At 56.9% G+C, this 57,671-nt stretch carries 54 protein-coding genes (2 of these 54 cut by a window edge); 53 read left to right on the forward strand and 1 reads right to left on the reverse strand.

The genetic code is table 11. From position 1 onward, the window contains the following. The 48 genes from BCM02_RS13545 to argH form a co-directional block, all read left to right on the forward strand. Window positions 1-770, forward strand: the 3' portion of a protein-coding gene (locus tag BCM02_RS13545) for a sensor histidine kinase (RefSeq protein WP_148929623.1). 391 nt of this gene lie to the left of the window's left edge; the window shows 770 of its 1,161 coding nt (coding positions 392-1,161); its start codon lies off the left edge, out of view; the stop codon is at window positions 768-770. A 3-nt stretch (window positions 771-773) separates the two neighbouring features. Next, the gene (locus BCM02_RS13550) at window positions 774-1,505 is read left to right on the forward strand and encodes a response regulator (RefSeq protein WP_377494889.1); all 732 of its coding nucleotides are present in this window, start codon (window positions 774-776) and stop codon (window positions 1,503-1,505) included. A gap of 215 nt (window positions 1,506-1,720) precedes the next feature. Then, the gene (locus BCM02_RS13555; protein ID WP_148929625.1) at window positions 1,721-2,455 is read left to right on the forward strand and encodes an RNA polymerase sigma factor; all 735 of its coding nucleotides are present in this window, start codon (window positions 1,721-1,723) and stop codon (window positions 2,453-2,455) included. Further along, on the forward strand, window positions 2,452-3,012 hold the full coding sequence (locus BCM02_RS13560; protein WP_148929626.1) for a zf-HC2 domain-containing protein: 561 nt from the start codon (window positions 2,452-2,454) through the stop codon (window positions 3,010-3,012). The genes BCM02_RS13555 and BCM02_RS13560 overlap by 4 nt, the downstream gene beginning before the upstream one ends. Window positions 3,013-3,056: 44 nt before the next feature. Beyond that, the gene (locus BCM02_RS13565) at window positions 3,057-4,319 is read left to right on the forward strand and encodes a multi-tm2 domain protein (protein ID WP_148929627.1); all 1,263 of its coding nucleotides are present in this window, start codon (window positions 3,057-3,059) and stop codon (window positions 4,317-4,319) included. A 231-nt stretch (window positions 4,320-4,550) separates the two neighbouring features. Further along, on the forward strand, window positions 4,551-4,955 hold the full coding sequence (locus tag BCM02_RS13570; RefSeq protein ID WP_148929628.1) for a FlxA-like family protein: 405 nt from the start codon (window positions 4,551-4,553) through the stop codon (window positions 4,953-4,955). A 169-nt stretch (window positions 4,956-5,124) separates the two neighbouring features. Then, window positions 5,125-5,688: a hypothetical protein gene (locus tag BCM02_RS13575; protein WP_148929629.1), complete on the forward strand. Its 564-nt coding sequence runs from the start codon at window positions 5,125-5,127 to the stop codon at window positions 5,686-5,688. A 96-nt stretch (window positions 5,689-5,784) separates the two neighbouring features. Next, entirely contained in the window at window positions 5,785-8,259 is a 2,475-nt protein-coding gene (locus BCM02_RS13580; RefSeq protein WP_246183360.1) for a helicase-related protein, read from the forward strand. Further along, window positions 8,256-9,158, forward strand: coding sequence for a ComFC family protein (locus BCM02_RS13585; protein ID WP_148929630.1), 903 nt, complete (start codon window positions 8,256-8,258; stop codon window positions 9,156-9,158). The genes BCM02_RS13580 and BCM02_RS13585 overlap by 4 nt, the downstream gene beginning before the upstream one ends. Before the next feature lie 105 nt (window positions 9,159-9,263). Continuing rightward, window positions 9,264-9,656, forward strand: coding sequence for a TIGR03826 family flagellar region protein (locus BCM02_RS13590; protein WP_148929631.1), 393 nt, complete (start codon window positions 9,264-9,266; stop codon window positions 9,654-9,656). Between the two features lie 116 nt (window positions 9,657-9,772). Beyond that, complete coding sequence (gene flgM, locus BCM02_RS13595) at window positions 9,773-10,039, forward strand: flagellar biosynthesis anti-sigma factor FlgM (protein ID WP_148929632.1); 267 nt, start codon at window positions 9,773-9,775, stop codon at window positions 10,037-10,039. Window positions 10,040-10,078: 39 nt separating this feature from the next. Continuing rightward, the gene (locus tag BCM02_RS13600) at window positions 10,079-10,582 is read left to right on the forward strand and encodes a flagellar protein FlgN (RefSeq protein WP_148929633.1); all 504 of its coding nucleotides are present in this window, start codon (window positions 10,079-10,081) and stop codon (window positions 10,580-10,582) included. Between the two features lie 222 nt (window positions 10,583-10,804). Then, window positions 10,805-12,361, forward strand: coding sequence for a flagellar hook-associated protein FlgK (gene flgK / locus BCM02_RS13605; protein ID WP_148929634.1), 1,557 nt, complete (start codon window positions 10,805-10,807; stop codon window positions 12,359-12,361). Window positions 12,362-12,494: 133 nt separating this feature from the next. Next, on the forward strand, window positions 12,495-13,472 hold the full coding sequence (gene flgL, locus BCM02_RS13610) for a flagellar hook-associated protein FlgL (RefSeq protein ID WP_148929635.1): 978 nt from the start codon (window positions 12,495-12,497) through the stop codon (window positions 13,470-13,472). Window positions 13,473-13,489: 17 nt separating this feature from the next. Then, on the forward strand, window positions 13,490-14,056 hold the full coding sequence (locus BCM02_RS13615; protein WP_148929636.1) for a DUF6470 family protein: 567 nt from the start codon (window positions 13,490-13,492) through the stop codon (window positions 14,054-14,056). Window positions 14,057-14,144: 88 nt separating this feature from the next. Further along, window positions 14,145-14,588, forward strand: coding sequence for a flagellar assembly protein FliW (gene fliW, locus BCM02_RS13620; protein WP_187434194.1), 444 nt, complete (start codon window positions 14,145-14,147; stop codon window positions 14,586-14,588). Between the two features lie 3 nt (window positions 14,589-14,591). Then, window positions 14,592-14,834 (forward strand): carbon storage regulator CsrA, encoded by a 243-nt coding sequence (gene csrA, locus BCM02_RS13625; protein ID WP_148929638.1) that lies wholly within the window; start codon window positions 14,592-14,594, stop codon window positions 14,832-14,834. 237 nt (window positions 14,835-15,071) lie between these two features. Then, the gene (gene hag, locus BCM02_RS13630) at window positions 15,072-15,968 is read left to right on the forward strand and encodes a flagellin Hag (protein ID WP_148929639.1); all 897 of its coding nucleotides are present in this window, start codon (window positions 15,072-15,074) and stop codon (window positions 15,966-15,968) included. Between the two features lie 246 nt (window positions 15,969-16,214). Then, the gene (locus BCM02_RS13635; RefSeq protein WP_148929640.1) at window positions 16,215-17,285 is read left to right on the forward strand and encodes a class I SAM-dependent methyltransferase; all 1,071 of its coding nucleotides are present in this window, start codon (window positions 16,215-16,217) and stop codon (window positions 17,283-17,285) included. A gap of 95 nt (window positions 17,286-17,380) precedes the next feature. Then, window positions 17,381-18,508, forward strand: coding sequence for an FkbM family methyltransferase (locus BCM02_RS13640; RefSeq protein ID WP_148929641.1), 1,128 nt, complete (start codon window positions 17,381-17,383; stop codon window positions 18,506-18,508). Window positions 18,509-18,566: 58 nt separating this feature from the next. Further along, window positions 18,567-19,739 carry a class I SAM-dependent methyltransferase gene (locus BCM02_RS13645; protein WP_148929642.1) on the forward strand — a complete coding sequence of 391 codons (1,173 nt, stop codon included), beginning with the start codon at window positions 18,567-18,569 and terminating at the stop codon, window positions 19,737-19,739. Then, window positions 19,729-20,961 carry a glycosyltransferase family 4 protein gene (locus BCM02_RS13650; RefSeq protein WP_148929643.1) on the forward strand — a complete coding sequence of 411 codons (1,233 nt, stop codon included), beginning with the start codon at window positions 19,729-19,731 and terminating at the stop codon, window positions 20,959-20,961. Before BCM02_RS13645 ends, BCM02_RS13650 begins: the two co-directional genes overlap by 11 nt. Before the next feature lie 179 nt (window positions 20,962-21,140). Next, a complete protein-coding gene (rfbF, locus tag BCM02_RS13655) occupies window positions 21,141-21,923 on the forward strand; it encodes a glucose-1-phosphate cytidylyltransferase (RefSeq protein ID WP_148929644.1) in 783 nt (260 codons plus the stop codon). A 5-nt stretch (window positions 21,924-21,928) separates the two neighbouring features. Further along, window positions 21,929-22,627: an LbetaH domain-containing protein gene (locus BCM02_RS13660; RefSeq protein WP_148929645.1), complete on the forward strand. Its 699-nt coding sequence runs from the start codon at window positions 21,929-21,931 to the stop codon at window positions 22,625-22,627. After that, entirely contained in the window at window positions 22,624-23,559 is a 936-nt protein-coding gene (locus BCM02_RS13665; protein WP_148929646.1) for an NAD-dependent epimerase/dehydratase family protein, read from the forward strand. Before BCM02_RS13660 ends, BCM02_RS13665 begins: the two co-directional genes overlap by 4 nt. A 32-nt stretch (window positions 23,560-23,591) precedes the next feature. Next, a complete protein-coding gene (gene rfbC / locus BCM02_RS13670; RefSeq protein ID WP_148929647.1) occupies window positions 23,592-24,164 on the forward strand; it encodes a dTDP-4-dehydrorhamnose 3,5-epimerase in 573 nt (190 codons plus the stop codon). Then, complete coding sequence (locus BCM02_RS13675) at window positions 24,161-25,981, forward strand: glycosyltransferase family 2 protein (protein ID WP_148929648.1); 1,821 nt, start codon at window positions 24,161-24,163, stop codon at window positions 25,979-25,981. The genes rfbC and BCM02_RS13675 overlap by 4 nt, the downstream gene beginning before the upstream one ends. A 30-nt stretch (window positions 25,982-26,011) precedes the next feature. Beyond that, on the forward strand, window positions 26,012-27,094 hold the full coding sequence (gene rfbG, locus BCM02_RS13680; RefSeq protein WP_187434195.1) for a CDP-glucose 4,6-dehydratase: 1,083 nt from the start codon (window positions 26,012-26,014) through the stop codon (window positions 27,092-27,094). Between the two features lie 214 nt (window positions 27,095-27,308). Next, entirely contained in the window at window positions 27,309-28,199 is an 891-nt protein-coding gene (gene hag / locus BCM02_RS13685; RefSeq protein WP_148929650.1) for a flagellin Hag, read from the forward strand. Between the two features lie 73 nt (window positions 28,200-28,272). Then, complete coding sequence (locus BCM02_RS13690; RefSeq protein ID WP_148929651.1) at window positions 28,273-30,174, forward strand: glycosyltransferase; 1,902 nt, start codon at window positions 28,273-28,275, stop codon at window positions 30,172-30,174. A 288-nt stretch (window positions 30,175-30,462) separates the two neighbouring features. Continuing rightward, window positions 30,463-30,630 carry a carbon storage regulator gene (locus tag BCM02_RS13695; protein ID WP_148929652.1) on the forward strand — a complete coding sequence of 56 codons (168 nt, stop codon included), beginning with the start codon at window positions 30,463-30,465 and terminating at the stop codon, window positions 30,628-30,630. 196 nt (window positions 30,631-30,826) lie between these two features. Next, a complete protein-coding gene (locus tag BCM02_RS13700) occupies window positions 30,827-32,569 on the forward strand; it encodes a flagellin N-terminal helical domain-containing protein (protein ID WP_148929653.1) in 1,743 nt (580 codons plus the stop codon). Between the two features lie 145 nt (window positions 32,570-32,714). Beyond that, window positions 32,715-33,140, forward strand: a complete 426-nt coding sequence (locus BCM02_RS13705; RefSeq protein WP_148929654.1) for a flagellar protein FlaG — start codon at window positions 32,715-32,717, stop codon at window positions 33,138-33,140. 34 nt (window positions 33,141-33,174) lie between these two features. Then, the gene (gene fliD, locus BCM02_RS13710) at window positions 33,175-34,947 is read left to right on the forward strand and encodes a flagellar filament capping protein FliD (RefSeq protein WP_148929655.1); all 1,773 of its coding nucleotides are present in this window, start codon (window positions 33,175-33,177) and stop codon (window positions 34,945-34,947) included. A gap of 15 nt (window positions 34,948-34,962) precedes the next feature. Continuing rightward, complete coding sequence (fliS, locus tag BCM02_RS13715; protein ID WP_342791308.1) at window positions 34,963-35,391, forward strand: flagellar export chaperone FliS; 429 nt, start codon at window positions 34,963-34,965, stop codon at window positions 35,389-35,391. Beyond that, complete coding sequence (gene fliT / locus BCM02_RS13720; protein WP_148929656.1) at window positions 35,351-35,695, forward strand: flagellar protein FliT; 345 nt, start codon at window positions 35,351-35,353, stop codon at window positions 35,693-35,695. The genes fliS and fliT overlap by 41 nt, the downstream gene beginning before the upstream one ends. Before the next feature lie 271 nt (window positions 35,696-35,966). Next, window positions 35,967-36,164, forward strand: coding sequence for a cold shock domain-containing protein (locus BCM02_RS13725; protein ID WP_087569424.1), 198 nt, complete (start codon window positions 35,967-35,969; stop codon window positions 36,162-36,164). Between the two features lie 269 nt (window positions 36,165-36,433). Continuing rightward, a complete protein-coding gene (gene hpf / locus BCM02_RS13730) occupies window positions 36,434-36,979 on the forward strand; it encodes a ribosome hibernation-promoting factor, HPF/YfiA family (protein WP_148929657.1) in 546 nt (181 codons plus the stop codon). Between the two features lie 325 nt (window positions 36,980-37,304). Further along, on the forward strand, window positions 37,305-39,824 hold the full coding sequence (gene secA / locus BCM02_RS13735) for a preprotein translocase subunit SecA (protein ID WP_148929658.1): 2,520 nt from the start codon (window positions 37,305-37,307) through the stop codon (window positions 39,822-39,824). Between the two features lie 49 nt (window positions 39,825-39,873). Beyond that, window positions 39,874-40,990, forward strand: a protein-coding gene (gene prfB, locus BCM02_RS13740; protein WP_148929659.1) for a peptide chain release factor 2 whose coding sequence is annotated in 2 segments (ribosomal slippage) — window positions 39,874-39,945 and window positions 39,947-40,990 — 1,116 coding nt in all. Because the reading frame shifts where the segments join, the coding sequence is not laid out codon by codon here. Between the two features lie 439 nt (window positions 40,991-41,429). Beyond that, window positions 41,430-42,494 carry a YitT family protein gene (locus BCM02_RS13745; protein WP_246183361.1) on the forward strand — a complete coding sequence of 355 codons (1,065 nt, stop codon included), beginning with the start codon at window positions 41,430-41,432 and terminating at the stop codon, window positions 42,492-42,494. A gap of 271 nt (window positions 42,495-42,765) precedes the next feature. After that, a complete protein-coding gene (gene argC / locus BCM02_RS13750; RefSeq protein ID WP_148929660.1) occupies window positions 42,766-43,815 on the forward strand; it encodes an N-acetyl-gamma-glutamyl-phosphate reductase in 1,050 nt (349 codons plus the stop codon). Window positions 43,816-43,850: 35 nt separating this feature from the next. After that, on the forward strand, window positions 43,851-45,095 hold the full coding sequence (gene argJ / locus BCM02_RS13755; RefSeq protein WP_148929661.1) for a bifunctional glutamate N-acetyltransferase/amino-acid acetyltransferase ArgJ: 1,245 nt from the start codon (window positions 43,851-43,853) through the stop codon (window positions 45,093-45,095). Window positions 45,096-45,155: 60 nt separating this feature from the next. Continuing rightward, the gene (gene argB, locus BCM02_RS13760; RefSeq protein ID WP_148929662.1) at window positions 45,156-45,941 is read left to right on the forward strand and encodes an acetylglutamate kinase; all 786 of its coding nucleotides are present in this window, start codon (window positions 45,156-45,158) and stop codon (window positions 45,939-45,941) included. A gap of 72 nt (window positions 45,942-46,013) precedes the next feature. Beyond that, entirely contained in the window at window positions 46,014-47,204 is a 1,191-nt protein-coding gene (locus tag BCM02_RS13765) for an acetylornithine transaminase (protein WP_148929663.1), read from the forward strand. A gap of 29 nt (window positions 47,205-47,233) precedes the next feature. Further along, window positions 47,234-48,193 carry an ornithine carbamoyltransferase gene (gene argF, locus BCM02_RS13770; protein ID WP_148929664.1) on the forward strand — a complete coding sequence of 320 codons (960 nt, stop codon included), beginning with the start codon at window positions 47,234-47,236 and terminating at the stop codon, window positions 48,191-48,193. Between the two features lie 79 nt (window positions 48,194-48,272). Further along, window positions 48,273-49,508, forward strand: a complete 1,236-nt coding sequence (locus tag BCM02_RS13775; protein WP_148929665.1) for an argininosuccinate synthase — start codon at window positions 48,273-48,275, stop codon at window positions 49,506-49,508. A gap of 99 nt (window positions 49,509-49,607) precedes the next feature. After that, window positions 49,608-51,023, forward strand: a complete 1,416-nt coding sequence (gene argH / locus BCM02_RS13780) for an argininosuccinate lyase (RefSeq protein ID WP_148929666.1) — start codon at window positions 49,608-49,610, stop codon at window positions 51,021-51,023. 180 nt (window positions 51,024-51,203) lie between these two features. Here the strand turns inward: argH and BCM02_RS13785 are convergent, their stop codons facing one another. Then, window positions 51,204-52,688, reverse strand: a complete 1,485-nt coding sequence (locus BCM02_RS13785) for a VanW family protein (RefSeq protein WP_148929667.1) — start codon at window positions 52,686-52,688, stop codon at window positions 51,204-51,206. Between the two features lie 336 nt (window positions 52,689-53,024). On the opposite strand from BCM02_RS13785, the gene ftsE reads away from it, so the two are divergent. From ftsE to BCM02_RS13810, 5 genes are all read left to right on the forward strand, one after another. Next, window positions 53,025-53,711 carry a cell division ATP-binding protein FtsE gene (gene ftsE / locus BCM02_RS13790; RefSeq protein ID WP_187434196.1) on the forward strand — a complete coding sequence of 229 codons (687 nt, stop codon included), beginning with the start codon at window positions 53,025-53,027 and terminating at the stop codon, window positions 53,709-53,711. Further along, window positions 53,701-54,618: a permease-like cell division protein FtsX gene (gene ftsX, locus BCM02_RS13795; protein ID WP_148929668.1), complete on the forward strand. Its 918-nt coding sequence runs from the start codon at window positions 53,701-53,703 to the stop codon at window positions 54,616-54,618. The genes ftsE and ftsX overlap by 11 nt, the downstream gene beginning before the upstream one ends. 13 nt (window positions 54,619-54,631) lie before the next feature. After that, the gene (locus BCM02_RS13800) at window positions 54,632-55,822 is read left to right on the forward strand and encodes a murein hydrolase activator EnvC family protein (RefSeq protein WP_148929669.1); all 1,191 of its coding nucleotides are present in this window, start codon (window positions 54,632-54,634) and stop codon (window positions 55,820-55,822) included. A gap of 200 nt (window positions 55,823-56,022) precedes the next feature. Continuing rightward, a complete protein-coding gene (locus BCM02_RS13805; protein ID WP_148929670.1) occupies window positions 56,023-57,477 on the forward strand; it encodes a S41 family peptidase in 1,455 nt (484 codons plus the stop codon). Window positions 57,478-57,629: 152 nt separating this feature from the next. Continuing rightward, on the forward strand, window positions 57,630-57,671 hold the 5' end (the start) of the coding sequence (locus BCM02_RS13810; protein ID WP_148929671.1) for a PDZ domain-containing protein. 1,242 nt of this gene lie beyond the right edge of the window; only the first 42 of its 1,284 coding nucleotides appear in the window; it begins with the start codon at window positions 57,630-57,632; the stop codon falls past the right edge of the window.

Here is a 57,671-nt window from a genome sequence, read left to right on the forward strand (position 1 = left end):
GCGCGGAGACGATTGCGTCTCAAATTAATGTAGTGCTGGAATATTTATCCGGCGATCTGAACAACGTGACGCGTATTTTGGAATCCGCCAAAAATCGACAACTCATTGGGATGAAAATCATACTCGCCCAGGAAGAAGAGCGCAAGCGGATCGCCCGCGAGATCCACGATGGTCCTGCACAATCGATGGCGCATCTAGTGCTTAGGACGGAAATTGCGGAAAGAATGCTGCACAAGCAGGAATTTCAAATTGTCCAGGAAGAATTAGTAGAATTGAAAAAACAAGTGCGCTCCGGTATCGAGGAGATTCGCAAAATTATTTTCAACCTGCGTCCTATGGCATTGGACGATCTTGGACTGGTGCCGACGCTGCGCAAGTACGTTCAGGATTTCGAGGAGAAGACCAAGATTCGGACAATCTTCGATACCATCGGCAAGGAGATCCGGCTGCCCTCCGCGATGGAGGCCGGCATTTACCGGATGGTACAGGAAGCGTTCAGTAACGCCTACAAGCATGCCAACCCTTCTTTCGTTGCATTGGAGATCACCTACCAGGCGCAGATGGTGAAAATCGTCGTCCGCGACAATGGCGTCGGATTCCGTGTCGACCAAGTCGAAGCCCGGACCAAGGACAGCACGCATTTTGGCCTCATCGGCTTAAGGGAGCGGGTTGAATTGGTCGAGGGGAGGCTGGAAATCGAATCGGCGATTAACGAAGGGACGAAGATTACGATCCATATCCCGATCAATGCGGAGGAAAGAAAGGAGTAATAGATGATGGAAGCTCAACCAACGAATGGCAAACGAAAAATCAAAATATTGATCGCAGACGACCATCAGTTGTTCCGCGAAGGCTTGAAGCGCATACTCAATATGGAGGACGACCTGGAGGTTATCGGAGAGTGTAACGACGGCATTCAAGTGCTGGAGTTTTGCAATCTGAACAAACCGGAGGTCGTGTTGATGGACATCAACATGCCGATTGAGAACGGGGTTATCGCCACGGAGCGGCTCCGCGATATTTTTCCCGACGTCAAAGTTATTATTCTGTCCATCCATGACGACGAGAGTTACGTCTTCGAGACGCTGCGCAAAGGCGCATCCGGTTACTTGTTGAAGGACATGGAGGCGGAAGCCCTCGTGAACGCGATCCGTTCGGTCGTGAGCGGTCATGCGTATATTCATCCGAAAGTAACGGGCAAGCTGATCAACCAGCTTCGCCGTATGACATATCTGGACGAGATCGGCTCGGTGTCCGGCGCGGCCGCGACCCGCGAAGCCGGCGTGAAGTTCATCCCGAGCGAGAACAACCCGCTGACGCGCCGCGAAGCGGAAGTGCTTCGTTTGATGGCGGAAGGCAAGAGCAACAAGATGATCGGCGAGTTTTTGTTCATTAGCGAGAAGACGGTCAAAAACCACGTGAGCAGCATTTTGCAAAAGATGGAAGTGGACGACCGCACGCAAGCCGTCATCAATTCCATCAAATTCGGCTGGGTCGAATTATAATCGCATCGCATGTTCATTCGAGGCCTCCGCATGTCAGCGGGGGCCTTTTTGGCATGCACATGACTGTGCCGCGTCCTTATGGTTTATTACCTCCAAAAAAAGTTGCGAAACAGGCAGGGGTGGAGGCATTGAGCTTCGTCTTATATAGAGAAGGCGAAACGGCGTGATCAAGGGGAAGGGAGGGGAGCGGCATTGCGAGTTGGCGAAAGGAACCCGTGCTGAACGAGGAAAAGAGCGAGATAGAGCGGAATCCGGCACGGATGCGGCCGACCGGCACGGATGCGGCGCAAAGCGTCGGCGTGGACGAGCGGGAGACCGACAATAACGACGAGACGATTGTCCGGCGCGTGTTGGCTGGAGACCGGGAGGCGTTCCGGCTGCTCGCGGTCCGACATCGGCAGCGGCTGTACGCGCTCGCGTGGGGCGTGCTGCGGCATCCGAAAGATGCGGAGGACGCGCTGCAGGAGGCGTTGGTGCGGATGTATCTCTCCCTCCCTCAATATAAAGGACAAAGCTTCCAGGCATGGTCCGCCCGGATCGCGGTCAATTGCGCGATCGATCTCCGGCGCAAACGAGAGAGAACGCGGCAATGGGGAGCGGGTCCCGCGGATGGAACGGAGCCGCGAGAGCGTGCCGAAGGGCAGACGTCTTGGACGGGACGGGAAGAAGCGGCAACGGGCGGGCCATCTTCGGAAGGTGACTATAGAAGCGGATGCGCGCCGCCCGCGGAGACGGAAGCGCTGGCGCGCGAACGGAAGCAGCAGGTGCGCGACATGGTGGATGCGATGCCGGAAGGATACGGGGCGGTCGTGCGCGCTTACTACTTCGAAGAGAAGAACCAGCGGCAGATCGCCGAGGAGGCGTCGCTAGAGGTGAAGAGCGTGGAGTCTCGCCTGTATCGGGCGAAGCAATGGCTGCGCAAACGCTGGAAGGAGGAGGATTTCACATGATGCATCCGGCGAGAGAACGATGGGAGCGTTTTGCGGCGGGAGCGCTGCAGGGTGGCGAATGCATAGAGCTCGAGCATCATTTGGCGAGATGCGAAGCATGCTTGCACGCGTACATGGAGGCGGTCGAAGGCATGGCTGCCCTGGAGGCGGATCGGGCGGATCATTTGACGGATACCGTCATGTGGGCCGTTGCCGCGATGGCGGAGGAGGCTTCGCGATCGGAAACGAACGGGATGGCAGAGGCTGGAGCTCGATCCGGTCTGTCGGGACCGGATAACGCACGGGCTGCGAACGACGCGCAGAGCGGAAAGGCAAGAGACGGCCGTCGCGGGCGGATCGCATGGGATGCGGGACGCAAACGCGCGCTCGTCCATTACGCCATCGCCGTCTGCGTCATGCTGCTCATGATGTCCGCCGGCGTATTCGACCGATTGGCGGCGCAGCCGGAACAATGGAAGGCCGAACGGCAGCAGGAGCAAGGGGGCTCGCTGAGCGATGCCCTCATGGCGAAGACGTCGCTGGTGATCGATAAAGTGCTTGATAGCGAGCGTCCTTGATCGGAACGCCGCGGCAGTCGAGCCGACAACATAAAGGAGATGAAATGATGGTACGCAATCCGATTGTGACTTTACTGCTCGGTCTCGTGCCGGGTCTTGGCCATTGGGCGGCTGACCGGAAGGGAAGAGCGTTCATCTATGCGTTCTTCGTATTCGGCATTGCGGCGGGCGGATTTCTGCTCGGCGTCGTGACCAACGAGATGGAACTGTTCGCGATGAGTTTGGTCATCGCTTTTCTGTTCTGGCTCGTGAACATGCTGGACTTGGTCATTTATTTGTTGCGGTACCCGAATGGCAAGCCGTCGCCGGAATATCACGCGGCTTATCCGCCGTATGGGCCACAGCCTTTCCCGGGTTATGGTGGAGCGGGGTTCGCGTCTTCGGCGGATGGATCGCCGCCGCCCCCTTCGGCATTCGATGGCGGCGCGAGTGGTTTCGGGGCAGGGCCGGGACACGCCGGGCATACGCATGGCCCAGGCGCATACGGTCCGCCCCCGCCGAACTACGGCATGCCTGCGCGGCGGGATGATGCAGGCGAGCGGTTCCTGACGATATTGCTTTCCTTCATTCCAGGTTTGGGGCACTTAAGCCTGGGCTTAATGCAGCGCGGGTTGACCTTCATGATCGGTTTCTTCGGTTTGCTGACGATGATCTTGTTCGTGACCGCGCTCTCGGGCGAAGGCGGATTCCTCGTGTTTCTCGGCGTGCTGCCGATCATCTGGTTGTATGGCCTGTTCGATGCGATCCGGATGGTACGGCGCAAGCAGTCGGGGGAGCCGCTGCTGGACCGTTCTATTATGGAGGATTGGGACGATCATCGCGCGGGCGGACGCCGAAGCCGGCTGTTCGCGACGGTGCTGTCCATTTTGCCGGGCGCGGGGCATATGTACCTGGGACTTCAGCGCAGAGGGCTGCAGCTCATGGCCGGGTTCCTGTTATCGATCTATTTGCTCGATACGCTGGAGCTGTCGCTGTTTCTCTTCCTCGTACCGATTTTGTGGTGCTACGCGTTTTTTGATTCGCTGCAAATGCAGTCCCGTTACGCGATGGACGGCTTCGTGCCGGACGTACCGATCGTCAGCGGCGTCATGCATCAGCGCAAGTGGCTGGGCCTCGCGCTGATTGCCATGGGCTTGTATTATGTGGGCGACCGGCTGCTGCTGGACGTGTTCGACGTGTTCGGGCTCCAATATTGGGCGCATGAGCTTCGGTATTATTTTAAAACGGGGTTCACGGCGCTCCTGCTGCTCGGGGCGGGAGCGAAGTTGTTGTTAGGCGGCAAGGCGAGGGAAGAACTCGCGCATTGAGACGGGAATCCCCTTGGACAAGGGAAAGGATGCGTATTCGGGTCGTGTTTGATGTGGGCGACCGGGATGCCGTTATAGGACGCAAGGGTGGGGTGGCGATCCATGGACCGGTAAACGGAGGGGTTCTTTCAGCGAACGCTCAGTTGGCTTTAAGGTTGCGCAAATCGGTACTCCCTATACTAAGAGGCATGGCAATACTTTTTGAACATCTGTAACAAGGGAGTAACGATCATGAATATATCATCCGCCACCCGAAGCTTCTTCACCGGTTCTACAGCCGCGGCAGGCTCGGGGAACGCCTCGTCCAGTTCCAGCAGCTCAAGCACGACATCGACGAGCACGAGCGCGTCGAGCAGCATTTCCGAGCTGGAGAAATCGAAGACGGAGCTTCAGCAGAGTTTGACCAAGGAGATGCAGAGCAAGGACGGCGAGAAAACGAAGCAGCGGAAGGTGCAGCGGATCCAGGCGCAAATCCAGCAGATCGACTCGCAGATCGCGAGGTTGAAAGCGGAAGAGAACAAGAAAACGACCGAGCAGGCAAGCGCGGGCAGTAAGCAAGCGCCGACGCAGGCGATGCCGGCGACGAACGTGGCGGCGGCAGCCGGCGTAGGCGAGAACCTCGACGTTCGCGTATAGCGTCTGCGGCTGGCGGGCGCGTGCTGAAATGAATACGAAACCGTCCGGACGAAAGGTTCCGGGCGGTTTTTGTTTTTCTGATGGGGCGTACGTTCGGCGAAAGCATGTCTTGCGCCTTGTAACCCCTGGGCGCCGCGGTGCATAAACTGGCATAAAGGAGGTGGCCGCCATGATCGAAATTTTGCTGTGGGTGGTCGGGTGTTATCTGGTGGCGGCGGCTCTCGTGCATGCGGCATTCCGGCTCAGGGAGAAACCGAAGGCGGAACATTATGTTTTGCTTGCGGGCAATGAGCAGCAGCGGATGGAATGGTATATGCGCGGGCTGCGCCGGTATTCGCACCGAAGCGGGAAAGAAGTGCAGGTGACGATCATTGACCGGGGGTCGGAGGATGACACCGTTCGAATCGCGAGCCTGTTTGCCAAGAAAGGCATGGACGTCCAGCTGAAGGACGGGACGCCATTCGAGGGGAGCTTTCAATCGGCTCTTCAGGGAGCTCGGAATGAACAACCGGCAGAAGTCATCGGGACGGGAGAACGGAAACTTCCGAAATGGAAGCGTTTACTGAAGGTTGGGCAAAGACGGGGTCAGACTGGCGCGCGCGCGAAGGCGGAAACCTTCGAACCGACGCATCTGATGTGGATGCTGCAAGCGGAAGGAATTATTACCGAACCCGAACACGCGGTGCTTGTGGATTTGCGCGAGCCGTCGGATTGGTCGAAGCTGCCGCAGTAGCACATTGCCAGCGGCCCGGAGGCGGGTTATAATGAGTGGCAATAGGAAGACGGACGAGTGAAGCACACCCGTGCGCCGCATCAAGCGGCTGCATCGGTGCGCTTTTTTTGTTGCCCGGCGTTCGCGGAGGAGGAAGGTTGGATGAAGGTTCTTGTTTACGCGTTGTTGGAGGAGCGGGCAAGTTCTTGCCGCTGGACGCTCGATCCGGAGGCGGATCGCTGGTTTTGGCTTGCTCCTGGCGTGGAGCGGTTTCGGCAAGAACAAGGCTTAGATGGCGGCGCAGGGAAGGATCGGCTAGGGGAGGAGCGTCTAATTAGAGGACTGGCTGATCGCATAGGCAACTTCGAGGAGAGAGGGGTCAAGATCGGTTGCAAGATGCTGGTATGGGACGAGCCGCTGCCGCTGGGCGCCGCGATCGAAGCGGCGGCGCGTTGGAGGAGGATGACATCCGGAAGAGAGCTGGAGCAGAAGACCGCTGAGGGCGCGCTTCGCCGCTGCGTGCAGGAAGCGATGGAAGCGGAAGGCGGCTTTGAGCGGCAAGGCGCGAAGATTAATGGGAGCAGGGCGGAATACGCGCGGCCCATCTTGAAATGGGGGCCGACTGGCGATGGCGGCCTGATCGATGCGGCGGACGGGGATGGCGGGCAACCCGACGCCCCGCGGCCCCCCTCGGCGGCCGGCAAGTCTGCCGCATTCGCCGCGCTGACCCGGCAGGCGCGGCAGGACGCCGAGCAGCTTCGCGGTCGCGCCTTGCACGTCCCAGAGGCGCTCGCGCTGTTAGGCGTCGCCGAATGGCGCGAGCTTGCGCCGCGGCTTCAGTTCGCCGCGCTGCTCGGCCTCGCGCGCCTGGAGGCGGCGGTCGCGCCCGCGCCGCCTCTCTCCGGCCGCTGGCGGCAGCGCGGAGCTGCGCCGCGACCTCGCCGCTGCCAGCGCTGCGGCAGCGGCGAGGCGCAGTTGAGGCGCACGCCTTGCGCCTCATGCGGGCGCCGCGCGTGCGCATACTGCGAGGCGTGCCTCGCCATGGGCCGCAGCCGCGAGTGCGGGCTGCTCATCCTCGGCACGCCATCGCGTGCGTGCGCGGCGCCGCCCTCCGCCGCGCCGCAGCTCTCCATGGCGGCCAGGCTCGCGCCATGGAACCTGAGCCCCGCTCAGCAGGCGGCCGCGGCCGCCGCGCTTCGTTACATCGAGAGCGCGCCGCCGCAGGAGAAGCGGCGCGCCAAGCCCGCGGCTCGGCTCCGCGAAGCGTGGCGCCGCCTCGCCGGGCGCTTCGCCGCGCTGTCGGCGCCGCCGTTAGCGCCAGCTTATCCGCGTCTGCCGCGCTTGCTCGCCTCCGCGTCTAATCGTCTGCGCCTTCTGCGCGGCGACGGGAACCGCGCCGACAGAGAAGCCTCCGCGCTGTCGGCGCCGCAGCCGCTTCTCGAGCGCGACGAACAGCCGGCCGCGACCGCATTGCTCGCCGCCACCGACAACGTGCCCCGGCGCCAGTTCCTCCTCTGGGCGGTCACGGGCGCCGGGAAGACCGAGATGATCTTCCCGCTCGTCGCGGCGGCGCTCGAGCGGGGCGGCCGCGCGCTGATCGCGACGCCGCGGCGCGACGTGGTGCTGGAGCTCGATCCCCGTATCCGCCGCGCCTTCCCGGCGGAGCGGGTCGTCACGTTATTCGGCGGCAGCCCGCAGCGCTGGGAGAGCGGGTGCATTACCCTCGCCACGACGCATCAGCTGTTCCGCTTCCGGGAAGGCTTCGATCTCGTTATTATCGATGAGATCGACGCGTTCCCATATCACGGTGATCCCCAGCTGCATTATGCGGCGAGCCGTTCGCTGGCGCCGGACGGTGCGACGGTGCTGCTGTCCGCCACGCCGCCGGCGAAGCTGCGCGGACAGGCCAGGCGCGGAAGCCTGCCGCATGCGCGCGTGCCGGTGCGTTTCCATGGCCATCCGCTGCCGGTGCCGGCCATGCTGCGCATGCCGGCCGTCGACCGCTTGCTTCGCGCGCTTCGGTTCCCGCCGGCGCTGCGAAGGGCGCTCCAGGCTTCGCTGGACCGCGGCGCCCAGCTGTTCGTGTTCGTGCAGCGGATTCGCCACGTGGCGCCGCTCGTCGCGCGGCTGCGCCGAGAATTCAAGGCGGTCGCCATCGACGGGACATCCTCGAAGGACGAAGAGCGGGCCGACAAAGTCCGGCTGTTCCGGGACGGAGCCATCCGATTGCTGGTGACGACGACGATCCTGGAGCGCGGCGTCACGATCCCGCGCAGCGACGTCTTCATTCTGGACGCCGACGGCCGGTTGTTCGACGATGCGTCGCTCATCCAGATGGCGGGCAGAGCGGGGAGGTCGCTGCACGATCCGGCGGGCCGCGTCTACTTCGGCGCCCCCGCGGTCAACAACGCGCAGCGAAGCGCGGTGAAGGAGATTCGGGCCATGAACAGGATTGCGATGAAGAAAGGCTACTTGAAGGCCAACGAGAGCGGTAAGCCGCCTGCTCCGGCGAAGCCGCCCAACGCCGTCCAACCAACAGCGGCGACGCCAGACTCTCCCTCCGTCGCCCCTATCGCGGAGGCCAACCGATGAGTGCCGCGGACTTGGCGGCCAGGGCGCTCCGCGCGATCCGCAGCGCCGTCACGATCGGCTGCTCGGGCGCGCTCGCCATGCTCTCGCCCGCCAGCGCGGCTTGCCCGGTATGCGGCCGCGCGTTCCGCGGGCAAGGCAAGGTTTCGTTTGCCGGCTTATGTCCGGCCTGCACCGAAGCGATCCCCTGGATCCGGCGGATCGAATGTCCGGTATGCGGCAGACCGGAGCGCTGCGGCGATTGCGCGCGCCGAACCGCCGCCAGCTTCGTCGCCAGCCGCAGCGCCGTGCGCTATGACGCCTCCGTCCGGAGCTGGCTGGCGACGTACAAGTACCGGGGACACGAAGCGCTGGGACCGGTGCTGGGCGAGATGATGGCGGAAGCTTGCCGCCATTTGCTTGCGGAGCGCCGCGCAAGATACCCGCATTTCCGGTTCGATGCGCTCGTTCCCGTGCCGCTGAGCGAAGAGAGGTTGGCAGAGCGGGGATTCAACCAGGCGGAGCAGTTGGCGTCTTGCGTGGGCGCGCGCTGCTCCATCCCGGTCGTGGAGGCGCTGCGCCGCACGCGGAACAGCGGCAAGCAGAGCTATATTTCCCGGCGAGAGCGGATGCGGAACACGCAAGGGTTGTTCGCGGCGGACGAATCGCGATTGCCGGCGCTGTTCCTTCCGAACGATACCCGGAGCCGGAGCATCGAATCGCTTGTCGCAACCTTCTGGCCCACATTCGGATCGTCGCCAACGCCCCACGCCGGCCAGCCGCTCCGCCTGCTGCTGATCGACGATATTTATACGACCGGGAGCACGATCGACGCTTGCGCGGGCGCGCTCTCCGAATCTCTTCGGCGCCTGTATCCCGGAACAAGCGTCGAAATTTATGCGCTGACGCTTGCCCGTTCCTGAAAGTACCACCCGGATAGAGAAGCGGATATATCAAATTATGATGTATTTTGTCGATACAACTGATAGAATAACGATATCTGCACCCTAGGGGAGGAGGCATGGACAATGAATATTGCGAACTGTCCGCGCTGTGGCAAACTGTTTACGAAGAACTTTAGAGACGTATGTCCGAACTGCATCAAGGAAATCGACAAGGAGTACACGTTGTGCGCGGAGCATCTTCGCCAGAACAAAGGCATCACGACCCACGAGCTATCCGATGCGACCGGCGTGTCCGTGAAGCAGATCACCAAATTTATTCGCGAAGGCCGAATTTCGATTATCGGCGCGCCTAACCTTGGCTACCCATGCGAAGTGTGCGCGACCATGATCCGCGACGGGAACATGTGTCAAGATTGCAAGACGCGTCTGATCAAGGATGTCGGGCAGATGAACGAGCAAATTAAAGCCGACGCGCTGAAAAATTCGGGGCAAGGCATCTACCGGACGAAAAGTTAAATTTAAACAATGCTCGAAATCATATAAATTTTCTTGTAAAATTGCCGATAATATCTGTATACAACAGATAAATCGGCTTTTTTATTTGGCTGTTTCCACTATGGAGGGATAGTTCCATGAAGATTAACGATATGCGCCGCATTAGCGGAGTCAACCCTTATCAGAAGCAAAACGAAGTACGCGCGACCGCCAATGCGGATCGCAAGCAGCAGAAGGATGAAGTCAAGTTCTCAGCGGAGGCGATGGAGATGCTCTCTACGAGCCGTTCGAACGACGCTGAACGCACGCAGCGCATTCAAGAGCTCAAAGCGCAAGTGGCTTCGGGCACGTACAACGTAGATGCCGGCAAGTTAGCGGACAAAGTATTGCCATTCATCAGATAACGTCTGACAACCGATACAAGGGAAGGGGCCGTTGCCAATATGCAAGAGGTCGTCAAAGAGATCGTAACCGTTCTGCAGGGATTGATCGAGGTGCACGAGCAGCTGATTGCGATCGGGAAAGAGAAGCAGCAGGTGATCGGAGCCGGCGATACGAACGGCTTGTCCCGCGTGACGAGCCAGGAGAAGAAACTGCTGCAGACGCTCGTCGACCTGGAGCAGCAGCGAAGCAACCTTGTGCGGGATTATTTCAAACAAACCGGTCTCGTCGTCGTGCGCAAGTTCAAGATGGAGCATCTGATTCAAGCCGTTTACAGCGCGGAAGAGAAGCGGCTGCTGATCGAGACGAGCGACGCGCTGCGCAGGCTAATCGACAAATTGAAAGAATTGAACGATTTCAATCAGCAGCTATTGCGGATGCAGCTCAATTACGTGGACTACTCGCTTGACCTGCTGATTGGACCCGTCGAAGAAGACGTGACGTATCACCGCGCCTTGCAGGCGAACGGTTATAGTCGTTTAAATAAATACGATACAAAGGCTTAAAGATACGATACAAAGGCTTAAATTGAGCGTTCAAAAAGTCGACATTTCAGCACCGAGAAGGTTGCGTGAAGGCGAAGAAGGAGAAGCGGAGTTTAGGCAAACCTAAATGAGCACCGGACTTCAAGCCTGAATGCAAGATTCGATGTCGAGATACTCCTTGATCTGCTTCGTGATCAAATGGCGAATTTTTGAACAACCTCTTAAATAAAGGAGAGTGCCGAGTTGACCTCAACATTTCATGGGCTGGAGACCGCACGAAGAAGCTTATTTGCGCAGCAGGCATCGCTCAATACGACCGGGCATAACATTGGCAACGCCAATACGGAGGGCTATACGCGCCAGAAGGTGAACCTGACCGCTTCCAAGCCGATGGAAGCCTTCGGGCTGCAGCGTTCGACCTCCGCCGGCCAGATCGGCACCGGGGTAGACTACACCTCGATTACCCGCGTCCGCGAGAAGTTCCTCGACGATCAGTTCCGAAACGAGAATAAGTCGCTTGGCAACTACGAAGTGCAGCAGGACGTGCTGGAGAAGCTGGAGAAAATCATGAACGAGCCGTCGGATACCGGCATCCGGACCGTCATGTCGAACTTTTACGACGCGTGGTCCGATCTGAGCAAGACGCCGGAGAGCGCCGACGGCCGCAAGATCGTCCGGGAGCAGGCGCTCGCGCTCGTCGATGCCTTCAATCAAACGGCGAAGCAGCTCAGCGACTTGAAAGGCGACATTACGGAGAACATCGCGATTCGCACGGATCAAGCCAACGGCTACTTGAACAACATCGCGCAGCTGAACAGCAGCATCCAGAAGATCGAAGCGCTCGGCAACGACGCGAACGACCTTCGCGACCAGCGCGACTTGATGACGGACAAACTGTCCAAAATCATGAACGTTACGGTAAGCCATGCCACGAACGGGTATCGCATTTCGATGGGGGGAACCGAGCTGCTGAACGGCTCGACGGTGACGCCTATGTCGGCGGAGACGCTCACGACGGCGTATGCGTCCGGCGATTTGAATAGCGGCGAGATCTACGGGATGATCGAGTCCAGGGATAAATTCGTGCAGGGGTATATTTCGGATTTGGATAATATGGTGAATTCGATCGCCAACGGCGAGGTCGAGGTGACGATTCCGAAGGGCTCCGTCCTGCCGGATGGCACGACGCTTAACAACGTGACGTACACGGGGGCTAATCGTACGCTGACCGAGGATTTGACCGTGAAAGTCAATGGTCTGAACGGCTTGCACCAGCTTGGCTACAACTTTACGTCCAACTCCACCGGCCTTGCCTTCTTCACGAAGGCCGACGGCTCGACGGAGGGACTGACGGCCGAGAGCCTGCGCCTCAATCCGGAGATCGAAGCGAACGCCAACAAAATCGCCACGTCGATGCGGGTGGCCGTCGGAGCGACTAGCGATACCGTGATTACGGGTAATAACACGATGGCGGTGCTCTTCTCCCAAATGCGGGATGGCCAGTTTAACTTCGGCAATGGGACGGATACGGACCTGAACACGGGCGATGCGTATTTCCGCTCGGTCGTCGGTCAGTTGGGCGTACAGGCCGAGGAAGCCAACCGTCGCTTGGCGAACCAGCAGTCGCTGGTCGACCAAGTCGAATCGAACCGCCAATCCGTCAGCGGCGTCTCGCTGGACGAAGAGATGTCGAACCTGATCAAGTTCCAGCATGCGTACAATGCGGCTGCCCGCACCATGAGCACGATGGACGAGATGTTGGACAAAATCATCAACGGCATGGGCCGCGTAGGCCTCTAATTTGAATACAGGAAATTATAAGTTTCACACTTATAGCTCATCCTGTATTTCTCCGGAACGTAACGCGCCGCGCCGCAAAGACGGCGACAGCCGTTTCGCCTTGCTAAATCCTAGACCACGGAGGTAATGACCGATGTCTTTACGCGTCACCCAATCGATGATGAACGCCCGTCTCCTTAGTAATATAACCGGAAATATGAATCGTATGAATACCCTGCAGGATCAACTTTCTTCCGGCAAGCGGATCAACAAGCCGTCCGACGATCCGGTCGGATTGACGTTCGCGATGCGTTACCGGAGCGAGCTGCAGGCGAACGAACAGTACGAGCGCAACGTCGATGCGGCGACATCGCTGCTCGAGTACACGGATACGACGATGGGCGAAGCCGTCGACGTGCTGCACCGCGTGCGCGAACTGATGGTCAGCGGCGCCAACGGCACGCTGCCGCAGGATGCGCTCAACTCGATCAGCACGGAGCTGAAGCAACTCCATAGCCAGCTGGTCGAGATCGGCAACAGCCAGTTCAACGGCAAATTCATGTACAACGGCGAGCAGACGCAGACGGCGCCTTACTTGAAGCGGACGATCGACGAGGCCGCTGCCGTTACGCCGGCTCAGTTGGCCGCCGATCCGACGGCGAATTACTTGGCCCAGAATGTTACGAGCGATACCGGGCAAATTAAATACGAACTGTCGCCAAGCATGGTTATGGCCGTTAACGTCACCGGAAACGAGTTTTTCGGCAATGCCGTCGTTCCCGGCAATGAGGCCAGCAGCGATAATGTGTTCAACATTCTTAGTCAGGCGATTAACGCGATGGATGCCGGGGATTCCGATGCGGTATCCGAATTGATCGGCAAGGTGGATTCCAGGATGAGTACCATGCTGGAGAAACGTTCCGAAGTCGGAGCGCGGATGAACCGGATCGAGCTGATCACCGCCCGTCTGCAGGATAACAACATCAACCTGCAAACCGTGCAATCCAAGGCGGAAGACGCGGATATGGCGCAGGTCATCACGAACCTGAAGATGGAAGAGAACGTGTACCAGGCGTCGTTGTCCGCCGGCGCGCAGATCATCCGTCCGAGCCTGGTCGATTTTCTGAGATAGAGTTGAGGTGAGGTAACATGCGTATTCCGCAAATTCAGATCCATCAGGAATATGCGCAGATCGGCTTGCAGACGACCCCCGCGCAGCAGGAGATCGAACAGCCTGGTCCTACCATCGAGATGAAACAGACTTCCGCCAAGCTTACGATCGAACAGACGGAGGGGCAGTTGACTATCGACCAGTCCCGAGCTCGGGACGCTTTGGCGCTGGGCAACAATCTGGAGACGATGAAGCGAATCTACGCGAAAGCGTCTCAGCTTGCGATGTCCGGTATTGCGCGTACCGTCGAGAAGGGCAATCAGATGGCGGCCATCCATCAAGGCGGCAATCCGATCGCGGAGAGCGCCAAAGATTGGCGGCGCACGTTCCCCGAGTTTGCTTTCGAGGGCGAAGCCTCGATGGACAATGTCGACATCGAATACAAGGCGAGCAAGCCGATTATTGACGTGCAGCAGGGCGGCGTGGAATACAACGTGACGCCTAACCGGGCGGAGCATCATTATACGCCGGGCAAAGTAGAGGTTTATTTGCGCCAGATGAATCGCGTAGAGATTACGCCTCCGGTGCTCGATATGATGAAATAGACGACGAACTATAGACAGCCACCGCGCTTTGCGAAGCGCGCTGTCTATAGTTTTTTGCTATATACCCCGATTGGAGGAGAGCATGCAGATGGAGTCGACTCGACTTGGCGATATTAAAGTGACGGGTTCGGAGAAGGTGGTATTCAATCAGGGGCTTCCCGGCTTCGAAGAGCTGAGAAATTTTGCTATACTGGACTTGGAGATTGAGCTGCCGATCAAACTGCTTCAGTCGGAGGAAGAATCCAGCCTGTCGTTGCTGATTGGCAATCCGTTTCATTTTTACCCGGAATACGAATGGGACATGCCTGAGCATGCCCAACAAGAGCTGCGGATCGAACAGCCGGAGGATGTAGAGGTGTGGTCCGTCATCATCTTGCCCGCCAATGCGGCCGAGGCGACGATCAACCTGCTGGCGCCGATCGTGATGAACAAGAAGACGCGCGAAGCCAAGCAGATCATCCTTCATAACAGCGCGTACAGCAACCGTCATCCGCTGTTGAAGGCCCCATCACACGAAGAGCGGGAGGGATAGCCGATGCTCGTTTTAGCCCGGAAGAGCGGAGAATCGATCATGATCGCGGGGAATATCGAGGTCGTCGTGGTGAGCGTCGAAGGCGACAATGTCAAGCTGGGCATCAGGGCGCCCAAAGAGGTCGAGATCTTCCGCAAAGAAATATACTTAAACATTCAAGCCTCCAATAAAGAAGCGGCGCAAGGAGAGACGTCTTTGAACAGGCTGGCCGATTTGCTGCGCGGCAACGCGAAAGGCGGTCAATAATACCTACCGGTTGTCATGAAGGGTCTTCGCATATTACGTGCGGAGGCTCTTTTTTGCATGCGGAACAACGCGAATGATGGGTAATCTTACCGGCGGCACAGCTCTAACAGAACCTCTCGTACGGCCGATATATATAGTACAAGGGCACGAGAGAGAAGCAAGACTCGCGAAGCGCTTGTAACCAATCATCAAGGCACCGCAAGGAAGCGGGCCTCACATTCAGGGAGGAAATTTATCATGCGTATTAACCACAACATTGCATCTTTGAACACGTACCGTCAGCTGAGCACGAACTCGGCGAACACGAACAAATCGATCGAGAAACTGTCCTCGGGTCTGCGCATCAACCGTGCGGGCGACGACGCGGCGGGTCTCGCGATCTCCGAGAAAATGCGCGGCCAGATTCGCGGCCTCGACATGGCGGGCAAGAACGCGCAAGACGGTATCTCTTTGATTCAAACGGCGGAAGGCGCGCTGAACGAAACGCACAGCATCCTGCAGCGTATGCGCGAACTCGCGGTACAATCGTCCAACGACACGAACACGTCGACGGACCGCGGCGAACTACAGAAGGAAGTCGACGAGCTGGCGAAAGAAATCACGCGGATCTCGAACACGACGGAATTCAACACGAAGAAGCTGCTTGACGGATCCGCGAAGACGGGTTCGACCGTGACGAGCGCCTCCGACCTGACGTTCCAAATTGGCGCGAACGCAGGCCAGAACATGGCGCTGTCGATCTCGGCAATGGACGCGAAGACGCTGGGCGTAACCGGCGCCTCCACGACGAACGCAGCGGCAACAGGTACCGCAGCAGCCGTTGCAACGGAAGGCATCAGCATCTCCTCGCAAGCATCGGCAAGCGCGGCGATCACGTCGATCAACACGGCGATCGAGACCGTATCGGCAGAGCGTTCCAAGCTGGGTGCGTACCAGAACCGTCTGGAGCACACGATCAACAACTTGGGCACGACGAGCGAGAACCTGACGGCAGCGGAATCCCGTATTCGCGACGTCGACATGGCCAAAGAAATGATGGAGCAAACGAAGAACAATATTCTGTCCCAAGCGGCGCAAGCGATGCTCGCGCAAGCGAACCAGCAGCCGCAAGGGGTCCTGCAACTTCTCCGTTAATCCCCCCCCCGTATAGCCCGTATCCGCTTGAAGCGGATACGGGCTTTTTTATGGATTAGGAACCTATGATGTTTTCAAGATTGCGGACACGACGAAGACGGCTGCGTGGCGAACGACGGTACTTCCGAGAGTCCTGATCGTTTTCGAATAACGACTACACGCATTGCCGAAAATATAGTCGAGTAGGGCCTGCGCCGCATCTCTTACCTGCATACCAATATAACTCGGACAAAAGGATGGGTCATCATGAATTGCTGCATTTGCGGACACCTTTGTCGACTAGAAGAGAAGTACGATAGAACGCCGCATATGTTGATGAGCGCGTTCGACGCAGATCGTTTGAAATTGCGGGATATCGAAATCTATCAATGCGAACAATGCGGGCATGGCCAAATGCCAGCCCAGATCAGCGAGGAGTATTACGACGATTATGCTATGGGTTCTTTTTGGGGAGCCAGCTTCAGACGCGTTAGAGAACAACAAATTGAGCGTTTGGGAAAGTGGGCTCCAGCCCGAAAGCGCTTCTTGGACATTGGCTGCGGGGTAGGGCACTATCTTGCGTTAGCCAAGAACCACTTCGAGGACTTGCAAGGCGTGGAACCTTCTGCCACCAGCGTGGCGGCTGCTCGCGAGAGAGGATTTTCAGTAATCCATGATTATTTTCATGGAGAGCTTCCGTTTGCGGACGGCTTCGATGTCATTACCATCATTGAGGTCTTGGAACACTTGGAAGATCCGGCTGCATTAGTGGAGCAAGCCGCAAGACTGTTGAACGATAACGGTGTAATGCTGGTCGAGGTTCCGAATGGGCAACGAATTATGCAAAACCGCTTATATTACAATCTGTGCACCGACCACATCCAGTATTTCTCCCCCTACAGCCTTTCCGTCATGGCCAATCGGGTAGGACTGACGGTCATTTGCGCGCAAGAATCAGATAACCCCAATTTGTTGGAGCTCTACGTCCGGCAAGTTCCGAAGCCGCGGCTAACGTTCAAGGCAAAGCGAGACTCTGCGTTCGACCATCTGATCGCGCATCTGCCGGCAAGCGCGAAAGTCGCGGCTTGGGGAGCCGGTGCGGAGGCGATGTGTTTTCTGGCCATGTTGGAAGGGAAGGTCCCGGTGGTGTGTCTATTCGATACCGATCCAGGCAAGCATGGTCATACGCTCGCAGGTATCCCCATTATGAAGCCTACCCCCGAGGAAGTGAATCAATTTGAGGCGATCATCATTTTCGCCAACGCGCACGAAGCCCAAATTCGAAGTCAGTTGGATGAATTGGGGTATGTCGGCACGGCGCTGTCATTCGAGGCATAAATTCACCCCCCGCCGGAATAATACAGGTATTCAGCCGTACAAACCGCGAAGCGCCAAGAGGATTCGGCCATTGGACCATTGGGGGGATCACGAACATGAACGTCAACCTATCGCAGAAGATAGAGTCGGATATAAAGGGACATTTGGCCGCGCTTGAAGCGGATGTAAACGATGAAGAGGCACTTCTTGCGCTTGCCAATGCCATCATCGACCATAACCTGTTGGCCGAGGCGATTCCCGTCATGCTGCAGCCGTTATTCGGGCAAGCTTCGCTCGACCTATTGCTCAGCAATCTCGGCATCACCTTCTGGTCAATCAAGCAATTGGATTATGTGATTCCTCTTCTTCAGGAATCCCTGGCAATCAATCCAACGAATGCAGACGCGCGATATAACTTGGCTTATGTGCTGCATAGCATCGGCGAGCACGAGCTGGCTTTGTCCTGTCTGGAGGCTAGCGAATCGCAATCGGAGGAGACGTTAAGTTTGCTGGCGGATATCAAGCAATCCCTCCGGCCTTCCTTCTTCGATGAATACAAAGTAGAGCAATTCAATATTGAAGGCGTTCCGCATCCGGTTTACGCCAGGACCGAGACGTCGGATCCTTTTGCGCTGCAGCAAATATTCCGATTCCATGAATATAGTTTCCCGGACCTTACGTTCTCCCCGAAGCTGATCATCGACGGCGGAGCCAATGCCGGGTATGCCAGCGTCTGGTTCGCCAATCTCTATCCGGGGGCGAAAATCATCGCCGTGGAGCCGGATAAATCCAATTTCGACGTGATGCAGTACAATACAAAACCCTATACACAGGTAGAACCGGTTCATTCCGGCTTGTGGAACAAAAATACATACTTAAATGTACGGGATGTCGGACTGGGCAAATGGGGGACCATGGTGCTGGAGACTGACGAACCGGATGAATCCAGCTTTAAAGCCGTCACCATCCAATCGCTCTTCGAGAACAGCGGCTTTGACGAAATCGATATTCTCAAGTTGGACATCGAAGGCGCGGAGAGAGAAGTGTTCTCGGAGGGCTTCGAAAGTTGGTTGGGCAAAGTCAAAATGATTATCATTGAACTGCATGACGCCATGAAGCGTGGCTGCAGCCACGCTTTCTTCAAGGCGATCAATCAGTACGACTTCGGTCTTACGCTCAAAGGGGAGAACTTGGTGTTAACGCGGAGCGATCTGTTCTACGCCATGTATCCGGAACGATTGTAAGGTCGGCCGCATGCTAGGCAAGAGTGGCTGCCGAAGGTGATGCGAAGGGGTTGTTACCATGTATGAGCTCAGCATTCGGGCGAATGGCATTAAACACGAGTTGGTCATCAACGATAATGGCAGCATCACCCGACTGACCGATTTTGGCATGAATCTAACGGAGAAACATACGCCCGTGTATATCGATGGACTGCAGGTAATTATGCATAATCTGGAAGAGGTCAATAAGTATGCCGAGAAGCCGATCGTGCAGGAAGATATGGTCGCGGTCGTAGCCTTCACGATTGATCGTATGCTGCGCACCACCGGCAAGCATGCCCGCATGCTCAACCTGGGCGATTTGGACGCAGGGATTTATTTTCAGGCCGCCGCGTTGAAGCTGTTCGACGAGAAGAACCGTCTTTACTGCTGCGGCGGGTGGGGGTCGAATCAAGCGGCGCCAAGCACGACCGAGAGCCAACTACGGCGATTTTCGCAAACAATGGCGAAGCTTGGCGTGTCGCAGCAGATCATTCCGTTCTTGGGCGATAGCCTGCAACAGCTAGCTCTGATTCAGAACGATTATTTCGACGCGATATTTCTGCACGAGCAGCGATACGGCACGGTAATGGAAGAGATGATCCTCGCCATCAAGAAGCTCAAGCCGGGCGGGATATTGATGGGGTATCATTGCGACTGCTACTTTAGCGAATTGCCGCCGCAGATTCAGAATAAAGATTTTACCCCGGATGAGCAGATGGACGGCGGTTACCACACGGGGGTTATTTTCGCGCTTAAGGTCTTGTTCGACGATGACTATGAAAAACCGCTCGCGAGGTCGACCGTATGGAAAAAGACGATTACGACGGAAGTCAAAGCAGGCATCCTACGCCAGTGCCTGCCTCCTCATGACAACGAGCAGTTCACTCGACTAATCAGCCAATGCCAAGCCCTTGAAAGCGGGCTTTCGCGATTGGATCGGATGGAAGGCGGCGAGCAGCTGATGCACGAGATCGGCTCCATGATCTCCGCTTGTGAACGAATCGCAGCGGATCTTGCATATCGGACGGGCTCTACGAAGCTCAAACTGGACATCGTGCAGCTGAAAGAACAATTTCTGGAGGCGATGATGAGTTTCGAGCGCAAGTGCGAGGCGACCTTCCAATCGAAGGTGAACGAGACGCGAAGCTTGCTGAATGACTGGAGCCGAACCTTACGTGATGACGAAAGGCGGTGGATGTATGAAAGCTAAGAAAACATTCTGTATATTGTGGCCCGGTTTGGAGAACAGCCATCTGACGAAAGACGTGGGCATTATTCCGTACATCATGCAAAAACACCATGATTATACGGCCCGCTACGTATCGTTGAAGCCAAGCGTAGGCGAGCTTTCATGGCCAGCGCTTGGCCAGTTCTCGGAACCGGTGGAAGTTGATCTGATCGAACCTTCGTTTGAATTTCGGTCGGAGACCATCCTTCAGACGGTGTTCGGGGCCAACCAGGAAGATTGCATTCGGGATATGGTCGGGTATATCGTCAAGCATGCCAAAGATATCGACGTGCTCTACTTCTTCGGCTTCTACGCTTTCTTTTTTAAGGTGGCGGCCGCATACAAGGAACAGAACCCGAAGGGGAAAATCTACTTGAAGCTCGATGCCAACCTGGCCTGGATCAATAATACCGCGCTGGACGAGGCGTTCGTTGCGTTCCTGCAGCGATGCGACGTTGTCACCAGCGAGACTATGATCGAATACCTCAATCAGAAGTGGCCGGTTCCGGTGCATTACATTCCGAATGGGTATTACTCGCTGGGTAGCGAAGAGAATCGGTTGCTGCGGATGTTTTCGTTCGAGGAGAAAGAGGACGTTATCCTGACCGTCGGCCGGTTGGGAACGCAGCAAAAAGCGACGGACGTGCTGCTCGAAGGCTTCAAACTGGCCGCTCCGCAATTGCCCCCAAGCTGGAAATTGGTGCTGGCCGGCAGCATTGAACCCTCGTTCGAGCCGGAGGTGGAGCGCTTTCTGAACGAGAACCCGAAGCTGGCCGAGCGTATCGTATTTCTCGGTTACATCCAGGACAAGCCGCTGTTGAACGAATGGTTTGCCAAAGCCAAAATTTTCGCGCTCCCCTCCTTATACGAAGGGTTTGCGAACGTCATGGCGGAAGCGAAAGCGCATGGGTGTTATTTCATCGCCTCGGATATCGAATCGAGCCGCGATGCCGCCTCGGAGCATGGCCGAAGAGGAAAGCTGTTCGATGAGGCATATCGTAGGAATAATCGGCAGGTCGAGTACGGTTCGCTTCACGAGGTTGGCGATGCGGCCGATTTAGCCCGGCGTCTGATTGAAGCCTGCAACGACCCGGAACGATTGCGAGTGGTCTGCACCCGGACGCAGCAGGATGCAATCGACCATTTCGACTGGGTAACGCTTTGCAAGAAAATCGACCATATGCTGCAGACGGCTAGTTCATAACCGCCCCGCTTCCATGTCCGGAACCCCCTCACCACCTCGAAGTCGAAATCCCATCCTATCATAACGCCTCCATACGAGCATTCTGTCGACAGTCGAGAAGGGCGCGGCCATCCGAATAGGCTTTATGCAATAAGGTGATATTATGGAAAATCGGATGGCCGGGAAAGGAAGTGGACGGCATGAAGGTTGTGATTTTGGCAGGCGGCAGGGGCACGCGCATTAGCGAGGAGTCTCATATCAAACCGAAGCCCATGATTCAGATCGGAGATGCGCCGATTCTGTGGCATATTATGAAAATATATTCCCACTACGGCTACAACGATTTCGTGATTTGCTTGGGTTACAAGGGCTATGCCATTAAGGAGTATTTCGCGAATTACTACCTCCATATGTCGGGGGTCATTACGTACGATTTTACGTCCGCCAATACGGTCAATGTGCATCATAACAAAGTAGAGCCTTGGAAGGTCACGCTTGTCGATACCGGAATCAATACGATGACGGGCGGCCGGATCAAAAGAGTCCAACCGATTATCGGCAACGAACCGTTCATGCTCACCTATGGGGATGGACTCGCCAACATAAATATCGACGATTTGGTGCAGTGGCACCGAAAACACGGGAATCACGCCACGATCTCGGCCGTTCAACCGGATGGCCGATTCGGCCGTCTCGAACTCGAAGGCGACCGGGTCGTCGGCTTTGCCGAGAAGGTGAAAGGGGACGGCAGCTGGATCAACGGCGGATTTATGGTCTGTGAGCCGGAAGTCTTCGATTATATTGACGTCGAGGACGAGACGATATTCGAGCAGGGGCCCTTGCAAAATCTGGCGAAAGACGGCCAGTTGAACGTCTATCAACATCACGGGTTCTGGCAGCCGATGGATACGCTGCGCGAGAAGATTACGTTGGATGACATGTGGGTCCATCAGAAGGCGCCGTGGAAAGTGTGGGAGGAATAACGCCCATGTTCAACATCTCGCTCTCCATGCAAGAGCTTCAAACCTACGTCTTTCGTCAGTTGGACCATTTCTTCCCGGACGGTCGATTGTCGCCTCGCGATCCGCGGATTGACGAAGCATTTCAAGATGCGCTGGACCGCGCGGAATATTGCTTCCGCCATGTGGCGCTTCGATCGTATCATCGCGAGGGCGTGACCTTCCTCTCCCACCTGCACTCGGATCAATATACGATGTTCTTGTGGTTCCTATCCAATTCGATCTGGAGACGGCTGGAGGACGCCGAACTAGCATCGAAGCTGTTCTATCTCAATAAAGCGCTCAATGGGGTCGCGTGCATGTATGACGCGGCCATGCCCGACATCTTTCTCGTCGTGCACGGGGGAGGGATTGTGCTGGGCAAAGCCTTGTATGACGATTTCTTCGTCTGTTATCAAGGGTGCACGGTCGGCGCGATCAACGGCGTCTATCCGGTGTTGGGCAAAGGCGTGGCCATGGCCCCGCAGTCCGCGATCATCGGCGGGTGCCGCGTTGGCGACCATGTCACGATCGGCAATCAAGCCCTTCTTCGCAACGACGACCTGCAACCGGGGGCCGTCTACTATCGGAATACGGAAGACGGGAAGCACATGAGCCGGCAGGTTGACAAGCCTTGGGCCCAGTCCTTCTTTAATGTCCCGATTCCCCGCAAGGAGAAAGGGGGATGAGCGTGCCGGCCAAAACGGTGCTCGTTAGCGGCGCGGAGGGTTACCTGGCCCTCCATTTGGCGCATCATTTAAGGCAGTCGCAGTATCGCGTCTTGACCGCAAGCAGACGAAGCGGAGATTTTCGCATGGATTTCTCCCGGCCTTCTGAGGTTGCAAGCCTTCCTGCCGGCGGCATTGACGCCATGGTCCATCTCGTTTCGCCGAATGAAGGCATGCTCAAAAATGATCCCCTCGGCGCGCTCGCCGAAGCCGCAGCCGGGATCCATGCCGCCCTTGATTTCTGCAAAGCCAACGGCATCCCGGATTTTATCTACGTCTCTAGCTTCCATGTGTTCGGCTCGACGGGCGGCGTGCTGACCGAGCAGACCGCTCCGGCCCCTCGGAACGACTACGGGTTGTCTCATCTGATCGCGGAACAGACCGTGCAGATGTTCGATAGGGCCGGTCCGATCAACGGGTGGATCGTCCGGCCTTCGAATGTGTTCGGCGTGCCGCATAAGGTGGACGCGTTCAAGCGATGGCATTTGATCCCGTTTTTATTTTGCCGGGAAGCGATTGAACGCCGCCTGATCACGCTCCTGACGCCCGGACGCCAACTTCGTAACTTCGTGGGCGCGTCGGACGTTTGCGGAAGCATCCTGTGGCTCTTGGAGGAGCGGCCGAAGGAACGCATGATTCATGCCTATGGGAAAGAAACGCTGAGCGTGCTGCAGTATGCCCGGTTGGTGCAGCGCATCGCGCAAGAACAATTCGGGCTGCCGGTCCGGATCGAAGCACCGGAAAGAGCGGATTCGTCGGTGGAATTCGAATTTACCAGCCGGATCGAGCACCCTCGATTGGAGCCGAGAGCGAGTCTTGAAGCATTCGTAAGGGACATGCTGTCCATCCTAATGAACAAGGACATGCCGATCAACCACGATGGCAGCCGCTAACTACCACTATAGAGCAAGGAGAATCGCCGGTCATGAATGTTCAGCCACTCTCTCTGCATGGAGCCGCTCTGCTTGTACAGAAGCCGATCGCAGACAACCGCGGCAGCTTTGCCCGAACGTTCTGCGGCCGAACATTGGCCGAGCACGGCCTTTCTTTTCGCATGGCGCAATGCAACGAAGCCTTTAACAAGCATGCGCGCACGTTGAGAGGGATGCATTTTCAGCGGCCTCCCCATGGCGAAGAGAAGATCGTGAATTGCGTCCAAGGGAAACTGTACGACGTCATCGTCGACCTGAATCTGGATAGCCCGACCTTCGGCAAATGGGTTGGCGTCACGCTGTCCGCGGATGACGGCCAATCGCTATTCGTGCCCAAAGGGTTCGCGCACGGCTATCAGACGTTAACCGAGAATACGGTCATTCAGTATATGGTCAGCGAGTACTACACCCCTTCCCATGAGTCCGGCGTCCGCTGGAACGATCCGTTCTTCGGCATCGAGTGGCCGTTCACGGAGGACCTCCTTCTCTCCGAGAAGGATCGGAGTTGGACCGATTTCGACAAGATGAGGGACGGCATACGTTTATCGGAGGGAGTTCGGACATGAATACCGAAATCGCAACGCATTCGTTAGAGCTGCTTCAGGGCGGTTATGAGGGCGTGATCCATTTGCAAAATTGCATCCGTCGGGGCGAGCTGAATGCGCCCGATATCGCGATCTTTGAAACGATGGGCGAACTGCTGGATATCCTCGAGAAGAGCATGGCCGAGGCCGACGTCCCTCACCGCGTGCCAGAAATCAACGCCAATTTGCGTTATTACCTGGACGGCCTCATGCAGGATTTGAACGACGATCAAGTGGATCGGTTTCTGTACGATTTCCGCTTTCACTTTTACTCGTTATACCGCGTGCTAGAATTCGAAATCGCGTACATCGTCGAGCGCCATGTGGACAAGGAGGCGTATCCACGATTCTACCCGGAGATTGTGGACGTTGACCACCATGAGATCGTGACGCTGGGGGAAGAGGCCGGCTGCAAGGTGAGCGTCGTGTTGTTGGCGTACAATAATCTTGCCGTGACGCGCGATTGCGTGGATAGCATTATCGCGAACATGGGGGATATGGACTACGAATTGGTTCTGGTGGACAACGGCTCCACGGATGGCACGAAGGCGTATTTCGACTCCGTTCCGGGCGCGAAGGTCATTCACTTGAAGTATAATATTCACCTCGTCAAAGGCTTTAACATGGGACTCATGGCGGCGGAGGGCCGATATACCGCTGCCGTGTGCAACGATTTTATTTTCACGTCCAATTGGATCCATAATCTGATGGCTTGCATCGAGAGCGATCCCCAAATCGGATACGTTTCCCCGGGAGCCACCTCGATCTCCAATATGCAGCAGATCGACATCCCATTCGTCTCCATCGCGGATTTTCAGGAGCGGGCAAGGGCGTTTAACATCAGCAATCCATCCAAATGGGAGGAACGTGTAGTCTTGCTGCCCAATGTCTTATGCTGCCGGACCGCGCTGCTCGAGAAGATCGGCTACTACGATACCCGTTTTTACCGCGGCGAGTTTCTGGATGACGACATCAGCTTCAAAATCAGGCGAGCCGGCTATAAGCTGGTGTACTGCGCCGATACGGTCACCCACCATTACGGTAGCTTGACGACCACGTCGGATCATCTGACCGGTTCCTTGGAAGAGGGGCGGAGGAGTTTCTTCGACAAGTACGGGTTGGATGCTTGGCAGGACGCCCGCATGGATTCGACCTATCTGGAGATCGACCGGAAATATTTGAGCGGCGCGCAGACCCTATTAGGCGTAGATGTCAAATGCGGAGCAACGTTCATGCAGATCAAAAATCGCATCTGGTCCGAGTTCGGCATCCAGCCGGACTTGCGGCTCTGCACGACGGAGCCCAAATACGAGACGGACTTGCGGACGCTGTCCGACGACGTTTCTGTGATTGAACGGCTTGATCAGCTCCCGGAGGTAGTTTGCGGCAAGTTGGATTTGATTTACATCGAGAAGCCGCTGGATACGTATCCTGAAGAGGCGAGCGTCGTATTCGGGATGTTAGCGAGGATGCTTGCGGATAACGGCAGCTTGATCTTTTACGTCACCAACAACATCAGCATTGAGGCGATCTTCGATATGCTGAATGCGTCCGCTTCCCTTCACAATCGAAGGATATACGTGCGGAATATGCTGCTGACGGAAGCGCGGAAGCACGGATTCGGCCAGGCGGCCGTCATGGATTTCATCGTTGAACGCGGCCCGCAGGCGACTCGGATGATCGAATCGGTGGCCAAACTGTTGTCCGGCAACCAAGAGACGCAGGCCCGGTACATCGTAGCCGCTATGAAACCCGGCTATGCGATGTACCAGCTGAAATTAGAGGCTATTCCCGATTAACAAGTCACTCTCGCGACCAGGAGCATGCACATGGTACAATTCGGAACCGTAGACCGCTCGTTTTGGGCCGGCAAGCAAGTGTTTCTTACCGGGCACACGGGTTTTAAAGGGAGCTGGCTCTCGCTATGGCTTCACGGCATGGGAGCGAGCGTGACGGGCTTTGCCCTGCCCGCCCCGACCGTTCCTTCGTTATTCGAGCTTGGCAAGGTGGAGCAAGGCTTGGAGAACTCCGTCATCGGCGATGTGGCCGACCTGGAGTGGCTTCGTTCGGCGCTGCGGCGGGCGGCCCCCGAAATCATCATACATATGGCCGCGCAGCCCTTGGTGCGGGCTTCGTATGATGACCCAGTGGGAACCTTCCGCACCAACGTCATGGGTACAGTCAACATCTTGGAAGCCGCCCGCGCCTGCGACTCCGTCCGGGTCATTCTCAATGTGACCTCGGACAAGTGCTATGAGAACCAGGAGTGGTACTGGGGTTATCGGGAGAACGAGCCGATGGGCGGGCATGATCCGTATTCCAGCAGTAAAGGTTGCTCGGAACTGATTACATCGGCATATCGCCGATCGTTCTTCGCTTCGCCTTCGATTCAAGTGGCGACGGCTCGTGCCGGGAATGTCATCGGCGGAGGCGACTGGGCGGAGGATCGGCTGATCCCCGATCTGATCCGCGCATTGATGAAGAACGAACAGATCGAGCTTCGCAATCCGCAAGCCGTACGGCCTTGGCAGCACGTATTGGAACCGTTGTCCGGCTATCTCGTGCTGTGCCAACAGTTATACGCGGGAGGGGAGGCTTACGCGCAAGCCTGGAACTTCGGTCCGCTTAACAACGAGACGAGCTCCGTCGAAACCATCGTCAATCAAATGCTGGACAAGTGGCCGTACGAGCACCCAGGCTATAAAGTAGTCGGACAAGCCCATAAGCATGAAGCGGGCTTATTGCATCTCGATTGCTCCAAGGCGATGCGGGAGCTCGGTTGGAGGGCAAGATGGTCCACGGATCGCGCTTTGCAAGCGACGGTAGATTGGGTGGTCGGGTATATGGAAGGAAAGGATATTCATGACTTGTGCAAGCAGCAGATTGCGGAATATGAATCTGAATACATATAGCTGCCCAGTCCCGATTCGGCTGCATTCGCTCTTGTCTGTTCAGTCGCTAGATTATGGGTAATGTTACCGGCTCTTCAGCTATAACCTACTTTTTCAAACGACCGATATATATAGTACAAGGGCACGAGAGAGAAGCAAGACTCGCGAAGCGCTTGTAACCAATCATCAAGGCACCGCAAGGAAGCGGGCCTCACATTCAGGGAGGAAATTTATCATGCGTATTAACCACAACATTGCATCTTTGAACACGTACCGTCAGCTGAGCACGAACTCGGCGAACACGAACAAATCGATCGAGAAACTGTCGTCGGGTCTCCGCATCAACCGCGCGGGCGACGACGCGGCGGGTCTTGCGATCTCCGAGAAAATGCGCGGCCAAATCCGCGGCTTGGACATGGCGGGCAAGAACGCGCAAGACGGCATCTCCCTCATCCAAACGGCAGAGGGCGCGCTGAACGAGACGCACAGCATCCTGCAGCGTATGCGCGAACTCGCGGTACAATCGTCGAACGACACGAACACGACGACGGACCGCGGCGAGCTGCAGAAGGAAGTCGACGAGCTGGCAAAAGAAATCACGCGCATCTCGAACACGACGGAATTCAACACGAAGAAGCTGCTTGACGGTTCCGCAAATACGGGATCGGGCGTAACGAGTGCTGCGAACCTGACGTTCCAAATCGGTGCCAACGCTGGTCAGAACATGTCGCTGTCGATCTCGGCGATGGATGCGGCATCGCTTGGCGTAGCCGGCACGGGAGCAGCATCCGCAACAGGTACCACGGCGGCTACAGCGACGAACGGCATCAGCATTTCCTCGCAGGCTTCCGCAAGCGCGGCGATCACGTCGATCAACACGGCGATCCAGACGGTATCCTCCGAGCGTTCCAAGCTGGGTGCGTATCAGAACCGTCTGGAGCACACGATCAACAACTTGGGCACGACGAGCGAGAACCTGACGGCAGCGGAATCCCGTATCCGCGACGTCGACATGGCCAAAGAAATGATGGAGCAAACGAAGAACAATATTCTCTCCCAAGCGGCGCAAGCGATGCTCGCGCAAGCGAACCAGCAACCGCAAGGAGTGCTGCAGCTCCTCCGTTAATAGTTCTGTTCGATTGGCAAGGTCTTAGGCTTCACCGCCTAAGACCTTCATTAAAAATATAGGGAGGCTAATAATGTACCCATCTATTGCCCTTTGTATGATTGTGAAGAACGAAGAGAAGCATCTTGCGAAATGTTTGACTAGCGTACAGGGGTTAGTGGATGAAATTATCGTCGTGGACACGGGATCGACCGATGCCACGGTAAACATCGCGAAGCAATGCCAAGCCAGCGTGTACCATTTCGAGTGGGTGAACAGCTTCGCGGCTGCGCGTAACTATGCATTAGAGCAGGCCAAATCCGACTATATCCTCGTGTTGGACGCCGATGAATACTTAGAGCAGGCCGATCTGCGCCGGGACCTTCAGTCCGGACAGGATTATTATTCGATGAAAATCAAAAATATCGTCGGAACGGGATCGACGTTTACCCATACAGCCGTACGATTGTTCCGCAATATGCCAAGGCTTCGTTTCGAGAACCGTCTTCACGAACACCTGAATATTAATGCCGAACAAAACGCGGGTTTAAAAGGCGGCATGGCAACGACGGTAATCCAGCATGTCGGCTACAGCGATGAGACCATGACGGAGAAAGACAAAATCGACCGCAATTTGAAGCTGATCCTGCTTGACGTGAAGGAGAATCCAAGCGGCTATAACTTGTTTAATGCAGGCAAGGCTCACGTTTCCGCCGGAGATTTCGCGGGGGCTATCCCTTATTTTCAAAAATCGTATCCGCTCAGCACAAATCGGGTTTATCTACCCGAATTGTTGACAAAGCTGGGGCTCTGCCTGTACGAGCTAGGTAGATGCGATGAAGCGGCCAGAGTGCTTGAAGACGGGGTGAACTGCTTCCCGCGTGAATCAGACCTGAGATACATGCAAGGCAAGAACTTTCTGAGAATGGGCTACTTGAAGGATGCGGAGGAAGCATTCAAGGCTTGTCTGGAAATCGGCGATACCGGCGACATGGTCGTGGAGGGCACCGGCGGGTATTTAGCCCGTTTGAGTTTAAGCGAAGTTTACGAGCTCCAAGGTCAAATGCTCAAAAGCTTCGATATGATTGCCACGGTAGCCGCCGAACATCACAACCTGATTCCGGCTCTGGTGAAGTACCTGGAACTGACGGCGAAACTCCGGTTGCCGCTGGAGGAAGTCAAGGCGAGCATGGCCGGCATTTTCAAGCTCGCGCGGATCGACGATCTCGAACTGCTCCTTAAAGTGCTCTACAACGTGAAGCACCCGCTGCTGCAAGTCTACATTCGCGAATATGGCGTAAACGTGGAACGAAATGTTTTGGCCGTCGCGGCCATGTATGCGAAGGATTATAAGCAAGCCCAGCTCTATTGGGAAGAGCTTAACGTGATACCGGACGAGAACGTGCTCGACTATACGCTATTAGCTTTCCTGTCTCGGGACGAGCTGATGCTGGATCGAGTGAAAGCGAGATTGAACTGGTCAGGCAAAGAACTGAAGGCATACGGCAAAATCGTAAGTCGTACGTTCGAAGGCGAGATTCCAAGCGGACTAGGCAAAACCATTATGGCATTGTGCAAGCAGTTGATTCTCCTTCAAGGACAAGAGGATTTCGACTATATGTCGCGTTTAATCGCGGGAAGTTCTGTGGAGCTCCGTCTTCAGCTGGCGGAACTGCTGGCTGACTATCGATTGACGGGAGCGGCCAAAACGACGATTAACAACATCTTCCATCAGAAACCGAACCATGGGAAGTCGCATCAACTGCTGGGGGGGCTCTACCTTAGCGAAGGCGAACTCCAACAAGCATTGGAGCACTATCGCAAAGCCGCGTTGTATACGAACGGCTACCCGGCTTTCGAGGGCATGTACCGCGTCCTGCAAGGGATGAACGACAAGGCTGGGGCAAGCGGAGTCGTAGACCGCATCCGGGCGCAATTCCCGAATTGCAGATGGGTGCAGGAATCGGAACCCCAGCTGTTCGCTTCTAGAGCCTAGGCGAGGGTAGGTCACGATCACTCATACTTTTTCATTCCTGGTTGCGTCTAACGTGACCGGGTATTTTTTTGAGAAATTTTTCTGAGAAGCTATAAACATTCGCGAGAGACCGCCGATATATATATCAAGAGGAACATTGTTCCACTGACATACACCGACGGTCAAGGATGGACCTGATAGAACACCGGCGCTTTGCAGGACGCGAGGCCGCTCGGGGTTATATTGGGCCATCCTTTTTATGTGTATGTATAATAGAGGACAAGTGTGAGATTCAAGGAGGAATCGTAGATGCTGGTAGTAGGTAGGAAACCGGGCGAGTATATCATGATTGGCGACAACATCAAGGTTCAAGTCGTGAAGAGCAAGGATGGCGACCTCAGATTGGCCATCGACGCGCCGAAGGAGATTCCGATTCTCCGGGGCGAAGTGTACGAGCAAGAACGCGCGCAAGCGTAAGCAAGCGCCGCAACTACATAGCCGTTTACTCAAGGACGAGTAGTCAGCACCCGTTAGCCGGTAGGATACCGCAGGCGACAGGTTGCTAGCTGCTCGTCCTTTTATTTTCGGTAATAGGTCGCTTATGCGACTTGTTATATAGATTACGGCGGAAATGGAAGTCCGCCGAACACTCATTCCAAGGAGGAATTTTATCATGCGTATTAACCACAACATTTCGGCTTTGAACACGTACCGTCAATTGGGTGCTAACAGCGCCGCAACAAACAAAAACATCGAGAAATTGTCTTCCGGTCTTCGCATTAACCGTGCTGGCGACGACGCTGCAGGTCTGGCGATCTCCGAGAAAATGCGCGGCCAGATCCGTGGTCTCGACATGGCTGCGAAGAACTCGCAAGACGGCATCTCCCTGATCCAAACGGCTGAGGGCGCGCTGAACGAAACGCACAGCATTCTGCAACGTATGCGCGAACTGGCTAACCAATCCGCAAATGGCACGAACACCGATGCTGACCGCGGTGCGCTTCAAGACGAGATGAATCAGCTGACGTCCGAGATCAACCGTATCGGTAATACAACTGAATTCAACACGCAGAAGTTGTTGAAAGGCGATGGCAAAGCAAATCTCAAAGAAGCAAACGTCTTTGTTGATGGTACTTTGGCGAGCGGAGCAACAAACAAAACGCAAGCTACGAATGCTATCACCATTACAACTGCTGCTGCTGCAGGCGATACAGTGAAATTCACGCTTAACGGGCAGGAACTGAATGTTACATTCACAGCTTCTACATCTAACGGTGGAGTAGTAGGCGGCGACAACAAGGGCTACAATGTTACAGCGAACTCTGCAAATGTTGCTATTGACGCTGCGCCGGATGCAACCAAGACTGGCGCAGGACTTAAAGATGCTCTGGCAAAAATGATTGAGGCGAACGAAACCTTAAAAGGCCAATATACTGTCTCTGATGCAACAGGTGTTGTAACAATTACTGCAGTTGCTGGCGGTAAGTTTGATGGTGCTGAAGGCAACATCGATACAACAACCGAAACAGGTGCAATCGTATTTACTGGTGCGGCCGACAACGTTGGTACAACAACTCATGTAAAAGCAACGAAGACGCTTGACTTCGATGCTGCAATTACAGGTGCTACGACTACTGCAACTGACACAAATCTTAAAGCACTCGTAGGTACTGGATTTACGATTAACGGCCAGCAAGTTGAGTTCTACAATGCGAACGATGGCGCATACACAGGAAGCGGAATTGGTGTAGCGATCAACACTGCATTGGAAAATGCAACAAACGCTAACAAAGCGGATGCTCTTGTTAAAGCAATCGCTGATACCGTAGGTTCGAAAATTGATGGCGTTACTCTCACGGCTACTGGCGATGATCTGATCATTACTGCTAAAGAAGGCGGAGTTGAAGGTAACAAAATCGAATACAAAGACGGCGGTATCCAAAAAGAGTTCAAAACCTCTTTCCAAATTGGTGCTAACAGCGGACAAGCCATGTCTTTGGAAATCAATGATATGCGTGCGAAAGCTCTTGGTATCGTAGGTAAAGCGGGCGATACGGGCTTCACAGCAAGCAAAACAGTTACCGACGGTACAAACGATGTTAAAGGCGAAGCAGCACTGAACATCTCCACGAAGGACGATGCTGCTAAATCGATCGCAATTGTTGACAAAGCGATCGCTTCCGTTTCCAGCGAGCGTTCCAAACTGGGTGCCGTTCAAAACCGTCTGGAGCATACGATCAACAACCTGGGCACCGCTTCCGAGAACCTGACGGCAGCAGAATCCCGTATCCGCGACGTCGACATGGCGAAAGAAATGATGGAGCAAACGAAGAACAACATCCTTGCACAAGCGGCGCAAGCAATGCTTGCTCAAGCGAACCAACAACCGCAAGGCGTTCTGCAGCTTCTCCGTTAATCTTAGTAGTAGAAAGAGAGACCTTAGGCTTCCTAGGGTCTCTTTTCTTATATTCTCGTTCATAAATAATCGCCCAACTATAATACTTGCAAAACCACATGCCGATATATAAGTTAAATCACATTGATTACGGAGGATGGGTCGAATGAGTATGAATATCTCCGGTAATAGCAATAGCTTTCCCGAGCGGGTTGCGCCGGCCGAGCCTGTAAGCAAGCCGCGCGAGACCGCTTCGACGAATGCGAATGCGAATTCCGATTCGCTAGCCCAATCGCAGCTCGGCTCGCACATCCACTCGATTAACGAGTTGAAGCAAGCCGAATTGCGCGGCGAGAACTATACGCTGAGCGACGAGCAGGTCGTCAAAGCCGTCGAGCGCGCGATCAAAGCGATGCAGGGCAAATCGACATCGCTCGAATTTCGAATTCACGAACAAACGAAACTGATCGCCGTTAAGGTGCTGGATAAAGATACAGGCGAAGTCATTCGCGAAGTGCCGCCGGAGAAAACGCTCGATTTTGTCGCGAAGTTATGGGAAATGGCAGGTCTGCTGGTAGACGAGAAAAGATAACGAGCAGCCGCCGAATAAAGAGAGGAGTGAGTAGATGGTTTCCGTAAACCGCCTCAGCGGCCTGATTTCAGGCATGGATACCGATTCACTGGTCAAATCGCTCGTGAGCTCGCAAAGCTCGAAAGTCAACAAAATGAAGCAGCAGCAGCAGCTGCTCGAATGGAAGCGCGCCGACTACCGGGATCTGAATTCGAAAGTACTCGATCTGCGCAACAGCGCCTTCAACATGAAGCTGCAGGGCAGCTACTTGACGAAGTCCGCGACCTCGTCGCAGGATGGCGCAGTCTCCGTGACGGGTACATCCAGCGCGAATGCCGGCCAGTACAACATTGAAGTGTCCAGCTTGGCCAAGGGCGCTTCGTTGACGTCGGGCGTCATTGGCGCGAACGATGTGTTGTATGCCAATGGCGAATCGATGACGATCAACGGGCAGACGATCACGTTTACCGGAGATACGAAAGCTGCCGATCTGGTTAACCTGATCAATGCCAAATCGACCGATACCGGCGTGAAAGCTTCCTATGACACGACGATGCAACGCGTTTTCTTCTCGACGATGAAGACGGGCACTTCCGCTCAGATCGATATCGGCGGCGCTTCGGTCGCATCCAAGCTCAAGCTGGCTTCAGCAGCGGGAACGAGCCAAGGACTGACGACGACATCCGCGATTCCTTTCGGCGCCGGCGGAGCGCCACAGAACATTACGCTTAAAGTAGGCAGCAAAGACTACACGTATTCGCTATCCGCGACGGACAAGGTCGGCGACCTGCTGAACAAGATCAACCAGGACTTCGGAACGACGGGGATTACCGCGCAAGTCGACGGCGGTAGAATCGTGCTGAACAATCCTAGCGGACAAGCCGTAAGCTTCACAAGCGGCGACGCCACGATGCTTGCCGGTCTCGGATTAGATGCTGCGCTGGATACCGCCTACAACCCGACCGCCGTCAAGACGACCGGCCAGAACGCGAAGGTGAAGTTCAACGGCGTCGAAGGCTCTTACGAGTCCAACACCTTCTCGATCTCCGGCATGACGATTACGGCCAAGACGACGACGACATCGCCGGCGACGTTGACGGTTAACCAAGATACGGACGCGGTATTCAAAACGATCAAAGATTTTGTCGATAAATATAATACGTTGATCGACACGGTCAACACGAAGGTTTCGGAATCGTACGACCGCGACTACCAGCCGCTGACCGATGAGCAGAAAGAAGCAATGAGCGAGGACGACATCAAGAAGTGGGAAGAGAAAGCGAAAGTGGGCTTGCTGTCCCGCGATTCCATCTTGTCCAGCGGCTTATCCTCCTTCCGTCAAGCGTTCTCCGAAGGCATGACGGGCATGAGCTCCACGATGAACAGCTTGGCCCAGATCGGCATATCGTCCACCCTGAACACGAATGGCGTGGTGCAGGGCACCTATTTGGACAAAGGCAAGATCTACATCGACGAAGCGAAGCTGAAGAAAGCGATCGCCGACAACCCGGACGAGGTTATGAAGCTGTTTACGGCGAACGACGGCAATTCGACAACAAGCTCCGGCGACGGCTTGGCGGTTCGCTTGTACGACCGGGCGGATGCGATCATTACGAAGATCACGGCCAAAGCCGGTACGGCAGCCTCGTCTTCCCTGAAGTCCTATGAGATCGGCAAATCCATGAGCGATTTGACGACCCGCATTTCGAGAGAAGAAGTCCGAATCGCCGATATGCAGGATCGCTACTATACGCAGTTTGCGCGGATGGAATCATACTTGAGCAAAATGAACTCCCAAAGCAGCTGGCTTTCCCAACAAACAGGCTAACCGAAAGGATGAACGATGATGCAACCCATGCAGCGTAACAAGTATCTGGAGACGACGATACAAACCGCTACTCCGGCCCAATTGCTCATTATGTTGATGGACGGGGCGATTCGCTTCAGCAAGCAAGCGGTTGAAGCAATCAACGAACAGCGGAACCAGGAAGCGAACGAATTCCTCCTCAAGACGCAAAACATCATTTCCGAATTCATCATCACGCTTGATCGCACATCGCCGCTCGCCGATAACTTGCTCTCGCTGTATGAATATTATCAGCATCTCTTGATCCAAGCTAACATCAAGAAAGACGCGGCGCCGGTGGAAGAAGTGATCGGCTACTTGGTCGAAATGAAAGAGACGTGGATCCAAGCGGCAAGAACGGCGAACGCGACGGGGGCGAACACGAATGGAACAGCCAATCGAGCGGCTCAAACGGTTGTCGGCTGAATTAGTCGCCCGGCTGCCGGAGTGCGAGATGGAAGATTTCGATTCTTACATGGCGGAACGCGAGCAGATCTTCGGCGAACTGATGCAGCGGAATTTGCAGCCATCGGAACATAAGGATGCGAAACTGATCCTCCAGCTGGACAAGCAGATCATCGCCCGCATGATGGAGCTTAAGGTTGAGGCGGCCGGCCATCTGGATAAGGTCCAGCAAGGTCAGAAAACACGCAGCGTCTACGACAATGCCGGGTACGGCAGCTATGGCGGAAACCAGGAAGAGAGCTTCTTCTTCGATCGAAGAAGATAGCTCTCTTCTTCTTTTTGAATACAAGAATTTTTAGTTTCACGTTATTCATTCATTTCATTCACCTTGTATTTATCCGGAATGTAACACGTTGCGCCGCTACATGACGGAGACAGCCGTTTCGCCTTGCACCTCGTGTTAGCTCCATTTTTCTCGAAAGTAAAACGCTTCCACAACATCGTTGACAATTGTGTGACAACGATGGTATAGTCGATTTGTGAGCCACATTCATGTGTGACCTCGCAGCATTTGAAGATGAAGGGAATGTTTATGCATGCAAGGAAAAGTTAAATGGTTCAACGCTGAGAAGGGCTATGGCTTCATCGAGACTGAACAAGGCGGCGACGTATTTGTTCACTTCTCCGCAATCCAATCCGAAGGCTTCAAAACGCTTGAGGAAGGTCAAGCTGTAGAATTCGACATCGTGGAAGGCGCACGCGGACCACAAGCTGCAAACGTAGTCAAACTGTAATCATCGGCTGACTTCAGCCCACGATAGATGGTTCACGCTTGACAAACTAATGCAAACACAACCGCAGCCCTGGGCAACCAGGGCTTTTTTTTGTATTCTCGTTCCTTCTTCGGGCAACTTTCCCTTCAATAAACGTCCTCTCCCTTTGTCTTCCGGTGCGTTCACTAATCGGCCGAACTATTATCTGAAAATTTTAATAATACAGAAAATGACTTGGGAAAACGCCTTCAACTATGATATAATGAGAGCATGTAAAGGAGGAGTGCCCCATGAAATACAATGTTCGAGGTCAAAACATCCAAGTGACAGACGCGATGCGCGAATATGTCGAGAAGAAGCTGAGCCGCCTGGAAAAGTATTTTGAAGCGCCCGAAACCTCCGAATTGAATACGACGATGTCCGTGACCAAAGGCAGACACGCCGTCGAAGTCGCGATCCCGCTCCCGGGTACCATGTTAAGGGCCGAGGAGAAGAGCGACGATATGTACGCTTCGATCGACGTGGTGGTGGACAAACTCGAACGTCAAATCCGCAAATACAAAACAAAAGTGAACCGCAAATATAGGCAGGAAAGCGGCATACGAACCTTATTTAGGGAGGATGCGCCGCCTGCGAGGATTAATGAGGACGAAGAGGATTGGGAGCTGGTACGCACCAAGCGTTTCACGCTGAAGCCGATGGATGTGGAGGAAGCGATCCTCCAAATGAACATGGTGGGACACTCGTTTTTCGTCTTCGCCAACGCCGAGACCAAGGAAGTGAACGTGGTCTATAAGCGAGGCGACGGACGTTATGGCTTAATCGAACAGCACTAATCAACTTGATTATTAACAGGGCATCGTTTCCTACCGGAAGCGCTGCCCTTTCATATTATGCGGGCAGATGGGGAAACACATGAACAAGGTGCTATTCGTTTTTTCAACCGCGGCTAGAGCGTCATCGTTACATAGCCGGCTTACCGTCTTTGATCCGGTCCGGATGGGCGCTTTCGAGCGAACCGGAATCCGCGGCTCGGCAAGGGTTGAAAGGTGACATGCATTTCGCCGTGCGCGCCCTTTCGACCCCCGTCTTACATTGCGATGCGCGCCGCAAACTGTTACAATTTACCCAAACATGCTTTTGCAGCGAAAGGGGAAGACCATGCTCGGACTTGTGAAGAAAATTTTCGGAGACGCCAACGAACGGGAAGTCAAGCGTCTGCTGCGCACTGTAGAGCAAATCAACGGGATGGAGACGCAAATGTCGCCGCTTTCGGACGACGAGCTTCGCGGGAAGACCGATGAGTTCAAGGCGCGCCTGGAGAAGGGCGAAACGCTCGACGATCTTCTGCCGGAAGCGTTCGCGGTCTGCCGCGAAGCGTCCAAACGCGTCCTGAATAAGCGTCACTATGACGTGCAGCTGATCGGCGGCATGGTGCTGCACGAAGGCAAAATCGCGGAGATGAAAACCGGTGAAGGCAAAACGCTCGTCGCGACGCTGCCGGTTTATTTGAATGCGCTGGCGGGCAAAGGCGTGCATGTCGTCACGGTCAACGATTACTTGGCCGAACGCGACAGCGGCTTGATGGCGCCGTTATATACGTTTCTCGGTTTGACGGTCGGCTGTAACTTGAGCGGTCTGTCGCACGAGGAGAAGCAGCACGCGTACAACTGCGACATCACGTACGGCACGAACAACGAGTACGGATTCGACTATCTGCGGGACAACATGGTCCTGTATAAGGAACAAATGGTACAGCGTCCGCTGTATTATGCAACCATCGACGAAGTGGACTCCATTCTCGTGGACGAGGCGCGGACGCCGCTCATCATCTCCGGACAAGCCGCGAAATCGACCGAGCTGTACTTTGCGGCCGACCGGTTCGTGAGCCGTTTGGTTGCGGAAGAAGACTATACGGTCGACGTGAAGCTTCGCAGCGTCACCATCACCGAAGCGGGCGTCGAGAAGGCCGAGAAGGCGTTCAACATCGAGAACCTGTTCGACCACGCCAACGTGCTGCTCAACCACCATATTAACCAAGCGCTGAAGGCGCACGTCATCATGAAGCGCGACGTCGACTACGTCGTACAGGAAGACGAGGTCGTCATCGTCGACGAATTTACCGGCCGTCTGATGGCGGGCCGCCGTTATAGCGACGGGCTTCACCAGGCGATCGAGGCCAAAGAACAAATCAAGGTGCAGAACGAGAGCATGACGCTCGCGACGATCACCTTCCAGAACTACTTCCGGATGTACCGCAAGCTGTCCGGCATGACCGGTACGGCGAAGACGGAGGAAGAAGAGTTCAAGAAAATTTACGGCCTCGAGGTCGTGCAAGTGCCGACGAACCGTCCGAACATCCGTCAGGATATCGCGGACGTCGTGTACAAGACCGAAGAGAGCAAATTTAAGGCCGTCGTGGAAGAGATCGTCGAGCGGCATAAGAAGAATCAGCCGGTTCTCGTCGGTACGGTCTCAATCGAGAATTCGGAGCGACTGTCCGACATGCTTCGCAAGAAGGGCGTGCAGCATAAAGTCCTGAATGCGAAGTATCACGCCGAAGAAGCGGAGATCGTCTCCCGCGCGGGCCAGCCTGGCGGCGTAACGATTGCCACGAACATGGCCGGCCGCGGCACGGATATCATTTTGGGTGAGGGCGTCCACGATATTGGCGGTTTGCACATCATTGGTACGGAACGCCATGAGAGCCGCCGGATCGACAACCAGCTGCGCGGCCGCGCGGGCCGTCAAGGCGATCCGGGCTCGTCGCAGTTCTACCTCTCGCTCGAGGATGAACTGATGCGCCGCTTCGGTTCGGACAATATCAAGGGCATGATGGAGCGTTTGGGCTTCGAGGAAGACCAGCCGATCGAGAGCCGCCTCATTTCGCGCGCGATCGAATCCGCGCAGAAGCGCGTCGAAGGCAATAACTTCGACCTTCGGAAGATCGTCCTGCAATACGACGACGTGATGAACCAGCAGCGCGAAATTATTTATAAGCAGCGCCGCGAGGTGCTCTACTCGGAGAATATCCGCAACGACGTGCACGAGATGATCAAGCCGGTCGTCGAGCGCATCGTCGAAGCCCACTGTTCGGACGACGAAGTGCCGGAGAACTGGGAATACCAGGAGATCATCGATTACGCGCAGGGCACGTTCCTGCACGAAGGCATGCTGACCAAAGATGACCTGTGGGGCAAAGAGAAGGAAGAAATCATCGAGTATCTGCTCGATAAAGTAATGAAGCTGTACGAAGAGCGCGAAGCCGAGATCGGCGAAGAGACGATGCGCGAATTCGAGAAGGTCGTCGTGCTGCGCGCGGTCGACAGCAAGTGGATGGACCATATCGACGCGATGGATCAGCTCCGTCAAGGCATCCACCTGCGCGCGTACGGCGGTACCGATCCGCTGCGCGAGTACCAATTCGAAGGCTTCGAGATGTTCAAAGAGATGATCGAGCACATCCAGGAAGAAGTCACGAAGTACGTCATGAAGGCGCATGTGGAGAACAACCTGCAGCGTCAAGAAGTGGCGAAAGGCCAAACCAGCAGCGGCGGAAGCAGCGAGACGGGCGTGAAGCGTCCCGTGAAGCTGAAGGAAGCGGACCGCATCGGCCGCAACGATCCTTGTCCTTGCGGAAGCGGCAAGAAATACAAGTCCTGCCACGGCGAGCAAGCGTAAGCTTGCCGCCGGCCAAGGCGGGCTAGACATATTTTGAGGTGAAGCAGTCATGATCGACGCAAGCGTAAAGCACAATCTGCGCGAGATGGCAAAGCGGCTCCAAGCACTCAGGGGGTCTCTTTGACTTAGATCTTAAGCAAGAGATGATCGCGAACTACGAGGAACGGATGACGGCGCCCGATTTTTGGGACGACAACGACAAGGCGCAAAGCACGATCGCCGAACTCAATGCGGTCAAATCGGTCGTCGAGCAATACGAACGGTTGAATACGGAGCAGGAAGACCTGCAGACGATGCTGGAATTGGCGGAGGAAGAAGGGGACGATTCCCTCGAAGCGGACATCGTCTCCGGCACCGCCGAGCTCGTCCGCAAGGCGAACGAATTCGAGCTGCAGCTGCTGCTCAATCAGCCGTACGACAAATTAAACGCCATTCTCGAATTGCACCCGGGCGCGGGCGGCACCGAGTCGCAGGACTGGGCCCAAATGCTGTACCGGATGTATACGAGATGGGCGGAGAAGCGCGGCTTCAAGGTTGAAGTGGTGGACTATTTGCCGGGGGACGAAGCGGGTATCAAGAGCGTGACCATCCTGGTCAAAGGGTATAACGCGTATGGGTATCTGAAAGCCGAGAAAGGCGTACATCGCCTGGTGCGGATTTCGCCGTTCGACGCGTCGGGACGCCGTCATACGTCATTCGTCTCCTGCGATATTATGCCGGAGATCGAGGATGATATCGAGATCGAAATCCGATCCGAGGACTTGAAGGTGGACACGTACCGTGCCAGCGGCGCCGGAGGCCAGCACGTCAACAAGACGGAGTCCGCGATTCGAATCACGCATATCCCGACCGGGATCGTCGTCGCCTGCCAAATGGAACGTTCCCAGATCTCGAACCGCGACCGGGCGATGAAGATGCTGCGCTCGAAGTTGTACGAACGGAAAATCGAGGAGCAGCAAAAGCATCTGGCCGAAATCCGCGGCGAGCAGTCCGACATCGCGTGGGGCAGCCAAATTCGCTCTTATGTATTCCATCCTTACAGCATGGTCAAGGATCACCGGACCGCGGTGGAGACGGGCAACGTCGGCGCGGTGATGGACGGCGATTTGGATGCGTTCATCGATGGCTATTTGCGCAGCCAGATCCGCACCGATCGTACGGAATAACGGCCGTAAGGCAGCGATATGAATAGGTTGAAGAAGGAGTTCTTACGCCGAATCGTCGGCGTGGGGGCTCCTTCTTGCGGTATACGGGTGCGTTGACGCTTTAATTGAACATAATAGAAGGTATCGGGCAGCATACAGCGGGAGCGTGGGAAGGATGTCGGCAGTGAAGGAACAAGGAGAAAGTAAATCAGCCCTGAAAAAGAACGGCGCGCTTGCGGCAGGGGAGCAGACGGGCATGATCCTGCATGATAGAGAAGAGCATGCTGGCGAGTTGAACATAGAAGCGTCTTCGCCTTCGGAACAGGGAATATTCTATCCGGCGGGTGCCGTAATAACGGGCAGAGAACATAAACATAAGGACTCATCCGATCGAGCGCGGTCGCATGAACCCGACGTTGGCGGGAATGCGGGGACAGGCGAACGAAAGGGGAGAGCGTTGGTGGCGCGTCTATTGCAGGAGAACGGGAATGCCATTGCCGACGATTCGCAAAGAGGGACGAGCGGACACGCTTCCCGCGCCGCAATGACCTCATCTAGTGACGTGGCCGAGAAGCCGGGTGATCCGGTGGTTCGAGGCACACGCCTCGATGCCAACTCGGGGACTACTTCGGCAGGCAGAACGGGGAAGGGGCAGCGTACCCGCCGGCGGCGAGGAGGCGGTCCGGGCAATCCGACGCTGGCGGCGGTACTGAACGTTCTGCTGTTGCTGGCCGGCTCGTTTATCATTGCCGTCAGCTTTAATATCTTTCTCGTTCCGCTCGGCATCGCCTCGGGCGGCGTGTCGGGGATCTCGATTCTGGTGGAGCGTCTCGCGGATATCCCGCCAGCCTACACGCAGTGGGCGCTTAACGTTCCGCTGTTCCTATTGGGCTTGTGGCTGCTCGGCAGACGCTTTGCGCTCAAGACGGCGCTCGGCTCGTTCATTCTGCCGCTGTTCGTCCTGCTGACTTCCCATTGGGAGGCGCCGACGGACAACGCGATGCTCGCTTCCATCTATGGCGGCATTGGCGTCGGCGCGGGGCTCGGTCTCGTGTTCCGCGGCCGCGGCTCGACGGGCGGCTTGGATTTGGCGGCGCAGCTGCTGCATAAATTCACGGGCATTCGCCTAGGGCTTGCCGTGGCGTGCTTCGACGGGCTCGTCATCATCGCGGCGGGGTTTATCATCAAGCCGGAGAACGCCCTCTACGCGCTCGTAGGTCTGTTCGTCACCAGCAAGACGATCGACTTCATTCAATCCGGCTTCTCCATGTCCAAGGTCGCGTTCGTCGTCTCGAATCACCCGGACAATATCGCGCAGGTCGTGCTGCACGATTTGGACCGCGGTCTGACCAAGTTGGGCGCGCGCGGCGGCTATACCGACGCGGAGCGGACGGTGCTCATGATCGTCGTCAGCCAAGGCGAAGTATCTAAGCTGAAGCAGCTCGTGCGCGCGGCCGACCCGGATGCGTTCGTCATCATCAGCGATACGGCGGAGGTCGTCGGACAAGGCTTTAGCTTACCTTAATAGATGGCTTCGATTTCAATTGATGGCCACTCGAACCATGCGGAAACGCTGGGAGAGTCGGCCATTTTTTGTATTGTATTTATATAATGCGCTATGTATAATAATACACGTCCCTGAATAAACCTCTCGCTTCATGCATTCATGGTTAGCATCCTAAAAGGCGGGCGGGCATAAAGAAAGCTCGTGATCATCGGGACGTTTGGTTATAATTGGTACAGCCCGGTGCATCGCATGCTGCCAAGGGAAGCTAAGGAATGGGAGAGATTTGCGTATGAACGAGAACGTAAGAGTTGCAATTATCGGTTCGACCGGTTATGGCGGCGTGGAATTAATCCGTCTGCTGGCCAGCCATCCGCGGGCGGAAGTTACCTCGGTCATTTCCTCCTCGAGCGCGGGCGCGCCGATCGCGGAAGGATATCCGCATTTGACGGAGATTCGGACCGACCTGCTGGACGACGTCGATCCGGCGCTTATCAAGGGCAAAGCGGACGTTGTATTCCTGGCGACCCCGGCTGGCGTGGCGGCGAAGCTCGTGCCTTCCCTGCTGGACGCGGGATTGAAAGTGATCGATATTTCCGGCGACTTCCGGCTGAAGTCCCGGGATTCCTATAAAGAATGGTATAAAAAAGAACCGGCCGATCAGGCGTACATCGACCAAGCGGTCTACGGTCTGGCGGAAGTATACGGCAACGGCGTGAACGGCGTCGACTTCGTCTCCAATCCGGGTTGTTATCCGACCGCGACGCTGCTGGGCTTAATCCCGGCTGTCTCGGCCGGCTTCATCGATCCGTCGACGATCATCATCGACGCGAAGTCGGGCGTCTCGGGCGCCGGCCGAGGCGCGAGCCTCGGCACGCATTACTCCGAGCTGAACGAGAATTTCAAGGCATATAAGCTCAATCAACACCAACATATTCCGGAGATCGAACAGACGCTTTCCGATATCGCGGGCCGTCCGGTCGTGACGACGTTCTCGACGCACTTGGTGCCTATGACGCGCGGCATCATGAGCACGATGTACGCGACGATTCAAGGCGATCACGCGGCCGAGGATTTTATCGCGCTGTACCGCCAATATTATGAAGGACGCAAATTCGTCCGGATCCGTCCGCTCGGCGTAACGCCGGCGACGAAGGAAGTATGGGGCTCCAACTACTGCGACATCGGCTTCGCGGTCGACAAGCGGACGGGACGCGTCACGATCGTGTCGGTCATCGACAACTTGGTCAAGGGCGCGGCGGGGCAAGCGATACAGAACCTGAATTTGATGATGGGCTGGGACGAGACGCTCGGTTTGCAATTTGTCCCCGCTTATCCGTAAAATACGAGAGTTTATCGAGCAGAGGAGAAGCGGACATGGGACAGGAAACCGTGCAAGAAACGGCTTTTACGATTGTGCAGGGGGGCTCGGTCACGACGCCGCGAGGCTTTCGCGCGGGCGGCTTGCACTGCGGCTTGAAGAAGACGACGCGTCATGACTTGGGCGCGATCGTGTGCGAGGTGCCGGCGGCGGCGGCGGGCGTCTATACGACGAACGTCTTCCAAGCGGCGCCGATCAAGGTGACGCGCGAGAGCATCGCGGCGGGCGGCGTCCTGCGCGCCATGCTCGTCAACAGCGGCAACGCCAATGCATGCACCGGCCAACAAGGGGAAGCGGATGCCTATGAGATGCGCGCTGTGTTCGCGGAAGCGATCGGCGTTCCCGCGGAACAGGTGGCAGTCGCGTCGACCGGCGTCATCGGCGAGCTGCTCAAGATGGACCGCGTGCGGGGCGGAGCGGTAGAGCTCCCGGCTAAGCTCGGCGAATCTTACGAAGCGGCGGACGACTTCTGCCAGGCGATTCTGACGACCGATCTGGTCAAGAAGGAAGCCTGCGTCGCCGTCACGATCGACGGACGCACGGTACATATCGCAGGCGCGTCCAAGGGCTCGGGCATGATTCATCCGAACATGGCGACGATGCTCGGCTTCGTCACGACGGACGCGAACATCGGCAGCGAAGCGCTGCACGGTCTGCTGCGTCAAGTAACCGACGTGACGTTCAACATGATCACGGTCGACGGCGACACGAGCACGAACGACATGCTCGTCGCCATGGCCAGCGGCCTTGCGGGCCACGACGAGCTGACCGTGGCGCATCCGGATTGGGCGGCGTTCGCGGAAGGGCTGCGCTACGTATGCGAGGTGCTCGCCAAGGCGATCGCCCGCGACGGCGAAGGCGCGACGAAGCTGGTCGAGGTGCAAGTGCGCGGCGCGGTATCGGACGATGCGGCGCAGGCGATCGCGAAGACGGTCATCGGTTCTTCGCTCGTGAAGTCCGCGGTATTCGGCGCGGATGCGAACTGGGGCCGGATTATCGCGGCGGTCGGCCGCGCGGGCCAGCCGGTGAACCCGGACACGGTCGATATTCGCCTCGGCGATATCGTCACGCTGAAGCAGTCCGCGCCGGTGGCGTTCGACGAAGACGAAGCACTCGCCTACTTGAAGGGCGATACGGTCGTCATTCACGTCGACCTGAACATGGATAACGGCTCCGCGAAGGCTTGGGGCTGCGACCTGACGTACGATTACGTTCGGATCAACGCGGCTTACCGGACCTAATCGGCTCCGGGGAGCGCGAAGCGCGGTTCGAATTCGAGGAGATAGAGAGGAACGGACGACATGGAACAACGGTTTGTGATGAAATGCGGCGGCAGCACGCTCGCCGCGCTGCCGGATTCGTTTTTCGCCGATCTGCGCGGGCTGCAGGAGAGCGGCGTGAAGCCGGTCATCGTGCACGGCGGCGGTCCCGCCATCTCGGAGACGCTGACGAAGCTCGGCATCGAGAGCGAATTCGTGAACGGCCTTCGCAAGACGAGCGACGAGGTGCTGGACGTCGTCGAGATGGTGCTGGCAGGCAAGATCAACAAGGAGATCGTCCGGAAAATTCAGCATAGCGGCGCCAAGTCGATCGGTCTATCCGGCGTCGACGGCAAGCTGATTAAGGCGCAACCGGTCGCGAATGCGGCGGAGATCGGCTTCGTCGGCGACGTGACGGACGTCAACGCGGACATTATCGCGGGCGTCATGGAGATGGGCTATATCCCGGTCATCGCGCCGATCGGCATCGACGATGCCTCGCAGCGATATAACATCAACGCGGACACGGCGGCCGGCGCGGTCGCGTCCCATCTGGGCGTGGAGCGGATGATCGTCGTTACCGACGTGCCGGGCATCTTGAAGACGATCGACGGCCGGAAGCAGGTGCTCCCTACCGTAACGGTGGAAGAGATCGAAGCAATGATCGCGAGCGGCGAGATCTACGGCGGCATGATCCCGAAGGTCCGCGCGGCGATTCAGTGCATTCAAGGGAAGGTGCGCGAGGTCGTCATTGTGAACGGCGACGAGCCGAATGTGCTCAGCAAGGCGGTTTTGGAAGGCGGCATCGGCACGCGCATCGTGCGCTAACAAACTGACGCAAGCCTATCAACATACATGTTCCGCGGATTGAACAGCCATAATGAGAGAGGTGAACCGAAGATGAGCGAACAAGCTAACGCAAGCTCGTTGTTTCAGAACTATGCGAGATACCCGATCACGCTGGTCAAAGGGGAAGGCAGCTGGCTCTGGGACGACCGGGGCAACAAGTACCTGGACTTTATGTGCGGCATTGCCGTGACCAACCTGGGCCATGCCCCGAAGCCGGTCAAAGATGCGCTCGTGAAGCAGCTCGACGAGTTGTGGCACGTGTCGAACCTGTACCATATCCCGAACCAGGAAGCGGCGGCGAAACTGCTGACCGACAATAGCTGTGCGGACCGCGTGTTCTTCTGCAACTCCGGCGCGGAAGCGAACGAGGCGGCGATCAAGATCGCGCGCCGCTATCAGCAGAAAGTAGCCGCTAGCGGCCGTTACGAGATCATTACGTTCCAGAAGTCGTTCCACGGAAGGACGTTGGCGACGTTGACCGCGACGGGCCAAGACAAGGTGAAGGACGGCTTCCTGCCGCTGCCGGAAGGCTTCGTCCATGTCGAGCTGAACGACGCGCAGGCGCTGGAGGCGGCGATCAACGAGCGGACGGCGGCGATCATGCTGGAGCTGGTCGTGGCCGAAGGCGGCGTCTATCCGGTGGAGCCGGCATTCGCCGCGCACATCGCGGCGCTGTGCAAGCAGCACGGTCTGCTGCTCATCGTGGACGAGATCCAGACGGGCATGGGACGCACGGGAACGCTGTTCGCGTATGAGCAGTACGGCATCGAGCCGGACGTGTTCACGCTGGCCAAGGGTCTTGGAAGCGGCTTCCCGGTCGGCGCGATGCTCGCCAAGGAATACGTGGCGGAAGCGTTCAGCGCGGGCACGCACGGCTCGACGTTCGGCGGCACGCCGATCGCGACGGCGGCGGTGAAAGCGACGATCGAGACGATCGTGGGCGAAGGCGTCGCGGCAAAGGCGGCGGAGGCGGGCGCGTATTTGGTCCAGCAGCTGAAAGAGAAGCTGGGCGGGCATCCGCTCGTGATTGATATCCGCGGCAAGGGGCTGCTCGTCGGCATCGAATGCGCGCAGCCGATCGGCGAGCTGATTACCGAAGGACAGAAGCGCGGGCTGCTGACCGTATCGGCCGGGCCGAACGTCATTCGCCTGCTGCCGAGCCTGCTCGTTTCGAAGGAAGAGATCGACCAAGCGGTTTCGATACTTGCCGGTATATTCGCGGATCGCACGGCGGCCGTTTAAAGGGCTTTTAGGAAGGGAGTCAGATCAGAATGACGCAAACGCTATTGAACGAAGAGTTGGCCTTGAACCTGAAGGGCAGAGATTTCTTGGCCCTCGTTGACTATACGCCGGAGGAAGTCCGGTACTTGATCGACCTGGCGATCGAGCTTAAGCGCAAGCAGAAGGCGGGCGAAGTCTACCATCCGCTGCTGGGCAAGACGCTCGGCATGATTTTCGAGAAATCGTCGACGCGCACGCGCGTGTCGTTCGAAGTGGGCATGTACCAGCTGGGCGGCCAGGCGCTGTTCCTGAGCAAGAACGACCTGCAGATCGGACGCGGCGAGCCGATCGCCGATACGGCGCAGGTGCTCTCCCGCTACCTCGACGGCATCATGATCCGCACGTTCGCGCACCGGACGATCATCGAGCTGGCGCGCGCCGCTACCGTGCCGGTCATTAACGGCCTCACGGACACGAACCATCCTTGCCAAGCGCTGTGCGATTACCAGACGATTCTGGAGCACAAAGGCCGTCTTGAGGGGCTGAAGCTGGCTTACATCGGCGATGGCAACAACATGGTGCATTCGCTGCTGATGGGCGCGGCGAAGCTGGGCGTCAACATCTCGGTGGCAACGCCTGCGGGCTACGAGCCGGACGAGGAGATCGTGCAGCTGTCGAAGCAGCATGCCAAAGAGACGGGCGCGCAGATTTATCTGACGCAGGATCCGAAGGAAGCGATCGCGGACGCGGACGTCGTGTACACGGACGTCTGGGCGAGCATGGGCTTCGAGCAGGAGCAGCAGGATCGCGAGAAGGCATTCGCGAGCTTCCAAGTGAACGAGGCGCTGGCGAAATACGCGAAGAGCGACTACTTGTTCATGCACTGCCTGCCGGCGCATCGCGGCGAAGAAGTGAGCGAGGGCGTCATCGACGGCAAACACTCGATCATTTTCGACCAGGCGGAGAATCGTCTGCACGCGCAGAAAGCCATCATGGCGGCAACGATGTAACCGTAACACCGTTTTTGCAAAAGGGGATTCAATTAAGCTGCGGCTATTTTTCGATATATGAGGAGCGTTGGGAGAAACCATGGCGAAGGATAAAATCGTACTCGCATACTCGGGCGGTCTGGATACGTCCGTAATTTTGAAATGGCTCAAAGAAACGTATGACGCCGAGATCATCGCGTTCACGGCCGATATCGGCCAGAAGGATGAGCTCGACGGCCTGGAAGAGAAGGCGCTGGCAACGGGCGCGTCCAAAATCTACATCGACGATCTTCGCGAAGAGTTCGCGAAAGACTTCATCTACCCGATGTTCCAAGCCGGCGCGCTGTATGAAGGCCAGTACCTGCTCGGCACGTCGATCGCGCGTCCGCTCATCGCCAAGCGCATGGTCGAGATCGCCCGCGCGGAAGGCGCGACGTATATCGCCCATGGCGCAACCGGCAAAGGCAACGACCAAATCCGTTTCGAGCTGACGGCAGCCGCGCTTGCGCCGGAGATCGAAGTGATCGCGCCTTGGCGCATCGAGCAATTCCGCGAGGAGTTCCCGGGCCGCGCCGAAATGATCGCGTACGCCGAGAAGCACAATATCCCCGTTCAAGCGTCCGCGGCGAAGCCATATTCGATGGACCGCAACCTGCTGCACATCAGCTTCGAGAGCGGCATGCTCGAAGATCCGTGGTTCGATCCGTCGGCAGACGAGAACAAAGGCATGTACGTGCTGAGCGTCGCGCCCGAGGATGCGCCGGACCAAGCGGAATACGTGGAGCTGACGTTCGAGGCGGGCAACTGCGTCGCCATCAACAACGAGTCGCTGAACCCGCTCGCCGCGATGGAGAAGCTGAACGAGCTCGGCGGCAAGCATGGCATCGGCCGCGTCGACATGGTCGAGAACCGTTTCGTGGGTATGAAGAGCCGCGGCGTATACGAGACGCCGGGCGGTTCGATCTTGTTCGCCGCGCACCGCAAGATGGAGTCCCTCACGATGGACCGCGACGTGATGCATCTGCGCGACTCGCTGATCGCGAAATACGCGACCCTCGTGTACAACGGCTTCTGGTTCGCGCCGGAGCGTCTCGCGCTGCAAGCGCTCGTGACGGAGAGCCAGAAGAACGTGACGGGCGTCGTTCGCCTGAAGCTCTACAAAGGTAACATCATCGGCGCCGGCGTGAAGAGCCCGGTCAGCTTGTACAACCCGGACATCGCGACGATGGAAGCCGATCCTTCCAAAGCCTACGACCAAGGCGACGCGACCGGCTTTATCCGCCTGAACGCGCTTCGTCTGAAAGTAGCATCCGGCGTGGAACAGAACAAGAAGTAATTCGATTCGGCACGATGAAGGCCCTGGTCGTTCGCGACCGGGGCCCTGCGTGTATCACGCGAACGATAGCAACAGCATGGGATAAAGGAGCGGACCTAAGTGAGCAAATTATGGGGCGGCCGGTTTACGAAGAAAACCGACCAGTTGGTAGAAGAATATACGGCATCGATCATGTTCGACAAGGAGCTGGCCGAAGAGGACGTGCAGGGTAGTCTCGCGCACGTGACGATGCTTGGCAAGCAGGGCATTTTGCCGGCGGACGACGTGGAGAAGATCAAGCAAGGCCTCGTGCGCGTGTTGGAGAAGGTGCGTGCGGGCGAGATCGAATTCTCGGTCTCCGACGAAGACATTCACATGAATATCGAGAAGACGCTGATCGAGGACATCGGTCCGGTCGGCGGCAAGCTGCATACGGGCCGCAGCCGCAATGACCAAGTGGCGACGGACATGCATTTGTACCTGCGCAAGCGCGTCGTTGAATTCGTAGATCTGCTGCACAAGCTGCAGGCGGCGCTCATCGAGCAGGCGAAGGCGAACCTCGACACGATCGTGCCGGGTTACACGCATCTGCAGCGCGCGCAGCCGATTCTGTTCGCGCATCATCTGATGGCGTACGTCTCGATGTTCGGCCGCGACGCCGAGCGTCTGCAGGACAGCTACAAGCGGATCAACACGCTGCCGCTCGGCGCCGGCGCGCTCGCGGGCACGACGTTCCCGATCGACCGCCATTTCGTCGCAAGCCAGCTCGGCTTCGACCGCGTCTACGAGAACAGCCTCGACGCGGTGAGCGACCGCGACTTTATTCTCGAGTTCCTCTCGCACGCGTCGATCATCATGATGCACTTGTCGCGCCTGAGCGAAGAGCTGATCCTGTGGTCGAGCACGGAGTTCCACTTCGTCGAGCTGGACGACGCCTTCTGTACGGGCAGCAGCATCATGCCGCAGAAGAAGAACCCGGACGTGCCGGAGCTTGTCCGCGGCAAGACGGGCCGCGTCTACGGCAACCTGATCGGCCTGCTGACGGTGCTCAAGTCGCTGCCGCTCGCGTACAACAAGGACATGCAGGAAGACAAGGAAGGCATGTTCGACACGGTGCGCACGCTGCAGGGGGCGCTCCAGCTGTTCGCGCCGATGATCGCGACGATGAAAGTGAACAAGGACCGGATGCGCCAAGCGGTCAACCAGGACTTCTCGAACGCGACCGACATCGCGGACTTCCTCGTTGGCAAAGGGCTGCCGTTCCGTCAAGCGCACGAGGTTATCGGCAAGACGGTGTTGTACTGCATCCAGCAGAACAAATACCTGCTCGATCTGACGCTGGACGAGTTCAAGCAGTTCTCCGACCTGTTCGACGACCGGATCTACGAGGTGCTGCAGCCGGAGCAGGTCGTCAACGCGCGCAACGTGTACGGTGGCACGGCTCGTTCGCAAGTCGCCGAGGCGATCGCGCGGGCAGAACGCGAGCAGGATCAGACCGCCGCTTGGGTGAAGGAGTATAGCGAGCGGAGCCAGTAATCGCTTAGGGCCGGCGCGCAAGGGGCAGCCATTGAACGCTCGCAATATGCGCTATCGAAATAATTAAGAAGCCGTTTCGACCCGACCGGGAAGAGGCGGCTTCTTTCACATGGAAACGCATAGGTCTGCGACAAGTTTGACCAACATTGGCGTTGCTGAACCGCCTCGCCTTCGGACATCCTAATGCGTAACGCCATCCTCTACGACTTCCTTGCGGGACCGGCCGAGCTCCTGCATGCCATGCGGCTGCGCGTTCTCCGGCGCGATCGCGTAGATGGCCGGTTGCGCTTTGTACTTGTCGCGCGAGACGCGCTCGGTCGCCACCGCCTTGCCGTTCACCAGTTTCGTGCGGAACGTCTCGACGATATAGCCGGTTTTGCCGGGACTCACGAGCAGGCGGCTGCCCGGCTGCACGGAGGCGGACGGCACTTCCTTGATGCCCGGTTCGATCTCCTCGACGGTCTTGGACTCGAGCTTGTAGGCGACGTTCTTCGGCAGCGTGCCGAACAGCTTGACCGTCAGCTTGCCGCCCGACGTCTCCGTTCGGATGATCAGATGCTTGCCGGTCGTGTTCTTGAAGCGGAAATCGATCGCACCTTCGGCGAAGGTCGCATCGCGGCCCATGGGCAAATAAGACACGGGCAGCGAATGATTGCGCCGCTCGGTCATATGAAGCCCCGCCAGCAGCGCCGCGTTATAGAGCGTGCTCGACACTTGGCAGATGCCGCCGCCTATACCGGGGACGAGCTCGCCGTTCAGAATGACGGGCGCTTCCTTGAAGCCGTAGCTTTCCCGGGTCGCCTTAATGACGGTGAGATAGTCGAACATCTCGCCTGGGGCCAAATCCCAATCGTACAGCGACTTGGCGGCCGAGATCACGTTATGCGCGCGTCCTTCGCCGCTCGTACCGAAATCGGTCGTGAACGACGCGATCATCCGCTCGACGCCCTGGGCCTTCAGCTTCGCAAGCGTCACGTTAGGGTGGACGACCGTAAGCGGCATTGGGATGACGCCCGACGCGGCAATCGTACCGCCTTGCGCGGATGCCTCGATCGCTTGTTCGACCCGCGCGCGGATCGTCGCCGTCAAGGAGCGCATGTCCAGCCGGTACGCGTCGTGATGCGGCGTATACGCGACGGTGTCGTCGGCCCGGATCGTCCGGGTGGCGTTAACCGGCTCGTGCTTCTCCAGGAAGCCCCAGACGCCGCGCGCTTTTTGCTCCAGGAGCTTCGTGTTCCACGTCACCTTAACGGTTAGCTCGTCGGCAAAACGATACCGGTACTTGGCGCGCGCCCAAATCCCGCCTTCCCGCAGCTTGCCCAGCGCCTGTTCGGCGCCGGACGTATCGACGGACAACCCGAGCTCGGCCATCGTCCACGTTCGTTTTACCTGACTGCTGCCTCTTGTTTGCAGGGGCACCGTCATGCCGGTTAAGGCGGCTGCTTGCCGCCTTAACCGATCCTTCGCCTCGTCGACCGTCAGCCCGCCGAGCATCATCGTACCCTTGTCCGTAACGCGGAGAACCCCATCCGTCGTTTGAGGTCTCGCACGTGCTCCCTCCGGCACGACATCCCGTTTGGCGTACAGCCATAATCCTCCCCATACGATCGAGATTGCCAGCAATACCGCAAAAAAGGCAATGCCGATCACATGCCACTTCTTCATGCCCCATCACCTCTGCAAACCCGCGATTATCGATGTATATGCAGCCGCATCGAAAATCTGAATCGGAAGTTGCACAGGAAACGCCGCTAAATTTTGATTAAACCGTCCGCGAACGAAAAGAGCTATACTATAACCACGAGCCGGAACGTCGAACGATGGAACCTGAATGCCGCCGGCCAACCGCGCGTTTGTCGAAAAATATTCGAAAAGCGCATCGTTACGCTGCATCCGGGCAGCATTAGAATTATGAAAAATGCGGAACGAACCGCTTTACTAGAGGATTTACCCAATTTCTGTCGAATACCAATAAGCTGACTATCTACAGGATGTGATATTGTGATCGAAATGCAGGACGTCTGGAAAACGTACGCGGATGGCACCCATGCCCTGCGCGGCGTTTCCGTTCTTATAGAGCGCAACGAGTTCGTTTATTTGGTCGGTCCTTCGGGAGCGGGCAAGTCGACGTTCATGAAATTGATCTACCGCGAAGAGGTGCCGACCAAAGGCCAGATTTCGGTCAACGGGTTCAATATCGGCAAGCTCAAGCCGCGCAAAATCCCGTTCGTGCGCCGCAACATCGGCGTCATCTTCCAGGATTACCGGCTGCTGCCGAAAATGACCGCCTACGAGAACATCGCCTTCGCGATGGAGGTCATCGAGGCGCCGCGCCGGATCATCAAGAAACGGACGATGGAAGTGCTGGAGCTGGTCGGACTTCGCGGTAAGCATGCTTCCCTGCCGGCGCAGCTGTCGGGCGGCGAGCAGCAGCGGATCGCCATCGCGCGCGCCATCGTGAACAACCCGTCCGTCATCGTGGCGGACGAGCCGACCGGCAACCTGGACCCGGAGACTTCCTGGGGGATCATGAATCTGCTGGAGGAGATCAACTTTCGGGGCACGACGATTATTATGGCTACGCACAACAAAGAGATCGTGAACACGCTGCGCAAGCGCGTCATCGCGATCGAGAACGGCCTGATCGCCCGCGACGTGATGAGGGGAGATTACGGCTATGAAAATTAGCACGCTGCTCCGACACTTCCGAGAAGGCGCGAAGAACATCTTACGCAACGGCTGGATGACGTTCGCTTCGATCAGTTCGATCGTCATCTCGCTATTTATTTTGGGCGTCTTCCTGCTGCTTGCCCTGAACGTCAACAATCTGGCCAGCCAGATCGAAAGCCAGGTGCAAATCCGCGTGTTCCTGCAGCTCGACACGGCGCAGGCGACAATCGATTCGCTGAGCACGCAGATCAAGGCGATCCCCGAAGTGAGCAAGGTCGAGTTCGTCTCCAAGGAGCAAGGGCTGGAGTTGCTGCGGGAGTCGATGGGCGAGGAGAACGCCGACCTGCTCGAAGGGTACGACAAAGAGAACAATCCGCTGCCGGATTCGTTCACGGTCGAGGTGCTCGATCCGCAGACGATTTCGTTCGCGGCGAAGAAGATCGAGGCGCTCGGGCAGACGAGCGAGTCGAATCCTTTTCTGAGCATCAAATACGGCAAAGGCACCGTCGAGAACCTGTTCCGCATCACGAACGCGGTTCGCAACATCGGTCTCGTTATCGTAGGCGGACTCGCGATCACCGCGATGTTCCTCATCTCGACGACGATCAAGATGACGATTCTCGCCCGCCGGCGCGAGATTAGCATCATGAAGCTGGTCGGCGCGACGAACCATTTCATCCGCTGGCCGTTCTTCATCGAAGGCGCGCTGATCGGCTTGATCGGCTCCGTCTTGACGACGGTCGTGCTATTGGTGGGCTACGATCGCTTGATCGAGGCGTCGCAGTTCGATTTCGGCCTCATGATGATCAAGCTCGTGACGTTGAAGGAAGTCGGTTTCTTGGTCAGCGTGCTGCTGGTCGGTCTTGGAACGATGATCGGCATCTGGGGCAGCACCATTTCCGTGCGCAAATATTTAAAAGTGTAGGAGGAGTGCTTACGTGAAAAAGGGACTAGCCGTCCTGGCCGTCATTTTGCTCGCCGCGTTCGTGTTTCAGCCATACGGGGGGCAGGCCGCATCCTCGCAGGTCGACAAAATCAACAAAGAGCTTCAGAAGGTGCGCGCGCAGATGGAAGCTGCTTCGCAGAGCCGCGTCCAAGCCGATCAATATAAACAATATTACGAGAAACAAAAAGAGCAGACGACGCAGTCGGTCAACGAAATTTTGGCGCAAATCGACTCCGTCAGCACGCAGATGACGGGCGTCCAGACGCAAATCGAAGCGACGGAGGCGAACTTGCTTAAGGCGGGCGAGGATTTGCAGACGGCCGAGGAGCGCATCGTGTCCCGGGACAAAATGCTGCAATCTCGCATCCGCCTTATGTACACGAACGGTTTCGTTTCATATATGGACGTGCTGCTCAGCTCCACGAGTTTCACCGATTTCCTCGACCGCTTCGACTCGCTGACGTCGATGCTCGGCCAAGATCGCGACATTCTCGACAACCATAAGAAGGACCAAGCGCTCATCGCGGAGAAGAAAGCCGAGATCGAGAGCCAGCTCGGCCAGGTGCGCACGATGTACGCCAAGCTGGAAGACTACCAAGGATTGTTGGTCGACAAAGAGCATCAGAAGGAAGTGCTCGTGCAGCAGCTGAACGAGAAGGTAGAGGAATCCGAGGAGATCAGCGAAGAGCAGGAAGCGCTGCTCATGCAGCTGGCCAAGAAGGCTGCCGATCTTGAGGAGCAGAAGCGCAAAGCGGCGAAGAAGAAGAAAGTCACGTATTACAAGGGCGGCAAGCTCGCCGTTCCGCTGAAGGATTCGTACCGTATGTCTTCCTCGTACGGCTATCGGACGCATCCGGTCACCGGCAAGCGCAAGCTGCACGCCGGCATCGACATGGCGGCGCCGAAGGGAACGCCGATCTACGCGGCCGAGTCCGGCACCGTGCTCGTCGCCCAGAGCTGGAGCGGCTACGGCAACACGGTCATCATCGATCACGGCAACGGCATGTGGACGCTGTACGGTCATATCCGGACGGGCGGCATCATGGTCGAGAAAGGCCAGTTCGTCAAGCGCGGCCAGAAAATCGCGGAGGTCGGCTCGACGGGCGTTTCGACGGGCAACCACTTGCACTTTGAAGTGCGCATTAACGAGAAGACGGTCGATCCGGCGCCTTACTTGAAATAACCCCTGCACTTATCTTACCCTATAAGCAGCGATCATATCGCTCCGCGCGGATTGCCGACGATCTTGTCGGAGGCGGCCGCGCCGGGCACACCGACATGCCGTACCCGTTTCGTAAATAAATGGGTGCGGCTTGTCATATACTAGGAAAGTTGCAACTCGGGTACATACACAAGGACTTACTCAAGGAAGCTGGTGACCACATGCAATTTAGAGGACGTACGGTAGCGGCGTTCGTCGCGCTGACGGTGGCGGTGACGGTGCTGGCGACGCTGACGCTCAGCGATCAATGGGTGGCGCTGGGAAGCGGGAAGCCCACGGCGGCGGCGGACGGATCGGGCCAATCCGGACTGACCGGCACGGAAACGGGCAAGCTGGGCGCGGTCATGAACTTGATCGAGCAAAAATATTTCCGCGAAGTCGATCGCGCGAAAGTCGTCGACGGCGCGATCTCGGGCATGATGGAGGCGCTCGGCGACCCGTATTCGGTGTATATGGAGAAGACGAGCGCCCAGCATTTTTCGGAATCGATCGAAGGCTCGTTTACGGGCATCGGGGCCGAAGTGACGCTGCAGGACGGCAAAGTGACCGTCGTCTCCCCGATCAAAGGCTCCCCGGCGGAGAAAGCCGGCGTGCTGGCGAAGGACGTGCTGATCTCCGTCGACGGCGAATCGCTCGAAGGCGTGGCGCTGAGCGACGCGGTGGCGAAGATCCGCGGACCGAAAGGCACCAAGGTGAAGCTCGTTATCGCGCGCGCGGGCGTCTCCACGCCCGTCCATTTGGTACTCGTGCGGGACGACATCGATTACGAGACGGTCTACGCGAATTTGCGCGACGATGGCGTCGGCGTCATCGAGATTCGCCAATTCTCGCTTAATACGGGCGAACGGTTCCTGGAGGAACTGGCGGCGCTGGAGAAGAAGGGAATGAAAGGACTCGTCATCGACGTGCGCAATAATCCGGGCGGCGTGCTGCCGGTCGTCGTGTCGATCGCCCAGCCGTTCGTGCCGAAGGGCAAGCCGATCGTCATGGTCGAAGACCGGACGGGCGAGCGCGAGAAGACGTTGTCCAAGGGCACGGGTAAGGACTACCCGGTAGCGGTGCTCATGAACAAAGGCAGCGCGAGCGCGTCGGAGGTGCTTGCCGGGGCGCTCAAGGAAGCGGGAGGCGCGGTGCTGGTTGGCGAGACGTCGTTCGGCAAAGGCACGGTCCAAGTCAGCTACGACAAGGCGACGGGCGACGGCAGCCTGGTCAAGATGACGATTGCGAAATGGCTGACGCCGGACGGCAACTGGGTGCATGAGAACGGGCTCAAACCGGACATCGAATCGCTGCCGCCGGACTATTACACGGTTGCCCGTCTGTCCAAGGCGAAGACGCAGCTGCCGGATACGATCGGCGAAGACAACCGCAGCCTGCAGATTATGCTGGCCGCGCTCGGCTACAAGACCGACCGCAAGGACGGTTACTTCTCCGCCGAGACGGCCGAGGCCGTCAAGCAGTTCCAGAAGCAAGCGCAGCTTCCGGTCACGGGCGAAGTCGACAAGACGACGGCCGAGAAGATCGAAGAGTCGCTCATCGTGCTCATCCGGAACGAGCAGAACGACAGCCAGCTGAACAAGGCGATACAGGTCGTCTCGCAGAAAGCGGCGAAATAGAAAGACAAGGCAGGATTTTTCATTTTCGGTGTCGAATGTATGGAAGGTTGTAGCTTTGCGCCTGGCGGCGCGGCTCAGCCTTCTTTTTTATTTGCATTCCAGCCAGGCGAGCTTATCCAGTCAATCGCGCTACTTTCGAAGGAGTGAACGCTTTGGACGCGGCTTTGGATCTGCTCCGGCAGACCTTGGAAGGG

This window comes from Paenibacillus methanolicus (assembly GCF_008124765.1).
Classification (GTDB): Bacteria; Bacillota; Bacilli; order Paenibacillales; family Paenibacillaceae; genus Paenibacillus_Z; species Paenibacillus_Z methanolicus.

Bases quoted from the DNA above. Each gene is read 5' to 3' on its own strand.
- BCM02_RS13550 (WP_377494889.1), top strand. From the start codon at position 774: ATGATGGAAGCTCAACCAACGAATGGCAAACGAAAAATCAAAATATTG.
- BCM02_RS13560 (WP_148929626.1), top strand. From the start codon at position 2,452: ATGATGCATCCGGCGAGAGAACGATGGGAGCGTTTTGCGGCGGGAGCG.
- BCM02_RS13565 (WP_148929627.1), top strand. From the start codon at position 3,057: ATGATGGTACGCAATCCGATTGTGACTTTACTGCTCGGTCTCGTGCCG.
- BCM02_RS13570 (WP_148929628.1), top strand. From the start codon at position 4,551: ATGAATATATCATCCGCCACCCGAAGCTTCTTCACCGGTTCTACAGCC.
- BCM02_RS13575 (WP_148929629.1), top strand. From the start codon at position 5,125: ATGATCGAAATTTTGCTGTGGGTGGTCGGGTGTTATCTGGTGGCGGCG.
- BCM02_RS13585 (WP_148929630.1), top strand. From the start codon at position 8,256: ATGAGTGCCGCGGACTTGGCGGCCAGGGCGCTCCGCGCGATCCGCAGC.
- BCM02_RS13590 (WP_148929631.1), top strand. From the start codon at position 9,264: ATGAATATTGCGAACTGTCCGCGCTGTGGCAAACTGTTTACGAAGAAC.
- flgM (WP_148929632.1), top strand. From the start codon at position 9,773: ATGAAGATTAACGATATGCGCCGCATTAGCGGAGTCAACCCTTATCAG.
- BCM02_RS13600 (WP_148929633.1), top strand. From the start codon at position 10,079: ATGCAAGAGGTCGTCAAAGAGATCGTAACCGTTCTGCAGGGATTGATC.
- flgL (WP_148929635.1), top strand. From the start codon at position 12,495: ATGTCTTTACGCGTCACCCAATCGATGATGAACGCCCGTCTCCTTAGT.
- BCM02_RS13615 (WP_148929636.1), top strand. From the start codon at position 13,490: ATGCGTATTCCGCAAATTCAGATCCATCAGGAATATGCGCAGATCGGC.
- fliW (WP_187434194.1), top strand. From the start codon at position 14,145: ATGGAGTCGACTCGACTTGGCGATATTAAAGTGACGGGTTCGGAGAAG.
- csrA (WP_148929638.1), top strand. From the start codon at position 14,592: ATGCTCGTTTTAGCCCGGAAGAGCGGAGAATCGATCATGATCGCGGGG.
- hag (WP_148929639.1), top strand. From the start codon at position 15,072: ATGCGTATTAACCACAACATTGCATCTTTGAACACGTACCGTCAGCTG.
- BCM02_RS13635 (WP_148929640.1), top strand. From the start codon at position 16,215: ATGAATTGCTGCATTTGCGGACACCTTTGTCGACTAGAAGAGAAGTAC.
- BCM02_RS13640 (WP_148929641.1), top strand. From the start codon at position 17,381: ATGAACGTCAACCTATCGCAGAAGATAGAGTCGGATATAAAGGGACAT.
- BCM02_RS13645 (WP_148929642.1), top strand. From the start codon at position 18,567: ATGTATGAGCTCAGCATTCGGGCGAATGGCATTAAACACGAGTTGGTC.
- BCM02_RS13650 (WP_148929643.1), top strand. From the start codon at position 19,729: ATGAAAGCTAAGAAAACATTCTGTATATTGTGGCCCGGTTTGGAGAAC.
- rfbF (WP_148929644.1), top strand. From the start codon at position 21,141: ATGAAGGTTGTGATTTTGGCAGGCGGCAGGGGCACGCGCATTAGCGAG.
- BCM02_RS13660 (WP_148929645.1), top strand. From the start codon at position 21,929: ATGTTCAACATCTCGCTCTCCATGCAAGAGCTTCAAACCTACGTCTTT.
- BCM02_RS13665 (WP_148929646.1), top strand. From the start codon at position 22,624: ATGAGCGTGCCGGCCAAAACGGTGCTCGTTAGCGGCGCGGAGGGTTAC.
- rfbC (WP_148929647.1), top strand. From the start codon at position 23,592: ATGAATGTTCAGCCACTCTCTCTGCATGGAGCCGCTCTGCTTGTACAG.
- BCM02_RS13675 (WP_148929648.1), top strand. From the start codon at position 24,161: ATGAATACCGAAATCGCAACGCATTCGTTAGAGCTGCTTCAGGGCGGT.
- rfbG (WP_187434195.1), top strand. From the start codon at position 26,012: ATGGTACAATTCGGAACCGTAGACCGCTCGTTTTGGGCCGGCAAGCAA.
- hag (WP_148929650.1), top strand. From the start codon at position 27,309: ATGCGTATTAACCACAACATTGCATCTTTGAACACGTACCGTCAGCTG.
- BCM02_RS13690 (WP_148929651.1), top strand. From the start codon at position 28,273: ATGTACCCATCTATTGCCCTTTGTATGATTGTGAAGAACGAAGAGAAG.
- BCM02_RS13695 (WP_148929652.1), top strand. From the start codon at position 30,463: ATGCTGGTAGTAGGTAGGAAACCGGGCGAGTATATCATGATTGGCGAC.
- BCM02_RS13700 (WP_148929653.1), top strand. From the start codon at position 30,827: ATGCGTATTAACCACAACATTTCGGCTTTGAACACGTACCGTCAATTG.
- BCM02_RS13705 (WP_148929654.1), top strand. From the start codon at position 32,715: ATGAGTATGAATATCTCCGGTAATAGCAATAGCTTTCCCGAGCGGGTT.
- fliD (WP_148929655.1), top strand. From the start codon at position 33,175: ATGGTTTCCGTAAACCGCCTCAGCGGCCTGATTTCAGGCATGGATACC.
- fliS (WP_342791308.1), top strand. From the start codon at position 34,963: ATGATGCAACCCATGCAGCGTAACAAGTATCTGGAGACGACGATACAA.
- fliT (WP_148929656.1), top strand. From the start codon at position 35,351: ATGGAACAGCCAATCGAGCGGCTCAAACGGTTGTCGGCTGAATTAGTC.
- BCM02_RS13725 (WP_087569424.1), top strand. From the start codon at position 35,967: ATGCAAGGAAAAGTTAAATGGTTCAACGCTGAGAAGGGCTATGGCTTC.
- hpf (WP_148929657.1), top strand. From the start codon at position 36,434: ATGAAATACAATGTTCGAGGTCAAAACATCCAAGTGACAGACGCGATG.
- secA (WP_148929658.1), top strand. From the start codon at position 37,305: ATGCTCGGACTTGTGAAGAAAATTTTCGGAGACGCCAACGAACGGGAA.
- argC (WP_148929660.1), top strand. From the start codon at position 42,766: ATGAACGAGAACGTAAGAGTTGCAATTATCGGTTCGACCGGTTATGGC.
- argJ (WP_148929661.1), top strand. From the start codon at position 43,851: ATGGGACAGGAAACCGTGCAAGAAACGGCTTTTACGATTGTGCAGGGG.
- argB (WP_148929662.1), top strand. From the start codon at position 45,156: ATGGAACAACGGTTTGTGATGAAATGCGGCGGCAGCACGCTCGCCGCG.
- BCM02_RS13765 (WP_148929663.1), top strand. From the start codon at position 46,014: ATGAGCGAACAAGCTAACGCAAGCTCGTTGTTTCAGAACTATGCGAGA.
- argF (WP_148929664.1), top strand. From the start codon at position 47,234: ATGACGCAAACGCTATTGAACGAAGAGTTGGCCTTGAACCTGAAGGGC.
- BCM02_RS13775 (WP_148929665.1), top strand. From the start codon at position 48,273: ATGGCGAAGGATAAAATCGTACTCGCATACTCGGGCGGTCTGGATACG.
- BCM02_RS13785 (WP_148929667.1), bottom strand. From the start codon at position 52,688: ATGAAGAAGTGGCATGTGATCGGCATTGCCTTTTTTGCGGTATTGCTG.
- ftsX (WP_148929668.1), top strand. From the start codon at position 53,701: ATGAAAATTAGCACGCTGCTCCGACACTTCCGAGAAGGCGCGAAGAAC.
- BCM02_RS13805 (WP_148929670.1), top strand. From the start codon at position 56,023: ATGCAATTTAGAGGACGTACGGTAGCGGCGTTCGTCGCGCTGACGGTG.